This window comes from Synechococcus lacustris str. Tous (assembly GCF_003011125.1).
Classification (GTDB): Bacteria; Cyanobacteriota; Cyanobacteriia; order PCC-6307; family Cyanobiaceae; genus Synechococcus_D; species Synechococcus_D lacustris.
Map to the genome: position 1 here is coordinate 1 of NZ_PXVC01000002.1, position 57,671 is coordinate 57,671.

At 51.4% G+C, this 57,671-nt stretch carries 62 protein-coding genes, 2 tRNA genes, 3 rRNA genes and 2 pseudogenes (1 of these 69 running past the window's edge); 37 read left to right on the forward strand and 32 right to left on the reverse strand.

The features are described from left to right. From C7K08_RS00760 to C7K08_RS00800, 9 genes and pseudogenes are all read right to left on the reverse strand, one after another. A pseudogene (locus C7K08_RS00760) lies at positions 1-285 on the reverse strand (photosystem II q(b) protein); the annotation flags it as partial. A gap of 81 nt (positions 286-366) precedes the next feature. After that, the gene (locus C7K08_RS00765; RefSeq protein ID WP_106498751.1) at positions 367-1,038 is read right to left on the reverse strand and encodes a class II aldolase/adducin family protein; all 672 of its coding nucleotides are present in this window, start codon (positions 1,036-1,038) and stop codon (positions 367-369) included. 26 nt (positions 1,039-1,064) lie between these two features. Further along, the gene (gene mtnA, locus C7K08_RS00770; protein ID WP_106498752.1) at positions 1,065-2,156 is read right to left on the reverse strand and encodes an S-methyl-5-thioribose-1-phosphate isomerase; all 1,092 of its coding nucleotides are present in this window, start codon (positions 2,154-2,156) and stop codon (positions 1,065-1,067) included. A gap of 52 nt (positions 2,157-2,208) precedes the next feature. Beyond that, positions 2,209-2,733, reverse strand: a complete 525-nt coding sequence (locus C7K08_RS00775; RefSeq protein WP_106498753.1) for a DUF1543 domain-containing protein — start codon at positions 2,731-2,733, stop codon at positions 2,209-2,211. 4 nt (positions 2,734-2,737) lie between these two features. Next, positions 2,738-4,000, reverse strand: a complete 1,263-nt coding sequence (locus C7K08_RS00780) for a SufS family cysteine desulfurase (protein WP_106498754.1) — start codon at positions 3,998-4,000, stop codon at positions 2,738-2,740. Positions 4,001-4,002: 2 nt separating this feature from the next. After that, positions 4,003-5,181: a SufD family Fe-S cluster assembly protein gene (locus C7K08_RS00785; protein ID WP_161955789.1), complete on the reverse strand. Its 1,179-nt coding sequence runs from the start codon at positions 5,179-5,181 to the stop codon at positions 4,003-4,005. Beyond that, positions 5,168-6,010 (reverse strand): Fe-S cluster assembly ATPase SufC, encoded by an 843-nt coding sequence (gene sufC / locus C7K08_RS00790; protein ID WP_241536941.1) that lies wholly within the window; start codon positions 6,008-6,010, stop codon positions 5,168-5,170. The genes C7K08_RS00785 and sufC overlap by 14 nt, the downstream gene beginning before the upstream one ends. 48 nt (positions 6,011-6,058) lie before the next feature. Continuing rightward, a complete protein-coding gene (sufB, locus tag C7K08_RS00795) occupies positions 6,059-7,534 on the reverse strand; it encodes a Fe-S cluster assembly protein SufB (protein ID WP_106498756.1) in 1,476 nt (491 codons plus the stop codon). Beyond that, positions 7,534-7,890, reverse strand: a complete 357-nt coding sequence (locus C7K08_RS00800) for a ferredoxin-thioredoxin reductase catalytic domain-containing protein (protein WP_106498813.1) — start codon at positions 7,888-7,890, stop codon at positions 7,534-7,536. The genes sufB and C7K08_RS00800 overlap by 1 nt, the downstream gene beginning before the upstream one ends. Positions 7,891-8,032: 142 nt before the next feature. On the opposite strand from C7K08_RS00800, the gene C7K08_RS00805 reads away from it, so the two are divergent. From C7K08_RS00805 to C7K08_RS00840, 8 genes are all read left to right on the forward strand, one after another. Then, positions 8,033-9,121: a class I fructose-bisphosphate aldolase gene (locus C7K08_RS00805; protein WP_106498757.1), complete on the forward strand. Its 1,089-nt coding sequence runs from the start codon at positions 8,033-8,035 to the stop codon at positions 9,119-9,121. Between the two features lie 15 nt (positions 9,122-9,136). Then, positions 9,137-9,775, forward strand: coding sequence for an iron-sulfur cluster biosynthesis transcriptional regulator SufR (gene sufR / locus C7K08_RS00810; RefSeq protein ID WP_106498758.1), 639 nt, complete (start codon positions 9,137-9,139; stop codon positions 9,773-9,775). A gap of 10 nt (positions 9,776-9,785) precedes the next feature. Next, positions 9,786-10,376, forward strand: a complete 591-nt coding sequence (locus C7K08_RS00815) for a phycobiliprotein lyase (RefSeq protein WP_106498759.1) — start codon at positions 9,786-9,788, stop codon at positions 10,374-10,376. A gap of 110 nt (positions 10,377-10,486) precedes the next feature. Further along, complete coding sequence (locus C7K08_RS00820) at positions 10,487-11,245, forward strand: phycobilisome rod-core linker polypeptide (RefSeq protein WP_106498760.1); 759 nt, start codon at positions 10,487-10,489, stop codon at positions 11,243-11,245. A 126-nt stretch (positions 11,246-11,371) separates the two neighbouring features. After that, positions 11,372-12,460: a DUF4912 domain-containing protein gene (locus C7K08_RS00825; protein ID WP_106498761.1), complete on the forward strand. Its 1,089-nt coding sequence runs from the start codon at positions 11,372-11,374 to the stop codon at positions 12,458-12,460. Positions 12,461-12,464: 4 nt separating this feature from the next. Then, positions 12,465-12,647, forward strand: a complete 183-nt coding sequence (locus C7K08_RS00830) for a hypothetical protein (protein ID WP_106498762.1) — start codon at positions 12,465-12,467, stop codon at positions 12,645-12,647. A 50-nt stretch (positions 12,648-12,697) separates the two neighbouring features. Continuing rightward, positions 12,698-14,110: a phospholipase D-like domain-containing protein gene (locus tag C7K08_RS00835; protein WP_241536942.1), complete on the forward strand. Its 1,413-nt coding sequence runs from the start codon at positions 12,698-12,700 to the stop codon at positions 14,108-14,110. A 2-nt stretch (positions 14,111-14,112) separates the two neighbouring features. Then, a complete protein-coding gene (locus C7K08_RS00840) occupies positions 14,113-14,529 on the forward strand; it encodes a hypothetical protein (RefSeq protein WP_106498763.1) in 417 nt (138 codons plus the stop codon). Here C7K08_RS00840 and C7K08_RS00845 read toward each other — a convergent pair. Continuing rightward, positions 14,526-14,870, reverse strand: coding sequence for a hypothetical protein (locus tag C7K08_RS00845; protein WP_133165131.1), 345 nt, complete (start codon positions 14,868-14,870; stop codon positions 14,526-14,528). The two genes, C7K08_RS00840 and C7K08_RS00845, sit on opposite strands and share 4 nt — an antisense overlap. A gap of 56 nt (positions 14,871-14,926) precedes the next feature. On the opposite strand from C7K08_RS00845, the gene C7K08_RS00850 reads away from it, so the two are divergent. Beyond that, positions 14,927-16,579 (forward strand): alpha-D-glucose phosphate-specific phosphoglucomutase, encoded by a 1,653-nt coding sequence (locus tag C7K08_RS00850; protein ID WP_106498765.1) that lies wholly within the window; start codon positions 14,927-14,929, stop codon positions 16,577-16,579. A 289-nt stretch (positions 16,580-16,868) separates the two neighbouring features. Here the strand turns inward: C7K08_RS00850 and C7K08_RS00860 are convergent, their stop codons facing one another. The 3 genes from C7K08_RS00860 to C7K08_RS00870 all read right to left on the reverse strand — a co-directional run bounded on the left by C7K08_RS00860 (position 16,869) and on the right by C7K08_RS00870 (position 22,509). After that, on the reverse strand, positions 16,869-20,147 hold the full coding sequence (locus tag C7K08_RS00860) for an efflux RND transporter permease subunit (RefSeq protein WP_106498767.1): 3,279 nt from the start codon (positions 20,145-20,147) through the stop codon (positions 16,869-16,871). Further along, on the reverse strand, positions 20,144-21,157 hold the full coding sequence (locus C7K08_RS00865) for an efflux RND transporter periplasmic adaptor subunit (protein ID WP_161955790.1): 1,014 nt from the start codon (positions 21,155-21,157) through the stop codon (positions 20,144-20,146). Before C7K08_RS00865 ends, C7K08_RS00860 begins: the two co-directional genes overlap by 4 nt. Before the next feature lie 197 nt (positions 21,158-21,354). Further along, on the reverse strand, positions 21,355-22,509 hold the full coding sequence (locus C7K08_RS00870; protein WP_206603808.1) for an efflux RND transporter periplasmic adaptor subunit: 1,155 nt from the start codon (positions 22,507-22,509) through the stop codon (positions 21,355-21,357). A gap of 90 nt (positions 22,510-22,599) precedes the next feature. On the opposite strand from C7K08_RS00870, the pseudogene C7K08_RS00875 reads away from it, so the two are divergent. Further along, a pseudogene (locus tag C7K08_RS00875) lies at positions 22,600-24,120 on the forward strand (AAA family ATPase); the annotation flags it as partial. A 1,329-nt stretch (positions 24,121-25,449) separates the two neighbouring features. Here the strand turns inward: C7K08_RS00875 and C7K08_RS00885 are convergent. Beyond that, entirely contained in the window at positions 25,450-25,950 is a 501-nt protein-coding gene (locus C7K08_RS00885) for a hypothetical protein (protein WP_106498770.1), read from the reverse strand. 24 nt (positions 25,951-25,974) lie between these two features. Then, complete coding sequence (locus tag C7K08_RS00890; protein WP_106498771.1) at positions 25,975-26,655, reverse strand: 4'-phosphopantetheinyl transferase family protein; 681 nt, start codon at positions 26,653-26,655, stop codon at positions 25,975-25,977. On the opposite strand from C7K08_RS00890, the gene bcp reads away from it, so the two are divergent. Beyond that, positions 26,654-27,124, forward strand: coding sequence for a thioredoxin-dependent thiol peroxidase (bcp, locus tag C7K08_RS00895; RefSeq protein ID WP_106498772.1), 471 nt, complete (start codon positions 26,654-26,656; stop codon positions 27,122-27,124). The two genes, C7K08_RS00890 and bcp, sit on opposite strands and share 2 nt — an antisense overlap. Here the strand turns inward: bcp and C7K08_RS00900 are convergent. Both C7K08_RS00900 and C7K08_RS00905 read right to left on the reverse strand, forming a co-directional pair. Beyond that, positions 27,099-27,773 carry a type III pantothenate kinase gene (locus C7K08_RS00900; protein ID WP_106498773.1) on the reverse strand — a complete coding sequence of 225 codons (675 nt, stop codon included), beginning with the start codon at positions 27,771-27,773 and terminating at the stop codon, positions 27,099-27,101. The genes bcp and C7K08_RS00900 overlap by 26 nt on opposite strands. Before the next feature lie 5 nt (positions 27,774-27,778). Then, the gene (locus C7K08_RS00905; protein WP_106498774.1) at positions 27,779-28,510 is read right to left on the reverse strand and encodes a phosphoadenylyl-sulfate reductase; all 732 of its coding nucleotides are present in this window, start codon (positions 28,508-28,510) and stop codon (positions 27,779-27,781) included. A 65-nt stretch (positions 28,511-28,575) separates the two neighbouring features. Here C7K08_RS00905 and C7K08_RS00910 point away from each other — a divergent pair, with 65 nt between their 5' ends. Continuing rightward, positions 28,576-29,736 carry an NAD(P)/FAD-dependent oxidoreductase gene (locus C7K08_RS00910; protein ID WP_241536943.1) on the forward strand — a complete coding sequence of 387 codons (1,161 nt, stop codon included), beginning with the start codon at positions 28,576-28,578 and terminating at the stop codon, positions 29,734-29,736. Here the strand turns inward: C7K08_RS00910 and C7K08_RS00915 are convergent. Beyond that, entirely contained in the window at positions 29,729-30,766 is a 1,038-nt protein-coding gene (locus C7K08_RS00915) for a glycosyltransferase family 4 protein (protein ID WP_106498775.1), read from the reverse strand. The two genes, C7K08_RS00910 and C7K08_RS00915, sit on opposite strands and share 8 nt — an antisense overlap. 75 nt (positions 30,767-30,841) lie before the next feature. Between C7K08_RS00915 and C7K08_RS00920 the strand changes: the two genes are divergently transcribed. After that, on the forward strand, positions 30,842-31,477 hold the full coding sequence (locus C7K08_RS00920; protein ID WP_106498776.1) for a peroxiredoxin: 636 nt from the start codon (positions 30,842-30,844) through the stop codon (positions 31,475-31,477). 1 nt (position 31,478) lies between these two features. Then, positions 31,479-32,615 carry an anhydro-N-acetylmuramic acid kinase gene (locus C7K08_RS00925; protein ID WP_106498777.1) on the forward strand — a complete coding sequence of 379 codons (1,137 nt, stop codon included), beginning with the start codon at positions 31,479-31,481 and terminating at the stop codon, positions 32,613-32,615. On the opposite strand, the gene C7K08_RS00930 is transcribed toward C7K08_RS00925, so the two are convergent. Then, positions 32,575-32,880 (reverse strand): ribbon-helix-helix domain-containing protein, encoded by a 306-nt coding sequence (locus tag C7K08_RS00930; protein WP_106498778.1) that lies wholly within the window; start codon positions 32,878-32,880, stop codon positions 32,575-32,577. The two genes, C7K08_RS00925 and C7K08_RS00930, sit on opposite strands and share 41 nt — an antisense overlap. 107 nt (positions 32,881-32,987) lie before the next feature. On the opposite strand from C7K08_RS00930, the gene C7K08_RS00935 reads away from it, so the two are divergent. Next, on the forward strand, positions 32,988-33,215 hold the full coding sequence (locus C7K08_RS00935; RefSeq protein WP_106498779.1) for a hypothetical protein: 228 nt from the start codon (positions 32,988-32,990) through the stop codon (positions 33,213-33,215). Positions 33,216-33,554: 339 nt separating this feature from the next. Further along, positions 33,555-33,806 carry a DUF2811 domain-containing protein gene (locus C7K08_RS00940; protein ID WP_241536944.1) on the forward strand — a complete coding sequence of 84 codons (252 nt, stop codon included), beginning with the start codon at positions 33,555-33,557 and terminating at the stop codon, positions 33,804-33,806. On the opposite strand, the gene C7K08_RS00945 is transcribed toward C7K08_RS00940, so the two are convergent. After that, positions 33,803-33,982 (reverse strand): hypothetical protein, encoded by a 180-nt coding sequence (locus C7K08_RS00945; protein WP_106498819.1) that lies wholly within the window; start codon positions 33,980-33,982, stop codon positions 33,803-33,805. The genes C7K08_RS00940 and C7K08_RS00945 overlap by 4 nt on opposite strands. Positions 33,983-34,070: 88 nt before the next feature. Between C7K08_RS00945 and C7K08_RS00950 the strand changes: the two genes are divergently transcribed. The 4 genes from C7K08_RS00950 (at position 34,071) to C7K08_RS00960 (ending at position 36,728) form a co-directional block, all read left to right on the forward strand. Beyond that, positions 34,071-35,798, forward strand: coding sequence for an ABC transporter ATP-binding protein (locus C7K08_RS00950; RefSeq protein WP_106498780.1), 1,728 nt, complete (start codon positions 34,071-34,073; stop codon positions 35,796-35,798). Between the two features lie 191 nt (positions 35,799-35,989). Then, positions 35,990-36,232, forward strand: a complete 243-nt coding sequence (locus tag C7K08_RS00955) for a hypothetical protein (RefSeq protein WP_106498781.1) — start codon at positions 35,990-35,992, stop codon at positions 36,230-36,232. Between the two features lie 75 nt (positions 36,233-36,307). Next, positions 36,308-36,475 carry a hypothetical protein gene (locus tag C7K08_RS15835; protein ID WP_162532469.1) on the forward strand — a complete coding sequence of 56 codons (168 nt, stop codon included), beginning with the start codon at positions 36,308-36,310 and terminating at the stop codon, positions 36,473-36,475. A 61-nt stretch (positions 36,476-36,536) separates the two neighbouring features. Then, entirely contained in the window at positions 36,537-36,728 is a 192-nt protein-coding gene (locus C7K08_RS00960; RefSeq protein ID WP_106498782.1) for a hypothetical protein, read from the forward strand. 37 nt (positions 36,729-36,765) lie between these two features. Here C7K08_RS00960 and C7K08_RS00965 read toward each other — a convergent pair whose 3' ends face one another. Together C7K08_RS00965 and C7K08_RS00970 are read right to left on the reverse strand one after the other, a co-directional pair. After that, positions 36,766-36,948, reverse strand: a complete 183-nt coding sequence (locus tag C7K08_RS00965) for a hypothetical protein (protein ID WP_106498783.1) — start codon at positions 36,946-36,948, stop codon at positions 36,766-36,768. A 44-nt stretch (positions 36,949-36,992) separates the two neighbouring features. Then, a complete protein-coding gene (locus C7K08_RS00970) occupies positions 36,993-38,051 on the reverse strand; it encodes a trypsin-like peptidase domain-containing protein (protein WP_106498784.1) in 1,059 nt (352 codons plus the stop codon). Here C7K08_RS00970 and C7K08_RS00975 point away from each other — a divergent pair. Then, a complete protein-coding gene (locus C7K08_RS00975) occupies positions 38,050-38,328 on the forward strand; it encodes a DUF2973 domain-containing protein (protein ID WP_106498785.1) in 279 nt (92 codons plus the stop codon). The genes C7K08_RS00970 and C7K08_RS00975 overlap by 2 nt on opposite strands. Before the next feature lie 44 nt (positions 38,329-38,372). After that, a complete protein-coding gene (locus C7K08_RS00980; RefSeq protein WP_106498820.1) occupies positions 38,373-38,756 on the forward strand; it encodes a hypothetical protein in 384 nt (127 codons plus the stop codon). 166 nt (positions 38,757-38,922) lie between these two features. On the opposite strand, the gene C7K08_RS00985 is transcribed toward C7K08_RS00980, so the two are convergent. Beyond that, positions 38,923-39,219, reverse strand: a complete 297-nt coding sequence (locus C7K08_RS00985) for a SemiSWEET transporter (protein ID WP_106498786.1) — start codon at positions 39,217-39,219, stop codon at positions 38,923-38,925. A gap of 144 nt (positions 39,220-39,363) precedes the next feature. Between C7K08_RS00985 and C7K08_RS00990 the strand changes: the two genes are divergently transcribed. The 5 genes from C7K08_RS00990 (at position 39,364) to C7K08_RS01010 (ending at position 41,629) form a co-directional block, all read left to right on the forward strand. Then, the gene (locus C7K08_RS00990) at positions 39,364-39,507 is read left to right on the forward strand and encodes a chlorophyll a/b-binding protein (protein ID WP_106498787.1); all 144 of its coding nucleotides are present in this window, start codon (positions 39,364-39,366) and stop codon (positions 39,505-39,507) included. A 113-nt stretch (positions 39,508-39,620) separates the two neighbouring features. Beyond that, positions 39,621-39,794 carry a hypothetical protein gene (locus C7K08_RS15935; RefSeq protein WP_162842878.1) on the forward strand — a complete coding sequence of 58 codons (174 nt, stop codon included), beginning with the start codon at positions 39,621-39,623 and terminating at the stop codon, positions 39,792-39,794. Further along, entirely contained in the window at positions 39,794-40,936 is a 1,143-nt protein-coding gene (xseA, locus tag C7K08_RS01000) for an exodeoxyribonuclease VII large subunit (RefSeq protein ID WP_106498789.1), read from the forward strand. Before C7K08_RS15935 ends, xseA begins: the two co-directional genes overlap by 1 nt. Further along, complete coding sequence (xseB, locus tag C7K08_RS01005) at positions 40,933-41,178, forward strand: exodeoxyribonuclease VII small subunit (protein WP_106498790.1); 246 nt, start codon at positions 40,933-40,935, stop codon at positions 41,176-41,178. The genes xseA and xseB overlap by 4 nt, the downstream gene beginning before the upstream one ends. Continuing rightward, positions 41,171-41,629, forward strand: coding sequence for a DUF2834 domain-containing protein (locus C7K08_RS01010; protein WP_106498791.1), 459 nt, complete (start codon positions 41,171-41,173; stop codon positions 41,627-41,629). The genes xseB and C7K08_RS01010 overlap by 8 nt, the downstream gene beginning before the upstream one ends. A 632-nt stretch (positions 41,630-42,261) precedes the next feature. On the opposite strand, the gene C7K08_RS01020 is transcribed toward C7K08_RS01010, so the two are convergent. From C7K08_RS01020 to C7K08_RS01045, 6 genes are all read right to left on the reverse strand, one after another. Continuing rightward, positions 42,262-43,191, reverse strand: coding sequence for a YihY/virulence factor BrkB family protein (locus C7K08_RS01020; RefSeq protein WP_106498793.1), 930 nt, complete (start codon positions 43,189-43,191; stop codon positions 42,262-42,264). A gap of 72 nt (positions 43,192-43,263) precedes the next feature. Continuing rightward, positions 43,264-43,380, reverse strand: a 5S ribosomal RNA gene (gene rrf, locus C7K08_RS01025). A gap of 157 nt (positions 43,381-43,537) precedes the next feature. Further along, positions 43,538-46,403, reverse strand: a 23S ribosomal RNA gene (locus tag C7K08_RS01030). A 319-nt stretch (positions 46,404-46,722) separates the two neighbouring features. Next, a tRNA-Ala gene (locus C7K08_RS01035) sits at positions 46,723-46,795 on the reverse strand. 22 nt (positions 46,796-46,817) lie between these two features. Continuing rightward, a tRNA-Ile gene (locus tag C7K08_RS01040) sits at positions 46,818-46,891 on the reverse strand. A gap of 214 nt (positions 46,892-47,105) precedes the next feature. Continuing rightward, positions 47,106-48,591 (reverse strand): 16S ribosomal RNA (locus tag C7K08_RS01045). The 16S, 23S and 5S rRNA genes sit together here with 2 tRNA genes alongside, the layout of an rRNA operon. A gap of 700 nt (positions 48,592-49,291) precedes the next feature. Here C7K08_RS01045 and C7K08_RS01050 point away from each other — a divergent pair. Then, entirely contained in the window at positions 49,292-49,474 is a 183-nt protein-coding gene (locus C7K08_RS01050) for a hypothetical protein (RefSeq protein WP_106498794.1), read from the forward strand. A 13-nt stretch (positions 49,475-49,487) separates the two neighbouring features. Here C7K08_RS01050 and C7K08_RS01055 read toward each other — a convergent pair whose 3' ends face one another. After that, entirely contained in the window at positions 49,488-49,706 is a 219-nt protein-coding gene (locus tag C7K08_RS01055; protein WP_106498821.1) for a CP12 domain-containing protein, read from the reverse strand. 168 nt (positions 49,707-49,874) lie between these two features. Between C7K08_RS01055 and C7K08_RS01060 the strand changes: the two genes are divergently transcribed. Genes C7K08_RS01060 through C7K08_RS01075 form a run of 4 tightly spaced genes read left to right on the forward strand, consistent with a single transcriptional unit; the run spans position 49,875 to position 53,714 of the window. Next, positions 49,875-51,026 carry an NAD(P) transhydrogenase subunit alpha gene (locus tag C7K08_RS01060; RefSeq protein WP_193464798.1) on the forward strand — a complete coding sequence of 384 codons (1,152 nt, stop codon included), beginning with the start codon at positions 49,875-49,877 and terminating at the stop codon, positions 51,024-51,026. Next, positions 51,023-51,319 carry an NAD(P) transhydrogenase subunit alpha part 2 gene (locus tag C7K08_RS01065; protein WP_106498795.1) on the forward strand — a complete coding sequence of 99 codons (297 nt, stop codon included), beginning with the start codon at positions 51,023-51,025 and terminating at the stop codon, positions 51,317-51,319. The genes C7K08_RS01060 and C7K08_RS01065 overlap by 4 nt, the downstream gene beginning before the upstream one ends. Further along, positions 51,316-52,761, forward strand: a complete 1,446-nt coding sequence (locus C7K08_RS01070) for an NAD(P)(+) transhydrogenase (Re/Si-specific) subunit beta (RefSeq protein ID WP_106498796.1) — start codon at positions 51,316-51,318, stop codon at positions 52,759-52,761. The genes C7K08_RS01065 and C7K08_RS01070 overlap by 4 nt, the downstream gene beginning before the upstream one ends. A gap of 20 nt (positions 52,762-52,781) precedes the next feature. Beyond that, positions 52,782-53,714, forward strand: a complete 933-nt coding sequence (locus C7K08_RS01075) for an aspartoacylase (RefSeq protein WP_241536946.1) — start codon at positions 52,782-52,784, stop codon at positions 53,712-53,714. Here C7K08_RS01075 and C7K08_RS01080 read toward each other — a convergent pair. Continuing rightward, complete coding sequence (locus C7K08_RS01080) at positions 53,692-54,063, reverse strand: hypothetical protein (protein WP_241536947.1); 372 nt, start codon at positions 54,061-54,063, stop codon at positions 53,692-53,694. The genes C7K08_RS01075 and C7K08_RS01080 overlap by 23 nt on opposite strands. A gap of 54 nt (positions 54,064-54,117) precedes the next feature. Further along, positions 54,118-55,944, reverse strand: coding sequence for an alpha/beta hydrolase family protein (locus C7K08_RS01085; RefSeq protein ID WP_106498823.1), 1,827 nt, complete (start codon positions 55,942-55,944; stop codon positions 54,118-54,120). Between the two features lie 52 nt (positions 55,945-55,996). Here C7K08_RS01085 and def point away from each other — a divergent pair, with 52 nt between their 5' ends. From def to C7K08_RS01110, 5 genes are all read left to right on the forward strand, one after another. Continuing rightward, entirely contained in the window at positions 55,997-56,602 is a 606-nt protein-coding gene (def, locus tag C7K08_RS01090) for a peptide deformylase (RefSeq protein ID WP_106498824.1), read from the forward strand. Positions 56,603-56,605: 3 nt separating this feature from the next. Continuing rightward, positions 56,606-56,803, forward strand: a complete 198-nt coding sequence (locus C7K08_RS01095; RefSeq protein ID WP_106498799.1) for a hypothetical protein — start codon at positions 56,606-56,608, stop codon at positions 56,801-56,803. A gap of 86 nt (positions 56,804-56,889) precedes the next feature. Further along, positions 56,890-57,423, forward strand: a complete 534-nt coding sequence (locus C7K08_RS01100; RefSeq protein WP_241536948.1) for a DUF3747 domain-containing protein — start codon at positions 56,890-56,892, stop codon at positions 57,421-57,423. A 39-nt stretch (positions 57,424-57,462) separates the two neighbouring features. After that, entirely contained in the window at positions 57,463-57,633 is a 171-nt protein-coding gene (gene rpsU, locus C7K08_RS01105) for a 30S ribosomal protein S21 (RefSeq protein WP_010304532.1), read from the forward strand. A 4-nt stretch (positions 57,634-57,637) separates the two neighbouring features. After that, positions 57,638-57,671 carry the 5' portion of a hypothetical protein gene (locus tag C7K08_RS01110; protein WP_106498800.1) on the forward strand. 200 nt of this gene lie beyond the right edge of the window, so the window shows 34 of its 234 coding nt (coding positions 1-34); the start codon lies at positions 57,638-57,640; its stop codon lies beyond the right edge, outside the window.

Here is a 57,671-nt window from a genome sequence, read left to right on the forward strand (position 1 = left end):
TGGGTAGAAGTGAAGGCCGATGGCGTTGCTGGAAGGCACAACAGCGCCGGAAATGATGTTGTTGCCGTAGATCAAAGAACCAGCAACGGGCTCGCGGATGCCGTCGATGTCAACGGGGGGAGCTGCGATGAAGGCAACGATGAAACAGGTGGTAGCAGCAAGCAGGGTGGGGATCATCAGAACGCCGAACCAACCCACATAGAGGCGGTTGTCGGTGCTGGTAACCCACTCACAGAACTGCTGCCACGCAGAAGCGCTGGAGCGCTGCTGAATTGTGGTTTGCATGAGTTCGGGGAGAAACTAGGGAAGATGAACGGTTATCCGCCCACTGAATCGTAACGGAAGATTGCGCAATGTGTGGATTCTCTAAGTATTGRCTGCTTGCCAGTTGAGTCCGCCGTAGTTCAGCCCTGCCATCTGCTGGCGCACCCGCTCCATTTCCCGCTCCTCWAGCAATGCTGGTTCACCGAGCTGCAAAGCCTGCAAATACATATGGGCAAGGGTTTCCACCTCAACCGCCAGGCTTAGGGCCTGATCAAGGGTTGCGCCCAAGCTCACCTGGCCGTGGTGGGCCAGCAGGCAGGCCTTACGTTCCCGCAACGCTTCAAATACTGATTCACTCAATTCCTCCGTGCCAAAAGTGGCGTATGGGGCACAGCGAATCGAATTACCACCAGCCATTACAACCATGTAGTGAAAACTGGGTATGCCTCTGCAATGGCAAGAAAGGGCAGTGGCATGGATTGAATGGCAATGCAGCACAGCTTGCTGCTCAGGCCTGTTAGCCAAGATATGGGCATGGAGCCGCCATTCAGAAGATGGTCGCCGTTCGGTTTGAGCTTCAACTAACGGCTTGCCACTGAAATCAATTGCCACMAGATCAGCTGGCAACATSTGCTCGTAGGGCAGGGAGCTGGGGGTGATCAACAACCCGCCCGGGATGCGAGCTGAAAGGTTGCCAGAAGTGCCCTGGTTAAGCCCCGTGCCATTAAGTCGCCTTGCTACTTCTACCAGCTCCTGGCGCAAGTCACTAAACAAGGAGGTAAAAGCAGATTTATAAAACGTTAATTGGCAACTGCATACAACCCCCTCAACCCAGCCTCAGTGGCAGCTGCCACGCCTCGCTCCGTGATCAATGCWGTAACCAAACGCGCTGGTGTTACGTCGAAGGCAGGATTGAAAGCTTTGCTGCCGGTGGGCGTTAACTGAACAGTGCAGATTTCAGCGTTWCCAGCAACCCCTTGAATATGGGTTACCTCCAACTCAGACCTGGCCTCGATTGGGATCTCGGCTACGCCATCGCCAATACTCCAATCAATTGTGGAAGCTGGTAAAGCCACATAAAAAGGCACACCGTTGTCGTTTGCAGCCAGAGCTTTCAAATAGGTGCCGATCTTGTTGCAAACATCACCATTGCGGGTGGTGCGGTCGGTGCCAACGATCACAGCATCCACCTGGCCGTGCTGCATCAAATGGCCGCCGGCATTGTCAACGATCACCGTATGGGGCACACCCTCCTTTGCCAATTCGTAGGCGGTGAGGGATGCCCCCTGGTTGCGGGGGCGGGTTTCATCCACCCAAACATGGATATTCAAGCCGGCGCGGTGGGCCTTATAAATCGGTGCTAACGCCGTACCCCAATCAACAGTGGCAAGCCAACCGGCATTGCAATGGGTGAGCACGTTGAGCTGTTGGCCTGGGCGRGCTGCTGCCAGCWGCCTAAAAAGCTCAAGGCCGTGCTCGCCGATGGCTTCGCACATGGCCACATCCTCTTCAGCAATTGCCGCCGCTTCKGCCTTGGCYGCCGCAGCTCGCTGATCGAGGGGSAAKGGCTGCACCTTGGCTCGCACCCGCTCAAGGGCCCAACGCAAATTGATGGCGGTGGGGCGAGTGGCATTGAGCTGCTCAAATGCAGCTTCTAAGGCTGCATCACTGGAATCAACCTGCAGGGCGAGCATCAACCCGTAGGCACCAGTAAYGCCAATCAAAGGGGCRCCCCTAACMACCATGGTGCTGATGGCAGCCGCTGCTTCGGCGCAACATCCAAGTGATTTTGTTTTGAACTGATGGGGCAGCTGGGTTTGATCGATCACACCAACCGACCTGCCGCCCTCCTCTAGCCAAATTGTGCGCCAGGGTGAACCATCGATATTCATAGAAACAGAACTATTTGCTATGGATTAATCCTAACTGCCAATTAAATTCAGCTCATATCAAGCGGTAGCCAAACCAATCGGGCACCTGGGCCTGATTGCGGCCCTGGGGATCGAGATTTAGCTGCACATGCMAAGGGCCATCTGATCCAATTTCAAGCTGCTGGATGGCTAAGCAGTTATCAATGGAGCAGAGATCATCTTTRTGTTGCAGGTGTGCTCCAGGCAACCAATGGCGCTTAGCTGAAGCCTTAGCMGCCTGGGCTGAGGGAGCCRCAAGYACTCCAAAATGGTGGAGCTCAGCTAACGATTCARAGTTGTATGCACCCATATTAACAAACCARAGTTGCTGATCAAGATTTTTTGGCGCTTCACTGCTAAGGCTTACCGCATAACCATCAACAAATTCCACAGCCATGTAGGCATCGATATGTAAACCAGAGCGAGCACCAAACCACTGGCGTTTTAATTCTGGATAAGTAGCTTCAATCGTATCGCCAGCAACAAAGCGRACGTCGTGGAGTTCAATGTTACTTTTTRCAGTTCGCCCCCCTAGTACAACTAAAAAGAGACGTGCCATATTTTCAACTGTGCTCTTTTAAAAAAGCAATACTGCTTGTTAATTCTGCCAAAAACTGATCAATTTCAGCGCTGGTGGTGGTGAAGGCAAGGCTGGCCCTAGCAGAAGCGTTTATACCCAAAAGTCGATGCAGTGGTTGGGTGCAATGGTGACCACTGCGAATGCAAATACCACTGGCATCGAGCAAAGCACAAAGGTCGTGGGGGTGAGCACCCGTTACCACAAAACTGGCAAGGGCCCCACGATTTGGTTGTTGTTCAGGGGTGGGGCCAAGCAACTGCAAATCCTCAATGCGTGCTARGCCATCCCATAGCTGAGCAGTTAATTGCTGCTCCCAAGCRTGRATTTGAACTAAACCAATATCCGCTAAATAATCAAGGGCGGCACCCATGCCAATTGCTTCGCCAATGGCGGGCGTTCCCGCCTCAAACTTATGGGGCAGCCCTGCCCAAGTGCTRTGGCTAAGGAAAACCTCATCAATCATTTCGCCACCACCCAAGAACGGTGGCGCTTCTTCAAGTAATTCACGCCGCCCCCAAAGAAATCCCATGCCGGTGGGGCCGCATAATTTGTGGCTAGAAGCCACCAACCAATCACACGCTAAAGCTTGCACATCGACAGGTATATGGGCAACACTCTGGCAAGCATCAACCARCACCTTGGCACCAACAGCATGGGCYAACTCAACCAAGTTGGCAATTGGATTTAAGCAACCCAGGCTATTACTTAGCTGAACAAGCGGTACAATTCGAGTGCGCTGATTAAGCTGGGCGCGAAAATCATCAATATCCAATTCTCCATTTGCAGTAATGCCAACATGGCGCAAAACMGCTCCAGTGCGGTTGGCCACCAGTTGCCACGGCACTAAATTACTGTGATGCTCCATCACTGATGTGAGAATTTCATCACCGGGTTGCAAATTTGCATTAGCCCAAGTGCAGGCAACTAAATTGATCGCCTCAGTAGCATTGCGAGTAAAAACAATCTCAGCGGAATCGTTAGCGCCAATAAAKTTAGCCACTTTAGTTCGCGCCGCTTCAAATGCATCGGTAGCCCTTGCACTGAGGCTATGGGCACCGCGGTGAACATTAGCATTRTCATGGCTGTAATAATTATTTAAAGCATCTAATACACGCTTGGGCTTTTGACTGGTTGCCGCATGGTCGAGATAAATAAGYGGTTTACCATTTATGGTTTGATTCAATACAGGAAAATCGCCTCTACAGCGCTGGGCCAAATCATTAACAATGGCAGATTGTGTGTTCATGGCTATAAAGATTGTTTTAGCAGATCCCAGCTGCGGGCAAGGGCAGGCATGGAATTAATAATCTGCATGCAAAAACCTTTTTTCAATAGGGCAACCGCCTGTTCACGTTTAATCCCACGGCTTTGCATATAAAACAATTCTTCGTCTGCCAAACTACTAATTGTTGCGCCATGGCTGCAACGAACATCATCTGCAATGATTGCTAGCTCTGGCTTTGCGTCTACTCGGGCGCGATTACTAAGTAACATATGACGACTTAATTGAGAAGCATCAGTGCCCTGTGCCAACCTTGGCACCTGCACCGAGCCATTAAAAATACTGTGGGCAGAATCATCAACCAAGGCTTTTTGCAGCTGCTCAAGGCAACCGTTTGGGCCATCAAAACGCACAGAGCTATGTAGATCAATGATTTGATCTAGATCCGCAATCGCCAAATCTTTTAAACAGGTGTGGGCAGCACCATCGGTTTGCTGAACCCGTGGCTCCTGACGGGCCAAGGCCCAGCCATGCACAAAGGCGCTGCGTTCATAGCGGCTAGAGGGAGCTTGCTTAACTTCGGCTCCACTTAATAAAACTGCCCCCTCAGCTCCGCTGAGGCTKTGGGCTTCAAGCAATTGAGCAGCATTRCCTAGATCAATAATAGAAGTAAAAAGAATTAAACTATTTTCACTGCTTTGTAGCTGCACAAATAACTCTAAAGAAGCACCATCAGCCAASTGAATTTGAAGATGTGGTGTTAATAATGCGTTGGCCTCTCCGGGATTTAGCAGCAATTCAAGCCGTAGGGATTCACCAGGCTCCAATTGCAAATTCAAGGCTGGACCAGCCAACACATCCCGCAACTGAAACACCCAAGCACTATCGGCGCAGGCCCCTCCCCTGGGTGCGCTTTCAATCTCTAATCCGGTGGGGGGCTGAGCGGAGCCGGGCGCAAGCACAAAGTTGCAACCATTTTGAGCAAGCATTAAACGCACCACCCCTGRCTCMACAGCTGGATKGGCAACAGCTTGGGCSGCTCCCCTCGGCTTGAGCAGAGCAGGAGTGAGGCCGGTGAGGGGAGCAATATCTGTAAATCTCCAGGGCTCTAGGCGCCGATGGGGCAAGCCCTGCTGCTGCARTTGATCAATTGCTTGCTCTGATCCACTGCCATGGGCYTGGAGGAAGTGGTTAAGCCAGCTCATGCTCCGCCTCCCCAATCGCATCAGCCCTAGAACTGATGCCAGCTTCAACATCAATCCAGTCGTACCCTTTGCTTTCCAGTTCAAAGGCAAGTTCAGGGCCGGCGGTGCGCAAGATTCGACCATGGGCCATCACATGCACRAAGTGAGGCGTTACTGCTTCGAGCAACCTTTGATAGTGGGTAATCAACAGAGTTGCATTATTGGGACCAGCTAAATGATTCACTCCCTCTGCAACAATGCGCAGTGCATCTATATCTAAGCCAGAGTCAGTTTCATCAAGAATTGCAAGGGATGGCTCGAGCAAAGCCATTTGCAGWATTTCGTTGCGCTTTTTTTCTCCACCGGAAAAGCCTTCATTCAAGCTTCGATCCAAAAAGGATGGATCCATCTGCACTAATTGCAAACGTTGCTGCAAATGATCTTCGAAACTAAATGTATCCAACTCCTCCAGGCCAAGGGCAATGCGCCTGGCRTTAGTGGAAACCCGCAGGAACTCCAAATTGCTAACTCCWGGTATCTCAACCGGATATTGGAAACCTAAAAATATGCCTGCCCGTGAACGCTCCTCTGGGGCCAATTCTGCCAGATCCCTACCCTGGAAACGAATAGAACCAGCTGTAATTACATAGGAAGGATGGCCAGCAATCACCTTAGAAAGAGTACTTTTTCCACTGCCATTACGACCCATCAATGCATGAATTTCACCARCCCTCACCGTTAGATTAACGCCGCAGAGAATTTCCTGATCAAGTTCATGATCAACAACKCTTGCCCTGAGGTTGCTAACTTCCAGCAGGGGGGGATTTGGGGTGGTGGTGGTAGCCGTCACAGGTTAAATATCAAAATGAATGGGRAAATYAGAGTTGCGTTAGGTCCGYTAACCAACGGAMCCCTCCAATTTGAGGGCAAGCAATTTATCTGCCTCRGCYGCAAACTCCAAGGGGAGCTGATTAAAAACATCACGACAAAAGCCGCTAACCATCATTGAAACCGCCTCTTCAAAGGAAATCCCCCTGCTTTGCAGATAAAAAAGCTGATCSGCTGAAATTCGGCAGGTGCTTGCCTCATGTTCAATTGTGGAATCAGGTTGCTGGGAGCGTATGTAAGGGAAAGTATTTGCTGCAGCCTTGTCACCAATGAGCATTGAATCGCACTGGCTGTAATTACGGGCTCCGCAGGCCTTGGGGCCAATTTGCACCAAACCCCTATAGCTATTRGAAGACTTGCCGGCACTTATTCCCTTGCTAACAATKGTGGAGCGAGTGCGGGCACCCACGTGCAACATTTTTGTGCCCGTATCAGCTTGTTGATGGTTGTTGGTGAGGGCAACAGAATAAAATTCACCAACTGAATCATCACCTACAAGCAGGCAACTGGGATATTTCCAGGTAATTGCAGAACCTGTTTCCACTTGGGTCCAACTGATGTGGCTACGGGGTCCCTCACAAATCCCACGTTTGGTAACAAAATTGTAAATACCACCCTTACCTGATTCATCACCAGCATACCAATTTTGAACGGTTGAATACTTTATTGAAGCATCGGYATGGGCAACTAGTTCAACTACGGCTGCATGTAATTGATTGGTATCAAACATCGGTGCAGTACAACCTTCCAGATAGCTCACCGAAGCCCCCTCTTCCGCCACTATCAAAGTGCGTTCAAATTGACCTGTATCACCACTATTGATGCGAAAATAGGTGGAAAGATCCATGGGGCAGGCAACCCCTTTGGGAATAAAAACAAAGGAYCCATCACTAAATACAGCTGAATTTAATGCAGCGAAATAGTTGTCTCCAATGGGAACAACCGAACCCAAATAGCGTTCGATTAAATCCCTATGCTCATCAACAGCTTCTGTGAATGAACAAAAAATTACCCCATCTTCGGCGAGTTTTTCCTTATAGGTAGTGGCAATKGAAACGCTGTCAAACACCGCATCAACAGCTACGTTTGAAAGACGTTTTTGCTCACTTAGGGGTATTCCTAATTTCTCGAAGGTTTCCAATAGCTTTGGATCAACTTCATCGAGGCTTGACTTTTTTTGCTGCTGTTTGGGAGCAGCGTAATAAATTATATTTTGGTAGTCAATCTTGGGATAACCCAAAGCGGCCCAATCCGGCTCCTCCATGCGCTGCCAAACGCGAAAAGCCTTSAGCCGAAAATTCAATAGGAACTCTGGCTCATGCTTTTTTGCTGATATTAGTCGCACCACATCTTCATCTAAACCCTTGGCGATTTTATCGGTTTCAATATCAGTTACAAAGCCGTAGCGATAGGGCTGTTGAACCAGATCGCTGAGCTCTGAGCCAAGGCTAGAAGGCGGCGTAATTGGGGAGGAGGTTGCGGTCATTAGCCGGTGGTGTGGGCTTGGATTTCTTCAATAGAGATTGTTTGCTGTTCACCCCTAAATGGATTGTCTTCAGTGAGAAAAAGCATGCAGTGACATTCCTTGCGCTCGCGCATTGGCACACAGGGGCAATTCCARAAGGCCTGCTCTACTTCCGCCTGCTTGTCTTCATAGTGACGGCAGGGGCARAGGGCACCACCCAGGTCGTCTTTATGGCGAGCCAATCCCTCAAGCACAACGGCCGTAACGCCAGGATCGCTGCARAAATAGGTGCCGGTGCGTTGGGCATAGGTTTCGGCAAAACGCCGAATCACCTCAAGACTCTCTGAAACGGCTGGAGTGTTTGTGTCGTGAGCCATGGGGCTATGGGCGAGGGAATTTACGAAACACCCTGGTTTCCTATACCAAGGGTAAAGCAAGGGTATGACCCGCCGCGACCTTTCCCTTAACTGAAAGCTGCTTTTGGCGCCATAGCTTGCAGTTAAGAGCTGATCCAAATCCATGGTTACCCAATCCGGGCTGCCCCAAGTTTCCATYGAAGAGCTGCTGGGTGATGAGGCGGAACTTCTGCTCCATAGCCAAGCCAAGGTGCCTCAAAAGCTTCTGCACCTCCCCAGCGCCGATGGAGTGAGCCGTCTTTTTGCTTGTTCAGATCGCTCCCCCCAGGTTTTGCGCAGCATTCAACAGCTCTATGGCGCTGGCAGGTTGGCCCATACGGGCTATCTATCAATTCTTCCGGTAGACCAAGGAATTGAACATTCTGCAGCCCACTCKTTTAGCCCAAATCCCAGTTACTTCGACAGTGAAGCGATCATTGAACTGGCCGTGGAGGCAGGCTGCAGCGCMGTTGCTTCAACCCTTGGGGTGCTGGGTTCCGTGGCGCGCCGCTGGGCCCATCGCATCCCTTTTTTGGTGAAGCTCAACCACAACCAACTCTTAACAGCGCCCAATAACCACGAGCAAATCCTGTTTGCATCGGTAGATCAAGCATGGAACATGGGGGCCGTTGCCGTGGGAGCCACCATTTATTTCGGCAGCGATGATTGCAACCGCGAACTACAACARGTTTCCGCTTTATTTGAGCAGGCCCACCAGCGGGGCCTGGCAACCGTTCTCTGGTGTTACTTGCGAAATCCCCTTTTCAAGCAAGCCGATGCCGATTACCACCTAGCCGCTGATCTCACAGGGCAAGCTAATCACCTTGGTGTAACCATTGGAGCCGACATAATTAAACAGAAGCTTCCTGAAAACAATGGGGGCTATCGGGCCGTGGAGAAGGCCTTAGGCGAGGCCTATGGCATGACAGATGAACGGGTTTACAGCGAACTAAGCAGCGATAACCCCATAGATTTGTGCAGGTATCAAGTGCTCAATTGTTTTGCAGGGCGGATCGGCCTGATCAACAGCGGCGGGGCGGCGGGGCGCAATGACCTYCATGATGCCCTTCGCACCGCAGTAATTAATAAGCGGGCTGGTGGTTGCGGCTTGATAATGGGCCGCAAAGCTTTCCAACGCCCACTAGCTGAGGGTGTTGATTTGATTCAGAGAGTACAAAACATTTACTTGGATTCCGCAATTGCAGTTGCTTGATGCCAGGCTGGATCCATGACCAGCAGTTCCCCAGCCACCACCCATGAAGCGGCGCTTACTTTGCTTCTGCGTCAAGGCGAAGCAAGCGCTGGGGAATTGGCGGAGCAGCTAGAGCTTTCAGTGCAGGTGATGCGCAGGCATTTGCGCAGTTTGGAGGATAAGGGCCTAGTTGAAGCCAGCCCCCAAGCCATCGGCAGGGGAAGGCCCAGCAACCGCTGGCGACTTACCAGCGCCGGCAGGGGGCACTTTCCAGATGGCAGTGAACACTTTGCCTTGGGTTTATTGCAATCGATGAGTGAAAGCCTCAGCCCAAGCCAGGTTCAAAGTTTGCTTTACAACCAGGCCGAACTGCTGGCCAAGAGCTATCGCAGTCAAATTGGCAATGGTGCCCTTGGCCAAAGGCTGGAAAAATTGGTGGAGCTAAGGCGAAGGGAGGGGTATGTGGCTGATTGTGAGGCAGAACCTGGTGGCCCTAACTGGATGCTGCAGGAATATCACTGCTCGGTATCTAGGGTTGCGGAGGCATTCCCGGTAATTTGTGATCAAGAACTGCAATTAATGCGTAAAACTTTTCCCGATTGCGCCGTTGAGAGGGTGCATTGGAAGCTTGAAGGGGGCCACGCCTGCGGTTTTCGGCTCCAACCTCTCACCTGAAGCAATTTCCATGGATCAAATCGATAACGCCCTCACTTTTTTTCGTTTAAGCGCTGGTAGCTGGCGCTCCCAACGCACCAGCCACCATCTGCTGCATCGAAGGGCTGAAGCAGGGGGCTCCTTAATCGAAGTGGCGATGCTCAGCCCCGATGATCCGCGCCTAGTGGCAATGGCCAATCTGCACAACCAAAACCMCAGCGAGGTGGTTGGCGGCTGCCACGTGCGCTGGGGGGGATCGATGGCATGGGATAAACATGGTGAAGCCCATGAGGGTGAAAGCATGTTTGCCCTGATCCCCACCGACACTGAAGGCAGGCAAGGGCTATTGCTGCGGGATCGGGGCTATGCCGAAACCGCTCCCGTGGCCGGAAATTTTCGCCTCGACCAAGAGGGGAGCCTTTGGCTAACAACCAGCTACGAAACCATGGCAAGCGAAGAACGCTTTTGGTTTGTGAGCCCCAATATCCGCCTGCGCAGCAGCACCGTGGAGGGCYTATCCAACACAGCATCCCTATGTATCGAAACCAGGCTTAACGGCGGTCAGCAAAGCAGCACATCCAGCTCCAGCAATGGCATTGCTGCTTCTTTGCTGGGCTGGTGAAGCAATTGCAATCAGCTCTGGAAGGTTACGGACTGTGAGTGCCGTGAACTACAAAAGCTCCCAGGGACTGCCCTACTTCTACGATCATCAACAACGGATGCTGATCACGCGTGGCCCTGCCCCTTCTCTCATACGCTCCCACCACTAAAAATGCCCGAGTAGAGCCCTTCCGGGTGGGATCGGATGAAGATCCCAAGGCTGTTGCACTTGATAGAACCCTCGGTCGTCAAGAGCTGGGTTTCGTGATTGAAGCCGCCTATCGCCAAATCTTTTTCCATGCATTCAAGGTTGATCGGGATCGCTTCCTAGAAAGCCAGCTGCGCAACGGACAGATCACCGTKCGTGATTTCATCCGCTCCCTTTGCCTTTCAGACACCTTTAACCGCAGTTTTTACAACCTAAACAGCAACTACAAGGTGGTTCGCCACCTGGTGGAAAAACTTTTGGGCCGCACCACCCACGGCAAAAGCGAAGAGATCGCCTGGGCTGCAGTGATCATGACCCGAGGGGTRAAGGGCATGGTGGACGACATCATCAACAGCGATGAATATCTCAACGCCTTTGGCTTTGACACGGTTCCTTTCCAGCGCAACCGCGTGGTGGGTTCCCGCGACCTTGGTGAAACTCCCTTCAACATCACCAGCCCCCGCTACGACGCCTACTACCGAAAAATCCTTGGTTTTCCCCAAGTCGTTTACACCGGTACCCCCCGTGCCCTGCCCCCAAGGGCTCGCCAAAGGCGCGGTGGTTACCCAGAGGACTACATGCCATGGGTACGCTCCCTGCCCGCCATGCGCACCGCTGCGCCCGCCGGTGAAATCGCTGAAAACTTCCTTGCGAAGGTGCCTTACCGAAGCATCGGCCGCTGAAAACAGCCGCTCAAATCAGCGATTTTCGAGGGTTAAGAATCAGCGATTGCTGACCAGGCAGCCCAAGCCGCTTGTGGGATTTGGTTACTAAAGCCAAAGTGATCCCAAACCAATCCTTTAATCGTGGTGAACCAAACGCTTTCGTCACTAGCCCGTCTAACCCTGCGGCAGTTGCGCCGTGTGGCCAGTGACCTAGGTGTTGGGCTCTACAGCCGTAAATCCAAGGAAGAGCTCCTGGATGCCATCAGCAAGCAGCAGGAGTTCAGCACAGGTCGCACACGGCTTGAAACAGCAATCTCCTTGGCTGAGATGGAAACCAGCCTTGGTGATGTTCCCCTTCCATTAGCTGAAACCAGGGTGGTGTTTCTACCCAGGGATCCTCAATGGGCCTATGTGTTTTGGGAGATCTCCAGCGATAGCAGAAATGCAGCAACTTCAGCTGGTGCCCGCCAACTGTGCCTGAGGGTTTCTGATGTAACCGGCCTGCAGAGCGGAGCAAGCCACCCCCACACCCTGCAAGAAGTGGTGGTTGATAGCAATGCAACCGAGTGGTATCTACCTGTACCCCTGAGCGACCGCGATTACCGCGTTGAGCTGGGCTTTCGCAAAACTGATGGCGGTTGGTTCTCCTTAGCCTTCTCAGCTGTTGCAAGGGTTCCAGCCTTGCATCCCAGTGAACAAATTCTTGATCAATTTGTTCCCTTCTCCCTGGATGCAGCTCCCACCACCCTGCCAGCCCCCATGGAATCTGGCGACAGCAGTCTCCATGAGCGCCTCTATCAAACTGCCACTGTTCGTTGGCGCAAGCTGGGCCGCGGTTCAGAGGCATTCCATGAAATGGATGAAAACAATTCCTCCCTGCACGGCTTGAATGATTCAGGGATTGGCCGGTGGGCTAGTGGCCGCAATGAGAGTGGCATTGGTGGTGTAGCCCCTCGCCAACGCTCTTTCTGGCTGGTGGCTGATGCAGAGTTGATTGTTTACGGAGCCACTGAACCATCAGCAACCCTTTCCATTGGAGAAGAGGTTGTACCACTCTCAGCGGATGGCACATTTAGGATTCAAGTTCCCTTCCGTGATGGCAAGCAGCTCTATCCAATCAAGGCCGTTGCCGCTGATGGTGAACAAAGCAGAAACATCACCCTTGAGTTTGAGCGCACCACCCCAGAAGACAACAGCAACACCCCAGGACAAGCAAAAGCAGAGTGGTTCTAACTAGGTGCCCCTAAAAAAACTGCTTGTATTAGGTATACCCCTTGCGGGTTCATTAACGCTGCCTTTGGCAGTGCCCCTACTCATGAAGCAGGCGGGCATAGGAGCTGGAGTGGGCTTGATATTAGTGGTGAGTTGCCTTTGGTTTGCCTTAATGCTTCGTTTTGCAGAAATGCCTGAACACAGCTAGACAATAAAACCCCAATAAGGGGAATACTGTAAGTATTCGCACTCAGGAGATTGCTTGTTAAAAAAATAAACCTCAAGCTTTTAATCTGCGTTACAACTGCGCTAATTGGAGCTCTTAATACAGGCTGCTCGGCCACGGCGAGCTACCTAGCAAACRAGCAACAAAATATAGATCAACCAGAGGGGATAGAGGTTAGGTTTAATCAACTTAGCCAAGCTGAATACMAAAGCCCAATCAACGGGAGGAATCGCCCCGGTGACAACCTTGAACAATTCATTCTAGAAGCTATTAACGGYGCCAAAGGTGAGGTTTTAGTTGCTGTTCAAGAATTATCACTGCCAAGAATTGCAAAGGCATTAGCTGCAAAACATCGAGCCGGCATCAGGGTAAGAGTGGTAGTTGAAAATCAATATCGCAAACCGTGGAGCAAATTGCATGCGGCAGGGCTTCCAGCCCATCAGCAACAGCGCTTGGGGCAATTGGCAGCCCTGGCCGATGCAAACAATGATGGCAGGCTAAATGCAGAAGAAACCCTCAATGGAGATGCAATGGCCCTGCTTGAAACAGCTGGCGTGCCATTGAAAGACGACACAGCAGACAACAGTAAAGGCAGTGGCCTAATGCACCACAAATTTATGGTAATAGATCAAAAGCATGTAATCTTTGGATCAGCCAATTTTAGCAATTCAGACATCCATGGAGATGCAGGGGCTGGGCACACAAAAGGGAACACAAATCACTTAATCAAAGTAAATGATCAGGCCCTAGCTCAAATATTTAGGGGGGAGTTTGAAAAACTCTGGAATAATCAATTTGGCATCAACAAGGAATCAGGTTCCACTCAAGAAGCGATGGTGGGAACGGCTAAATTACAAGTTCTATTTGCACCCCACAAGCGAAGCAACCCAAGCAATGGATTAGCAATAATTGCAAATACTTTAAAACAAGCAAAAGAAAAAATTGATTTRGCACTATTCGTATTTTCAGCCCAAGAGCTAACAGGGGTTTTAGAAGAAAGGGTAAGGGCTGGTATAAAATTAAGAGTATTGGTTGATCCTGGWTTTGCCAGTCGKAGCTATTCGGAACTTCTTGATATCATGGGAGTGAGCCTTCCTGATAAACGCTGCAAATTAGAAGCAAAAAATAAGCCTTGGCAAAAACCATTAATGGCAGTTGGCATACCCAAATTAGCTAACGGAGATAAATTACATCATAAATTAGCKGTAATTGATGGCAAAACTGTTATCAGTGGTTCATTTAATTGGAGCCCCAGCGCCGCCCATGGCAATGATGAAACCCTAGTAATTATCCATTCGGCTCAACTAGCTAGGCATTTCACAAGGGAGATCGATCGTCTTTGGGGAGGGKCAAACCTTGGGATATCACCTGGATTGGAAAAGAAATTGCATAAAGCTGAGCGATTCTGTGGCAAAGTTATGGCCAATAGGGAAGTTTCTCCGTAGCCATGGCAAGATTTTTTTTGGTTTGCCTCAGCTTATTCGCCYTTCAAKTGGCCCCTGCCTCCGCCCAACAKGCCAAGAGCGCAAAACAGCTTGAGGCGGAGCTGGAACCTYTAACCAAAACAGACCTCAAACCAACCTTTGATGCCGTGGTGGAATGCGCCCAAAGGAACCAAGATGCCGGCTGCCAAGCTGCAAGAATTTTGGCCGATAAATTACTAGACAAACCTTTCCTAACAGCCTTATGCAAAGACACTGCATTTACTATCACCATAAAGGCAAAAGTAGCCGCAATCAACAACTTTGATCGCAAGGAACTATTGYTGAACAAGGCAACAGATTTACTACAACTCTGCGTTAAAAAAGAACAGGAAAAACCAGCTRCCCCAGCTGAAACAGGGCCCGGCATCAAAAAGCGCTAGGGACTTGATGTGAGTTTTAAGAACTGCTGGGCTGCATCATCCAATCCCGCCAAGGGAGGCACCGAAGACATCACAAATTTGTCTGCAAAATTACAAACTGGATCCTTGCGACCGGAGGCATCACAACTGTTGGATAGCTCCACCATTGCATTCATTAATTTTCCTTGTAGGCACCCCTCAGTGCCAGTGCGGCCAAGCACCGCCTCGGTTGCTTCCTTAACTTTTAAAAGCGCTTGAGGGTATGCCGGTTCAACAGCGGCATGGGCTGGCGCAAACAGCAAACTGAAWATAAGTGCCAGTGGAAATAAGCAGGCTGGCTTTAACCAAAAAGGATTCCGCATATCCACTTGCCCTGTTTGAACAAACTTTAGGATAACCAAGCGAGCTAGAGAATCCATTGACAGCACCCCAAAGCCCTGCAATCGAAAGAATCCAGCTCAGCCAAGCTTTTCAAGACCAAAAACCGGGTACTTCGGGCCTACGCAAAAGCGTTAAGCAWTTTAGCCAGSCCCACTACCTAGAAAGCTTTATTGAATCAATCCTGCGGGTGCTGCCAGGGGTGCAAGGGGGAACCCTTGTGGTGGGTGGCGACGGACGCTTTGGGAATAACAAGGCAATTCAAGTGATCGCCCGCATGGCAGCTGCCCATGGCATTGCTGAGTTGATACTCACCACCGATGGAATCCTCAGCACTCCAGCTGCTTCCCATYTAATTAGAAGTAGAAATGCAATTGGCGGAATCATTCTGAGCGCAAGCCACAACCCAGGCGGCCCCGATGGTGATTTCGGAGTAAAGCTCAATGGCGCAAACGGCGGTCCAGCCCCTGAATCCCTAACAAACGAAATATATGAATGCAGCAAATCCTTGGAAAATTATAGCATCTCTGATCTTCCCAATCTATCATTAAATCAAGCCCAAAAATATACATATCCAGGCTTTGAGGTGGAGGTAATAGATGGAATAAACGATTACTTAAAACTKATGGARAATTTATTCGACTTTGATCTTCTCAGCGGTTTACTTCRGTCGAATTGGCCGCTGGCATTCGACGCAATGCATGCGGTAACCGGCCCCTATGCAACTCAACTGTTTGAACAGCGCCTTGGTGCCCCCAGTGGCACAGTGCGAAACGGAAAGCCCCTTGAAGATTTTGGAGGTGGTCATCCAGATCCAAATCTCACCTATGCCCATGAGCTTGCAAACCTRCTATTAAATAGCGATCAATACCGATTTGGAGCCGCCTGCGACGGCGATGGCGATCGCAATATGGTTCTAGGGCAACGTTGTTTTGTAAACCCTAGCGACAGCCTTGCAGTTATTACAGCAAATTCGTCTCTGGCGAAAGGTTATGCGGAAGGCCTTGCAGGTGTAGCCCGCTCGATGCCAACCAGTGCCGCTGTAGACCTAGTGGCMAAACAACTTGGTATCCAATGCTATGAAACGCCAACGGGCTGGAAATTTTTTGGKAATTTACTAGATGCCGGAAAAATAACTATTTGCGGGGAGGAGAGTTTTGGTACGGGGAGCAACCATATCAGGGAAAAAGATGGCCTCTGGGCTGTGTTGTTTTGGTTATCCATACTTGCAAAACGCCAATGCAGTGTTGCWGATGTTATGAGCGACCATTGGAATCAATATGGCCGCCATTATTATTCTCGCCATGATTATGAAGGCGTTGATAGYAATCRMGCTCACAGCATCTACCAGGGCCTACACGATCGCCTTGGCAGCCTAAAAGGTGAAAAGTTTGCTGATAACACCATAGCCCTGGCAGATGACTTCTCCTATGCTGATCCAGTGGATGGGTCAATAACTWCTGGGCAGGGATTAAGAATATTGCTTGAAGATGGAAGCAGRATAATATTACGTCTTTCTGGCACTGGCACCCAAGGCGCCACATTAAGGCTATATCTTGARCGTTATGTATCAACGAAAGGGAATTTACATCAAGATCCCCAAATGGCCCTTGGGGAAATGATYAAAGCAGCAGATAATCTTGCTGGCATAAGCAAAGGYACGGGAATGAATAAACCAACTGTTATMACCTAAATCCCAYACAAATGAACCTAGTTAGAAGCATCACGGGATCKGGCCATTAAAGCAAGCTGGCGAATTATTTCAGCCCATAATCCACAAATAGCCGCACCAACTACCACTAAAATAAAATTATTTATTGGAATAGGTTGCAAAAGAGTGCCAGGCACTCTTGCAGCCCTGTGSCCAAAACCCAACAGCAAAGCAGCCATCATTGAGAATAAAACAACAGACAACAAAAGCCTGCGCTTATCCAGTTTAGTTTGATATGGAGGTTTATATCCAGGGGGATGGGGAAGGGGCATTAGTTATTTGCAGAAACACTGGCTGGGAACCAATTAGCCTCAAGTTTTTTTATAAAAACATAAAAAGCAGGCACCACAAATAAACTCATAACAGTGGCAACCAGCAAGCCACCAAAGATTACGGAACCCACCGACCGCTGGCTCAGCGCCCCTGCGCCACTGGCAATAACCAAAGGGAAGAAACCCGAGAGGGCAGCCGAAGCCGTCATGAGGATMGGCCTRAATCTTGATTCAGCTGCACCCTGAACCGCTTCGGCAGCCGTTAAGCCCGTWTCCATACGTTGATTGGCAAGATCTACAATCAAAATTCCATTTTTRGCCGCTAGGCCAATCAGCGTAACCAAGCCAACTTGGGCATAAACATTATTTACCTGCCCCATCAATACAAGGAAAATCAAGGCGCCAAGCATGGCCAGGGGAACGGTCATTAAGATAACCAGAGGATCAAAGTAACTGCCATACTGGGCAGAAAGTACAAGAAAAACAACGATGATGCCCAAGGCAAAAACAAACGCTGCAAGGGATCCAGCCGCAACCTCAGATCTACTTAAAGAAGACCAAGCTGATCCRATATTACTAAAATTCAGCTGACGGAAGTTATCAGCAAGGCTATCTATTGCCTSACCRCTGCTCTTACCGATAGMTTCAACACCCTGGATTAACACAGATCGATATAAATTATAATGGCTTACAATTGGTGGTGAGCTATCAAGTTTTACTTTGATAAAATTACTCAGGGGGATTTGCTGACCCGAAGCATTTGGAACATACAAATTATCAAGATCTTGAACAACCGATCGCTTACTGCCCTCCGCCTGCACATARACYTGCCTATATTGACCATCTTCATAGGTTTGATTAACAAAYACACCCCCATTAAGCGCCCCCAATACCTGCATAGCAGTGCCGAAATCTACATTCATAGATGCCATTCGATCCCGATCTGGCTCCAGGCGCCAGGCGGGGGCRTCACTAACAAATTGCGTATAGAGGTTAAAGAAATTACCTGTTGCAAGGGATCGCCTAATTAATTGACTGGCKAGTTTACTCAGATCAGTGAAAGAATATCCACCATTACTTAAATCATTAAACTGGAAGGAAACACCCCCCTGGGCACTAAAACCTGGCACGGCAGCTGGCKGTTGCGCCAAAACCAAGGCTCCAGGAATCTTTCGAAACTCCAAGTTCATTCTCCTTATGATTGCGYKCGCAGATTGAYTTGGATTGGTACGCTCCTCAATTGGTTTTAAGCCGAAGAAGAAAAGACCCTGRTTTAAAGATCCACCATTAAAYCCAGCGCCGCCAACAACTTCACCACTAACAACATCAGGTTCTTTAGAAACAACCGCGCGCACCTTTGAGGCCACTTCCATCGTGGCTTCGATAGAAGCCTGTGGTGGCAATTGAATGATGCCTAGGCCATAGCCTTGATCTTCGGTGGGAACAAAACCGGTGGGAATAGCMACAAAGGCAAWGCCTGTTAAAACAACACCACCAAGTAGTGCAGCAATAATTAGCCTGCGCAGACGAATTGCATTGGCAAGCAAGGCGCTATAGGCCCGCTGCAGACCTGCAAAGAAGTGATTGAATCCACGGAAGATTGGCTGCAGGAAGGCGCCAACTAATGCACCCAATAGGCCAAAGCCAATGCTCCATGGCCAACCCCCAAATAGATATCCATATCCGGTGCCAAACAAACCCGCTATTACAACCCATTGCCAACCGCTGGGATTGGTTTTTCCACCGCCCAGGAGSAGGGCAGACTGCAAGGGCTTACCAGTTATGGCATTAAATGTACTAACTAATATCGCAAAAACTATAGTTAGGGCAAATTGTCTATAGATAACACCGGTTGCRCCCGGGAAAAAAGTAACGGGGATAAAAACAGCCAACAGCACAAGTGCGGTTGCCATTATCGCCCCAGTTAACTCTTTCATTGCATTGGATGCTGCCGCAAAGGGCTTATCCCCAGCTTCGATTTTCGCAGAAACAGCTTCAACTACAACTATGGCATCATCAACAACYAATCCTGTAGCCAAAATAATTCCTAGAAGTGTTAATTCATTAATTGAAAATCCAAATGCCTTCACAAAAACCAATGCTCCYAAGAGRGCGATTGGCAATGCCAAAGCAGGGACCATCGTTGCTTTCCAATCCTGCAAGAATAAAAATATTATCAATAGAACTAACACCACCGCATCCCTAAGGGCATCGAGAGCTCCATAGATGGAAGCATTGATGAAATCCGTTTGATCAAAAACCTTCTCAAGTACTACKCCCGGAGGCAAAGTAGCTCTGAAGTCTGAAAGTACTTGATCAACAGCTTTCGCAGTTTTAATAGCATTTGTACCCGGCAACTGRATAACCCCAAAGCCGATGCAAGGATTTCCTGTTAATACATTCTCAGCAGACTGATAAAAGTTTTGAAATGCATATTCCGCCCTACCCACATCCCTCAACCTAATCAAGCTGCCATCTGGGCCCTTAGCGGTATCGGAACCACCAGGCCCAGTGCTGAGGATGAGATTTTCAAAAGCTTCAACTGTTTTAAGGTTTCCTTCCACCAATATCGGGAATGTGGATCGATTGCTGGMAACTGAAGGTGGGCCACCAATGAAACCACCAATAACTATTTGGTTTTGGGATTTAAGGGCATTAGTAACATCTAATACGGTTARATTGAAGCGGGCTAATTTGAGCGGATCAACCCATAGGCGGTAGGCAGGATTACTGCTACCAAAAACATTCACCTGCCCAACACCCTGGGCCCTACCAAGGGGGTATGCCAAATTCAATTGATATAGTCCGTTCAAATAATTTCGATCAAATTGCCCCTCGCTAGARGTGAGGTTATAAACCAAAAGATAGCTACTAGCCGTTTGCTGAACAGTTATACCTTGGGCATTAACTTGATCGGGTAGCTGAGCACTTGCAGTTTGAACACGATTCAATACATTAACTTGATCAATATCTGAATTTGTATCAGGGGTAAAATATACGTTTATCTGACTTGTTCCCTCACTGGTACTGTTGGATGTTATGTAATCCATTCCCGGGGCGCCATTTATCTGTTCCTCCAATGGTCCTGTAACAGCACTTTCAACCGTAAGCGCRTCAGCTCCAGGTAAATTCGCTGTTACTTGAATTGTGGGGGGTGCAATATTAGGTAGATTTTCAATTGGCAACAGGGGTAAACATATCAAACCTGCCATTAAAATTAAAATACTGCAAACAGTGCTTAGCACCGGCCTGCGAATAAAAGTGTCGGATAAACTCATTTYGATGCCACCACTGCGCCGCTAGTAATTTGGGCAAGATTACCCAAAACCAATCGATCAGAAGCGCCTAAACCATTTCGCACCGGATAAAAGCCATTCTCCAAAGTACCCAACTCAACTGGCATCTGAAGCGCCACRAGGGAACCAGGTAGGGCCTGCTTATCAATGGGCCTACCAAGCATTCTTCTAGCCTCWGCTGGGGATACCGCCGTAAATACAAAGGTTTTTCCCGCTTGCAAAAATACAGCTGCCTCCGGTATTGCCAGAYTAGTGGAAGCAGCGAATAACAATCTSGCACTAACCCTTTGGTTGTTGCGCAAAACACCACTTGGGTTATCAAATGTAGCCTTAATTAGCAGCGTTTGGGTTTGCTTATCTAARGCTGGAGCGATAAAGGATACATTCCCATTTACGCGAATTTCTGGCTTATTTGAAACATCTAATTGCACAGGCATTCCTAATTTCAATCGATAGCTGAGCTCACCTGGCACATCCAACCTTAGCCACAAACGGCTATTATCAACAATATTTACTATTGATTCGCCACTTCTTACAACCGATCCCARTTTATGATTTATATTACCTACCGTTCCATTGATCGGAGCAACAACATTCTTATATCCAAGGGTTGCCTTATCCGATCTGGCTTGATCGGCACTTTGAATTGCAGCGGTAACGTAATAATCACGATCTTTAGTGGAAACAGCGCCTTGATTATTTAAAAATATATATCGCTCAGCATTAACCAAATCCTTGCGGGCCTCCGCTGCAGAAGAATCAGCGGTTGCTTTTTGTTGAATCTGATCAAGGGTAAATAAAGGAGCMCCTTTTTTAACTTTTTGACCTTCATACATGGGCATTGCAATTATTCTTCCGTCAATCTCCGCCGCCAGGGGAACATTATTTATGGATTCCAGTGTACTTTGATAGGTTGCTTGATCATCAAAGCGCTTGCTGCTGGGGTAGATCAAATTAAATTTGGGTTTTTGGGGTGGCAGTGGTTTTTGCATGCCACATCCAGTGAAAATAATTAATGGAATAAGGCCCAGGAAGGATAATACTTTATTACAAGACATTTTGTTTGCTAATGCTTTTTTTGTCAATAATTTTGTTGTCAATGGTTTTGTTGTCAATGGTTTGCTGGCAGTATGTATCCCCACGGTTCTTTACGCGTTTAGWYCCAATYTAAGTGAWGWTGCAGCGAAGGTCAACCARTTGGGGTACATAGGGATTTCCGCTCGCGAACAGGTCGTGCTTTAACAGCGCTGCCATTGCGAAGGTTCAATAAATTACTGTTAATTAAYCTGCTACCAGCCCCCAGCCCCCACAACACTGGGTAGCAGTTATTTTGCAAGGCGCCCAAGCGCACCGGCAGCTTAATTGCCACAGCGGCCGAGGGTGAAAGTTCAAGTTTTTGCCTCAATTCAGCTGGCAACTGATTKGCATTACCCAGCACATAAACAAAACTTTGACCAGCGCTTTGCACAACCGCTGAAAAGGGCACAGCCAATTGCTTCTGCCTAGMAAATTCCACCTGGGTACGCACCCGCTCACCAGTGCGCAATTTACCCTCAGGGTTTAGAAATTCAGCCTTTACTAATATACCTTGACTTCCACTATTAACGGAGGGGCTAACAAAGCTAACGATACCTTTTGCTAAAACTTTTGCATCGCTTGTATCCCTTAGCCAAACGGGTAARCCAAGTTTGATCCGCCCGCTTAAATTKGAYGGTATTTCAATGCGAGTTAACAGCAAATCATTTCGTGTAATTGTTGTAAATGGATCACCTTCTTTCACCACATCACCAACTTTTACCAATAGATCACCCACTTGGCCAGCGATGGGCGCTGCCACAACTTTGTCTGATAGGCGCGAACGGGCCGCCTCAAGTTCGGCTTTGGCAGCTGCTACACCATCTAAGGATGCTTTGAAACTTGCCTGCTGRGCTAAAAACTGGGCCCGATAGCCRTCTAATTCCTGGGCACTGCTCGCCCCTTGGCCCTTTAGGTAGTTGTAACGCTGGTAATTTGATTTGTCTTTTTCAAGTTTTGCCCTTACCTCAGCCACCTGGGCATTACTGCGGGCTAAATCGGCTTGGGCTTGCTGCACATCGGCGGTGCGTTCCCTCACYCGCAAACGCAATAATTCTTGCCCCTCCTGCACATTTTGCCCCGGCTGTACAAGCCGGGCCTGCACCCTGCCACTACTAACGGCTGCCATCTTCACTTCAGCAACAGCTTCCAAAGTGCTGGTGTAATCCCCGAGGTCTTGAAAAGTRGCTGGTTTCACCTGCAAGGTTGAAACAGGTAGCGGTTTTTTGCTTGGCTCCTTAGGGCTACATCCTGTAAGGGGGAGCSCCAACAGCATTAGCCCTGCAAGCAGTTGGCGCACAAGAATGATTCGGATGGCCTAAGCCTGCCATCTTTTGATGAAGAACGGCAAAGTATCCCCATGGATTTATTTAGCCACCAACGGGATCAGCAGTTGCAACGGCAAGCGCCCCTGGCGGAACGCCTGCGGCCCCAGTGCCTCAGCGACTTTATTGGACAAGAGGAAATCMTTGGTCCCGGCTGCCTATTGCGACGCGCTATCGAGGCAGATCGATTGGGCAGCATAATTTTGCATGGACCACCAGGCACCGGTAAAACAAGCCTGGCTCGAATTATTGCCAACAGCAGCCGCTGCTATTTCAGCAGCCTAAATGCGGTGTTAGCGGGCGTTCGTGAATTAAGGGAGGCGGTTGAACAGGCCCAGGAGAAACTTGGCCGCCATGGATTACGCACCTTGTTATTTATTGATGAGGTGCACCGATTTAATAAGTCCCAACAGGATGCACTCTTACCCTGGGTTGAGAATGGAACAGTAACTTTAATTGGTGCCACAACGGAAAATCCATTTTTTGAAGTTAAYAAAGCRCTATTAAGTAGATCAAGATTATTTCGGCTAGAACCATTGAGCCGAGTTCACCTAGAGTTGATGCTACAGCGGGCCATCGATGACAAAGAGAATGGATATGGATCTAAAAGTATTCAAATTAGCGCCGATGCTCGCCAGCATTTAGTTGCCGTGGCCGGTGGTGATGCCCGCAGCTTACTTAATGCTTTGGAGTTAGCCGTTGAAAGCAGCCAGGCAAATAATGAAGGCATTATAGAAATTAATTTAAGCGTTGCTGAACAATCAATTCAACAACAAGCGGTTTTATACGACAAACAAGGTGATGCTCATTTTGACACCATTAGCGCATTCATTAAATCAATTCGTGGCAGTGATCCAGATGCAGCTCTATTTTGGTTGGCGCGTATGGTGAAGGCTGGTGAAGATTCTCGATTTATTTTTCGTCGCTTATTAATAGCAGCCGCGGAAGACATTGGCCTTGCAGATCCTCAAGCTATGGTTGTAGTTGAAGCCTGTGCTTCAGCATTTGATCGCATCGGCTTACCTGAGGGTRTCTATCCGTTAGTGCAAGCTACTCTTTACCTTGCMAATACAARCAAAAGCAACAGCRCTAAAGCATATTTTGATGCTTTCAATAGTTTGGTGCAGGAGCGGGCCCAAGAAATACCGGCGCATCTACGGGATCCCAACAGGGATGGAGCAGCCTTTGGTGATGGAGAGAATTATTTATATCCTCATAACTACTCAAATAATTGGGTRGCTCAGCAATATCTTCCAAGCTCCCTACAAGGTGARATGTTTTATARGCCRGGMATYATTGGCTGGGAGGGTGAGCGGCTTAAGCAACAGCAGCAACACCGCTATGCCCAACTRTTACAAMATCGTTTTTGGCAGCGAATTAGCCTGCAGCCCCGGCATAGGGTTTTGATCTGCAATTGCCCMTCRATYMATTGGGCATTGCCTGTAATCATGGCAACAAMTGAAGGCYTGGTTTRTTTACAGGTAGAAGATCAGCTGTTAGCAAAAAGGCTWGAAACACAATTACAGCTATTTGATAATCTRCAAAAACCATCCATCCACCAAGCAAATCCCCTGAAGCTTGCAAAATTACAAATTCAAACAGGTGGGAGGTTTGATCACATCATCACTCATAATCCGCTAAATAACGCAAATCMAAGTGATCGYCACAAATGGCTTAAACAACTTGATTTATTGGTAACYSAAACAGGTCGCATCGATCTACTCTTTAGTTACGGGAAATGYGGTCCSTTTRGTTTATTGCCAGAGGAGGATTTAAAATCAGCRAATAGGGAAGCTAACTRCGCAACCACSAACCYAWCTRAATCAGAAGAAGAGTGGTTATTACTKCAAGATTGGGGRCAAGYYGCTAAAACTGAGCTTGAGAATTCTGCTTGGCATATTTCAGAGGAGTATTGGCAGGAAAMRATTTTARTTTCGATCACATCCAGCTGGCTAGAGCGYTGGTTCAGCAAGAAGAGTAGCTATCGCCAATGGTGGCTTGCAAACTTTTCAATTGATTTRTTTACTGAGCTAGAGAATTACTACCGGCAACGGTTAGGAAACCAGTTTGTGCAACYTTTRCAACATCATCATCTAATTGGCCATAAAAAAACCCCGCYTAATGGCGGGGTTAATTGAGTAAARSTAAYTAAYTGATCACCAGAGGCCGCGAACGGCRCCRGCTGCWGMMGRCCTGCCGGCAGTGGCCTTGTCAAGAATTTGATTAGCCTGAATGCAGGCGGGCAGGAACACATACCAAGAAAGCAGTGAGCTGCACTGAGCTGCACCCTTGCACTTGCCTTTAGCACAGATGTTCTGCTTACCGTCGAAGGTGGTGCAGGTGTCGGCTAAACGGAAGTCAACGGGCAAGTTCTTCATGATCSCAGCGGAAGACAGCTTGCCGTCTACAGAAGCGAGGATGATTGCGGAACGCAGRCCTTGAACTGCAGTTGCYTTCTGGGCCCAGTARGGGAAGTAGCTGCGGGTTTGATCCTGCAGGAACTTAAYGCCGTYTTTGGAGTAGAGGTAGCGGGTAACACCAACTACATCAACGTTGTAGGTTTTGGAAAGACCAGCTTGAACTTCTTTGGCKGTCCAGCCAGAAGCAGCTAAACCWGAAGAGAGRCCGCGCTCRCCGGAGTARGCGTCTTTCGACTTCAGGAAGTYGTTGAAATCAGAGAATTTGGTGGTCCAAACGGCTGCACCTGAGTTCCAACGCACAGGGGAAGGCTGAGCGGAAACAGGCAGAGCGGAGGCGGAGATGGCAGCGCCGGCAAGAAGGCCAGCAGCAATGCGCTTCAGCATGGGGAGCAGAGCGAAACACGTCGTTCTTAATTTAGCTTCAAAAAGAAAATTAGCCAACCCCATCCGTAAACCCCAACAAAGTTATTTGCGATAGCCATCAACGGAGGGATCGATCATTGCTACCCAACCAAGCGGGCAGATCAGCCTTTCCCCCTCAAGCCGAAATGACTTGGGGGCTCCCTCCCCTCGGCAGGCAACACCTCKGGTGCCGTTGCTGGTAATTCGAACCTCAGCCTGATAGTGCTCTCGGGCCCGCCGCGGCCGCAAACTAAAAACGGCATTRTCCGTAGACACTTCTAGCTTTGCCTCAAGCCCCGGCGGAATTTCGATGCCGAGCACATCAAGAAATGGAGTGAACCCACCCCAGTAATGCCTGGTGATCTCACCACCCACAAATCTACTCATTAAGGCCGCAGCCTCTTGACGAACCTCCTGAAGCGATTCTTGGGCCTCTAAACCAGACAACGTGGTGTCTGCGCTGCTGCGGGCCACTGGCGGMGGTAGTAAAGGCAGGCGCAGCAACCCAGCCATTCCCACCAAGCTCAACAACAAAATCAGTACAACCTTGCTGGTGCGTGGCATAGCTGGGGCAGAAGTGCTCTGAAACTAGCTGCAATCCAGATATTCCAGGCTAGGTGAATTATCACCACTCCAGCCAAGAAACCACTGTTCTGCTCCAAAGGAAAGGCAGTGCACCTGCACTGGCCACCACACACCAGTGGGCAAATGCATGGCCCTTGGCTGCTTGCTTTCCATCCACCAATGCCCCAGCTCTAGGGAAATGCTGCTGCGTCTTTGTTTGATCAAAGCCTCCTTAGCCACCCAACTGCGCAACACCGCCCCCTGCAGTTCAGAAGCGCTTAAGCAACTCAACTGTTGCTGCTCTTGCAAGGGGAAAAACCTCTGCAACAAAGCTTGTGCCGCAAGCGGGCGATTGGCTCGCTCCAAATCAACACCCACTGCTTGTGGCGACCAACCAAGCAAAAGCCTTTGTCCGCTATGGCTCCAACTAACCGTGCCCCATTCCTCCCCTAGGTGGGGAGCTTGCCCCGGGGGGGCGGTTAAAGGCACTGCCATTGGTTTGCAACCAAGCCAATGGGCCAGCCATTGGCGCACCAGGAACCTGCTGCGCAAAAAATTCTCTTGCCTTGCTGCAGGGAGGGATCTGGCCCATTCCAACTCTTKGGAAGTGGTGCCATCCATTAGTTCCCYAGGGGCAAGTTTTCCCAGGTCACCCCAGCCCCAGCGCGACTGCCTAAGCTCCCGTGGGACCAAACCTGCAGCCATGGCACTTCAAATAGGCGATCTTGCACCCAGCTTCACCCTTCCAGATGAGAGCGGCCAAATGGTGAGCCTTGAGGCCCAACGCGGCAGCAGGGTTGTTTTGTATTTTTATCCAAAAGACGAYACYCCTGGTTGCACCAAAGAGGCCTGCAATTTCCGCGACCAGTGGAGTGTGTTTRAAAGCAATGGCATCAAAGTATTTGGAATCAGTAARGATGGCGCCAAAAGCCATGGCAAATTTATTGAAAAATACGACTTGCCCTTTACTTTATTRAGYGATGAAGAGCCATGTCCCGTTGCCACTGCCTACGAAAGTTATGGTCTTAAAAAGTTCATGGGTCGTGAATATATGGGCATGATGCGCCACACCTTTGTTATCGATGCTGATGGCAAACTTGAAAAGATTTACACAAAAGTGAAAGCCGAAACAATGGCATCCACAATCCTCAGCGACTTGGAAATTCAGCCTTGATTTCAGCAAGGGCCTCCAGGGCGAGATTTGGCGCCCATTGAGGTTTCAGCCCAGCTGCTGCAAGCAACGGCAGCAGCWGCTCCCCATCTCCACCGGTTAGCCAAATGGCGGCCCCTTCCCAGCCTTTGGGTAGATCCTTAGCGGCAMAAAYAAGCGCAGCTGCCATTCCATTCAGCACCCCTGCTTKCATGGCCTCTTTTGTGGTGTGGGGCCAAGCTTCTGTTATTTCAAGCTTGRTAACGGCTGGCAGGCCAGCAGTGGCCTGGTGGAGGGAGCTCAGTTGCAAAGCAGCACCAGCCATTATTCGCCCACCACAAAAATTGCCGTTGCGATCAACCAACGTGAAACTCACCGCGGTGCCAGCATCAACCACCAACACTGCMGTTGARCTGCGCTGCCAGGCCCCCCAGCCCACCAGGGCTCGATCAACACCCAAMCCAGCTTGCTGCTGCTTGAGGGGCACATCAGCAGCCGAAATTTGGCAGCCGCGCCAAGCTTCAAGCGGCTTCGGCACCAGGCCCACAGCGGCCCAATGCTGAGCTGGTTGCTGCTGAAATTGCCGTAAACCCTCCCCCGGGCTGGTGTGCCAAGAGCTGCCSCCWTGCAACCAATGCCAACGGCTGTTGCCAATCAATAACAACCGCTCCATCGTTTTTAGATGCCAGCACCTTCAAGCATTGATTCCTGTAGGTGAAGCCCACATTCCTGCTGCTTGCCCGCGAATCGACTGCCCCTRCCTTGGCCACCATCTGGCCCACTGGAATGCCAATCGCCAACGCTGCTGTAGCCCTTTTCAAATAGGGGATGGGCAGGTAATGAATGCTGCTGCATGTAGTAGTACACGTCGCGGCTTGTCCATWGCAAWAGGGGGCGCAAACTCCAGCAACCCCGCACCAACTCAAGGGGTGCCATGGTTGCCCTGTGATCCGTTTGGCGCGCCCTAACCCCACTGGCCCAGCAGCTCACTTGCTTAGCCAGCAAAGCTTGGTCWAGGGGCTCCACCTTGCGCAAGCGGTGGTAGGTGGCCAGCGCACCGGGCTCTTCGCTCTCCCATAGTTTGCCCATTAGGGCCTCCATSCGCGCAGCGCTCATGGCAGGTTGCACCACCTCAAGATTCAGCTGCAGTAAATCCTTAAGGGTTTCGGCGTAGTCATAGGTTTCAGGCGGTAGGTAGCCGGTATCCACCCAGAAAACGGGAATATCGGGCTGCAATTGATGGGCRAGATGCAGCAAMACCGCCGATTGAATGCCAAAACTGGTGGTGAGGGCAAACCCAGAGGAAAATTTCTGCAARCCCCATTGCAATTGGGCAGGGGCATCAAGCCCAGCAAGTTGGGCTTGGCAGGCATCCAGCTCAACTTCAATTTCGAGCGTTGAACGCCCCATTCAGCAAATATCAACCAAACGCATCTTCGCGCTTAACCCCGTAGCCTGGCCATAAATCGGAGGTTGTGGTGCTGGCGCCGATTGTGATAGTTGGTGGGGGCTTTGGTGGCCTTTACACCGCTTTGGAATTGGCAAAGCGTCCAAACCATCCGCCACTTCTCTTAATAGAACCCAACGGCCGCTTCATATTTTTGCCGTTTCTCTACGAACTACTGAGTGGCGAACTAGCCCAATGGCAGCTAGCTCCTCGCTACGACAATCTGCTGGCCGGCCATGGCATCGGCTGGTTAAAAGATCGTGTGAGCCAAATAAACCCAGAAACTTCAAAGCTCTACACAGCTGGCGGCAAGGAAATCAGCTACAGCCGTGTGGTGATAGCAACTGGAGCAACCCCTTTCGGATTTGGTGTGCCTGGGGTGCAGGCCCACACCCAGGGTTTTCACAGCCTTAGCGATGTGGAACGCTTGCAGGCGCTAATAAAGCAACTAAAAAATCAACCCCAACCGCTCCAAAAAATAGCTGTGGTGGGGGCTGGCCCCTGTGGGGTGGAATTGGCCTGCAAACTTGCAGACCTATTGCAGGGGGCTGCAGTGGTGGAACTGCTTGAAAAGGGGCCCCAATGCTTGCCCAATGCCAAGGCCTTCAACCGCAACCAGGCGCTACAGGCCCTACAACGCCGCGATGTGCGCCTGCGCTGCCATTGCCAGGTGCTGATGGTGGCTGCCAATGAACTGCAGCTACAGCAAGAGGGGGCAGACCTACCCGAAAAACTCACCACTGCAGCTGTGATTTGGACTGCTGGTCAAATAAGCAAACCWCCTGATGGCGCGTTTGCAAAACAAACCAATGGCAAGCTGATTTGCTTGGCAAACCTGCAGGTGCAGGGCCACCCAGAGATTTTCAGCCTTGGGGACGGTGCCTCTGTGCCCCACGATCCCCCCTTGCCGGCCACGGCCCAGGTGGCCTTTCAGCAGGCGCCAGTTGTTGCCCGCAATGTGATGCATTCCCTCGCTGCTGAACCCCTGGAGGATTTTGCTTGGAGCGACCTAGGTGAAATGCTCAGCCTTGGGGTGGGGGAAGCAAGCATCACTGGAATGGGCATAACCCTTGCGGGTCCATTAGCCCAGCAGATGCGCCGATGGGCTTATCTCACCCGCCTTCCCGGTGAACAACTTCCCCTAAAAGTKGCCGCTGGCTGGCTAGGTGAATTAGCCGGATTTAGCTAGCCAAATTTTCCAGGCGTTCCTGCAGGGCAGCTGCYGTATCAGCCCAGTTAAATWGGGYCGCTCGCTCCAGGCCAGCCCTAGCCAATTGGCGAAATAGTTCAGCGTCGCTGAAAATTTGAGCCATGGCAGCTGCCATTTCAGCTAGATCGATCGGATTAAAAGGCAAGGCGGCTGGTCCCACCACCTCAGGAAGAGCCCCTGCCGTTGAAGCCAAAACGGGGGTACCGCAGGCCATGGCTTCTAGGGCTGGCAAACCAAAACCCTCCCACAARCTTGGAATAACCAATGCAGTGGCCCGATTGAGCAACTCAAGCCGTTCTGTGTCACTTACCCATGGGGTCCAACGGCAACGCTGGCTGATGTTCAAGTCAAGGGCCAGCTGTTGCAGCTTGGGGGTGTAGCGRCGATCGTGGGGACCCACAAAGTGAAGCAACTGCTCGGGGTTAGTGAGGCGSGCAAAAGCGCGTAACAAACGGGCCAAATTTTTATGGGGATCATGGCGGCCAAGCACTAGTAGGAATGGTTGGCGTTGCAATGCCATCGGCCTCAGTAGGCCTTGAGAAAAGCCCAAGCGCAGCACTGATAACTGCCGCAGGGGAACTCTCAAGCGGCCGTGCACCTCCCTTGCTGTTGCCTCTGAATTGCACAACACATGGCGGGCCCGGTGCAACACCAAAGGCACGTATGCCARGTGATAAGCCAAAAGTGGCGAGGGCTGGGGGTAGCGCAGGGGCAATAAATCATGGGCTAGAACCACCGTTGGCACCCCAACTGCCAACGGTGCCTCAGGCAAAGGGGATAGCAGTAGGGGTGCGCCACTAGCTCTCCAGAGCTGRGGCAATTGCAATTGGGTCCAGAGCAGTCGCCGCAGATGGCCCCWCGAGCCATGGCTGGGGGAAAGCCCTTTAGGCCAAACGGCTGGAAACTTTCCCGGCTCGAGGGCAGCGGCCAGATCCCTTGCCACAACTCCAATTCCCGTGGGCTTTTCACCCAAATAACTGCCGTTGAACAGCGCTAGGGGAGTGCTCATCGTTGCCAGCCTGTCATAGGTATGGTGCGAGGTGGGGGGCTTGTGCCAGCATCAAAGCGCGTACTTCCTATGCATATGGCGCTTCAACTCGGCGACACCGTTCCCAATTTCACCCAAGATTCCCAGCTGGGATCCATCAATCTCTACGACTTTGCAGAGGGCAGCTGGGTGGTGCTGTTTTCGCACCCTGCCGACTACACCCCTGTTTGCACCACCGAATTGGGTGAGGTGGCAAAACTGAGGCCTGAGTGGGAGAAGCGCAATGTAAAAACGATCGCCCTAAGTGTTGATTCCGCCGAAAGCCATAAGGGCTGGATTGGTGATATCAACGAAACCCAATGCACCTTGGTGGATTACCCCATCCTTGCCGACGCCGATAAAAGCGTTAGCGATCTATATGGAATGATCCATCCAAATGCGCTCAACAACCTCACAGTTAGGTCGGTTTTTATYATCGACCCAAACAAAAAACTACGTTTRCAAATCACCTATCCCGCCAGTACTGGCCGCAATTTCCAAGAGATCCTGMGGGTGATTGATTCGCTCCAACTCACCGACAATCATCAGGTGGCCACACCTGTTAATTGGTGCGATGGCGACGACTGCGTAGTGGTRCCTTCAATCCCWACTGAGGAAGCAAGGGCCAAATTCCCTAAGGGCGTAACMGAGATCAAGCCCTACCTGCGCACTACCCCYCAACCCAAYCGCTGAGATGGGCCTAACGGTGCTGGGCCTAATGAGTGGCACCAGCGCCGATGGGGTTGATGGTGTGCTGGTGCGCTTCTGGGGCCGCGTCAACAAACCGCAATGGCAGCTGCTAAGCAGTGGCCATCACCCCTACCCAATAGAGCTACAAGAGCAAATAATCGCTGCTGGGCAGGGGCAACCCCTCTCAGCAGCTTCTTTTTTGCAACTTGAACAGGAAATTACAAACGCCCAGGCGATTTGCGCCCGCTTAACCGACCCTTCAAGCCGGGCTCAACTGCTGGGCTGCCATGGGCAAACCCTTTGGCATCAACCTCCCCAGGGGGAATGCCTGGGGGCCAGCTGGCAATGCCTTAATGCACCGAGGTTGGCGGAAATCCTTCAACGGCCGGTGGTGAGCAATTTCCGTGCTGCCGATTTAGCCCGTGGAGGCCATGGCGCCCCATTGGTGCCAACTACAGACAGGGCATTAATTCCAAGCATTGGCGGTTGGCGCGGCGTATTRAATCTTGGCGGGATTGCAAATATCACCCTGCTGCCGCCGGCCCAGGGGCCCGATCAAGCCATGGCGCTGCAGGGTTGGGATTGCGGCCCGGCAAACAGCCTGATCGACCTGGCTGTTCAATTTTTTAGCTGCGGYGCCAAAAACTACGACAGCGATGGCAGTTGGGCCCTAGCAGGTGAAGTGTGTGAACCCCTAGTGCAGGAATGGYTAACGGAGCCCTACTTCAMACAGCCWCCACCAAAGTCCACAGGCAGAGAACTTTTTGGCCGCCAAAATTTRGAGCAACGGCTTAAACAACTTGAACAAGTGGGGGTGAGCGCCGCTGAAGACGTAATCGCCACCCTCACAGCCTTCAGCGCTGCAGCTGTGGCCGCTGATCTGGGAAGGGGGGTSAAGCCATTGGAGCTGYTGGTTTCCGGTGGAGGTTGCCGCAATCAAGCCTTGATGTTGCAACTGCAAAAGCGCTGCCCTGGAGTGTGGGTAAGACCGCTAGCAGAGCTGGGCATCCCCCATCARCAGAGGGAGGCGCTTGCCTTTGCTCTATTGGCTTGGTGGCAGCAGCGGGGTGTAGCAGCGGGCTTGCCATCGGTTACGGGTGCTAGCCGCCAGGGGCCATTGGGGGTACTTGTGCACCCCTAAGGCGAATTCGCCTGGGTCTTCCCCGCAGCCGTGGTGCTGGTGCCTGCTGCTGGCGTTCCAGCTGGCTGCGCAGAAGCTCACTGTTGCTTTGGCGGGGTTGGCGCCGCTCTAACCCCTGCTGGATCAAAACCTTGGCCATGTTGCTAACCGTGCGGCTATCGGCCTCCGCCGCGGCAGCAAGGCTCTCCCATAGGCCCTCAGGCAAAACCACCTGAATGCGGGGGGACTTGGATTTTCCACTRCTGGAGGCTTGGCGGGTGGCCACAGGAAGGAACCCAATGTCTGCGACACTCACCAGTGTAGTAAGAGTGTCATGGGTAGTATCCCACACTATAGTTGGGTTTCGCTTTTCATCCAGAGGCATGTCCGCCCATGGCCCCATCCCCCCAAAAGAGCGATGTGCTGGTATCTGCCGTAATCAGCACCTACCTGCTCACCCACCTGCACCACGTGCTGCAAAAGGCCGAATACGGCGCCAACCAAGAGGGACGCAGCGCCATGGCCTGCAATTACGCCCAGCTGCGCAAAGTGCTTTGCCTTGATGCCCGCACCATGGAAGATGCCTCAGCGGTGGAAAGCCCCGAGGAAATGGCCGCATGAGATTSGYTCAAAAATGYCCCATTGATAAGCCCTACTAATCAACAATCGTTTTCCCCAGTTCCGATTGCTTTTCCCAAGGGCGCCATGGGCTTTTCCCCAGGGCAAAGGCAAAATGGCCTGTTCCTGGCAGTTAGCTGGGGAAATAACTGCCTCAAGCAGCTTTGCCCTTGACGGGGRGAGCCTGGGCGAGGCCGGCCCATAGCCCCCGAAGCAATCCCTAAAACAACTCARCCATGGCAATCGATCTCAGCCCTTAGATCGGGTAGACAGCATGGCGACCCCCAACTTTGACGAATCGCTTTTCCCGTGGCGTACTGGTGCACCTCTTGAGCCCAACCGTTGGTCCAGCGTTCCGCCACAACCTTGAAAGCAGAGGAATATCAGGTGAGTTTTCAAACGCCTCTYCCAGGTCCTCTTTTTGAGGCCATGGGCAAATTCATTGATCTACATCCCCAATGGGATCAGTACCGCCTGTTGCAAGCTGCCCTGGCTGGTTTTCTGTTGCAACAGGGWRAACACAAGAGCGAACAGCAAAGGGAACTCACACGCCGCTATGTGGGCTGCATGTTTGGCAGCCTCAACCAGCTTTAGTTTGCCCTTGGCAAGGGTTTTGGATTTTCTTTTTGATTTGGTTTTGCTATCGGTTCTGAAATGCGCATTGGTTTTTGGCTATCCCCTTGGGCCCAACTAAAGAAAAGCCAATAGCTCACTATGGCTAAACCAGCTGCTACCACAAGGGCAGTTACCTGTTCCAAGCGCTTGAGCATCGATGCCACTGCTTTCAGCAGCCAAAGGAAGTTAAGGGAGTCTGCCTTGCCCCGCGCTTGGTAAGGTCTGCCCATTGGTGAACAGGCAATGCTGAGGCTGGAGAGGGTCTGCAAGATCTATCCCACCGGCGAGGTGCTGCGGGATGTGACCTGGGAGGTAAAAGCCGGCGACAGGATCGGCCTAGTTGGTGTGAATGGAGCTGGCAAATCAACCCAGCTGCGCATCATTGCCGGTTTAGAAGAACCAACCAGCGGCTCAGTTATCAAACAGGGTGATCCCCGTATCGTTTATTTACAGCAGGAATTTGATGTAAATCTGCACCGCACCGTGAGGCAAGAGCTTTTTCAAGCCTTTGGCGAGGCCGCAGAAGTACTGAACGAACAAAGTGCCGTGGAGCAGGCTATGGCCTCCGAGGCGGCGGCCGAATGCCCCGTGCATTTGGATGAGTTRATCGAAAAGTTGGGCGCTTTGCAAAACCGTTTTGAGGCCCTCCACGGCTATGAACTSGRTGCGCGCATAGATAAGTTGTTACCTACGATTGGGTTTAGCGCCGCTGGAGCAGAAGCGCTTGTGGGCGACTACTCGGGCGGCTGGCAGATGCGTATTGCCCTTGGCAAAATCCTATTACAAGAGCCCGATCTGCTGCTGCTTGATGAACCCACAAACCACCTTGATGTTGAAACGATTCAATGGCTTGAAAACTATTTACGCGAGCAAACTGTTCCCCAGGTAGTTATTAGCCACGACCGTGCTTTTCTYGACCGTGTATGCAATCAAATTGTTGAAACAGAGCGGGGGGTTTCCCGCTGTTATTTGGGTAATTACAGCGAGCACCTAGAGCAAAAACGCCTAGGGCTAGAGGCAAGCCAATCCGCCTTTGAACGCCAACAAAAAGAACTGGCGAGTCAACAGGCATACATCGATCGATTTAGGGCCAGCGCCACCAGATCAACCCAGGCAAAAAGCCGCGAAAAGTTACTTGAAAAGGTAGATCGACTTGATGCACCAATTGAGGGCGTTAGTGGCCCMCGCTTCCAATTTCCCCCCGCYCCCCGCAGCGGCCGTCAAATTGCCGTTATCGAGGATCTCAGCCACAGCTATGGSAACAATATTTTGTTTCTTGGCGCAAACCTTGAGGTGGAGCGGGGGGATCGCATCGCCTTTGTGGGCCCCAATGGCGCAGGCAAGTCCACCCTGCTGCGCTTGGTTATGGGCAGCGAGAAACCGGATGAGGGTTCAGCTCGTTTAGGTGAGCACAAYGTGATTGCCGGCTATTTCGAGCAAAACCAAGCAGAAGCCCTTGATCTCACCAAAACCGTTATCGACACGCTGTTTRAGGCAGTTCCAGATTGGACCCAAACCCAAGTGAGATCCTTGCTTGGAAGCTTTTGCTTTAGCAATGAGGCGGTATTCAAAGAGGTGGGCAAGCTTTCCGGTGGAGAGAAAGCGCGCCTCGCCCTGGCCTTAATGCTGCTGAGTCCCTGCAATCTGCTCGTGCTAGATGAGCCCACCAACCACCTGGATATTCCCGCCAAACAAATGCTGGAATCAGCCTTGCAGGAATACGAAGGCGCAGCTCTGATCGTTAGCCACGACCGCTATTTCCTYGCCCAGGTTGCCAACAAGATTGTTGAGATAAAAGATGGGGARTTACTGCTCTATCGAGGCGACTACGCCTACTACCAACAGAAAAAGCAAGAGGAGCTCGAACTACTGCAAACCAGCGAAGCGGAGGCTGAGAAAGAAGCCAAAAGAGCCGCAAACCGGCTCAAACAAAAAAGCAAGGCCGAAAGCCGGCGCAAAAGACCAGGTTGAAAAGCAGTCAATTCCAAGTGGGGAAATGCCCACAGCAATAGGCGCCAAGGCGCCACACCTGGGGTGAGCAGTTGTGGTTTCACCAGCTGTGGAGGCTGCACTCAACAGGTATGGGGAAGAGTAAAAAATATGTGTTGCCCATGGGCTCTAGAGGTGCTCAATTGCAGTTGAAACAAAGTCTTTTTGGGACCATGGCCTCCCCTTTCGCCAGGACTCAACAGAAGCTGCGCAAGCAATGGGCTAGCGATGCCCAAATAGTTGAATGCCGCCTGATCCAAAACCTGGGGGAGATCCRCGGTTTAGCTGTGAAGCGAGGGGCCCTMAGCCGCTACAAATTCAACCTCGCCAGCGACACCCTCACCCTCACCCCAGTTTTAAAGGCTTTTTCCTGGGAGCGAGGTAGCACTTCAACACGCAACTTCACAGTTGCGTAGGCAACAAAACTCATTTTTGTAGACCAAGCWGATTGGTGTTCATACGCTGACTGAACCACCGCGAAGTACCCCCGCGTGACTCAGTTCAACCAAATCAACGCCAGCAATGGCCAAGCCTGGGATGCAGTGGAGGCTTATTTCCAATGCATCACCGAATGCTCCCTAGAAGATGGYGCCTGCGTTACCCGTTGCGTTGAGGATCTACGCGAAGGCGGAGAAAACTCAGAAACGCAAACCCCCTAGGCAGCCCAGCCGCGCAACCGACTGAAATAGTTCTTAAGATTTCCACAGTTGTGTTGAAACCATGGAGAACACCCTGGGGCTCAGCCTCGGCCAAAAATTCGAAATGGAACGTATCAGCCGTGCCATCGATTCTGAGGCAGATCCCACGGTGCTGCGCGGCATTGCCAAGCAGCTTTTAAACGCTTGGCAAACTCAAAAGGCTGCAACCTCTTGGGTAATAAAACAACAAATTTCCTCGGATTCCAACATCTAAACAAGCTAACAATTTATGGRGAGTAATTTAAARARAWTTATTTGTTCAAAGGYAACCAAATCGTTTTTTGATTTGGTTGATTTACTCCCCGAAACTCTTGCTTAATTGCATTAGCATCTTCATCGCGCCCTGCATATAACAGTTTATTTATTTGCGCCTGATTCCAGGCAATGGTTGCAGCCAGRGTAAGGGATTGAGATAGTTTCAAACGCTTTTCCAAGGCTGCTTTTGAGCTTTRGAAACATTAATCCRRAATTTGTATTTCTAAGGCTTAAGGCTTTGAGCCATTTCAAYTGGCACAAGGGAAAAGGAAATGGTTTTACCATCACGCTGAGCCTGCACCAGAAGYRGTTGCCCCACTCCTGTTGCCTCTACTGCTTTTAGGAATTGGGAAGGGTCTTTAATTACAAGCCCCGCTGCCTTCGTAATCAAATCACCGGTTTGCAAACCCGCTCGAGCCGCTGGCCCACCCGGCAGTAGCGAGGCAACCCTGGCGCCCCGTGGATCRGCTTGAAGCACTAAACCAACCATGGCATGGCTAGCCCTGCCGTTTTTAATGATTTGATCTGCAATATTTCGGGCCCGATTTATCGGTATGGAAAAGCCCAATCCAGCCCCTGGGCCAGAGCGAACCAGTGCATTTATTCCCACCACTTCACCATCGGCGTTCAGCAGCGGCCCCCCTGAATTACCTGGGTTTATTGCTGCGTCAGTTTGAATTAAATCAAGCCTTTTATCTGTAATTCCAAGTTTGCTGGCATTRCGATTTGTGCTGCTAATAATCCCYAACGTAACCGTGTTATCWAGTCCAAACGGATTACCAACGGCGATTGCCCAATCACCCACCTGCACMGCATCGGAATTACCAAGGGGGGCTACGGGCAACCGCGAACCTGAGCTAACCCTCACAACGGCAAGATCGGTGATCGGATCGCTACCAACAACGGCCCCCTCCAAGCTGCGGCCATCAACCAGCACCACCGTTACGCGGCTACTGCCATCAACCACATGGGCGTTGGTGAGGATCAAGCCTTCTGGTTGAAAAATAACCCCTGTCCCTTGGCCCCTTTCGGTGCGCTGGCTTGGCATACCAATGCCTGGCACTCCAAAAAATTGCCGAAACAATGGATCCATCAACAGCATTTGGGGCATTCGCCCTGGGTTGCTAGTTACGGTGCGCTCGGTGTCGATTCGAACCACCGCGGGGCCAGCCCGGCGCACGGCATCAGCCACAAACGAACTGCGRCTTTGGGCAAGGGCAGCGCCGGGGCCGGAAATTAATGCCGATAACGCCAGTATTAATAGGGGCTTAGCCAAGGTCATGCCGCAGTTGCAAACCAACTCCCATAATGGTTGTAATCARATTGGTAGCAAGGTGAATCAGCTTTTCCCATTGCTATACCTCRGCTGCATGGTTGTTCTTCTCTGGCAGGCCTTTCGCGTTATGGGCAAGGGCTTCATCAGCTCCCRGAAACAACCACAAATAACTATTCATCCTGAGATGCTTGATAAAAATGGCAATCTCACCACAGAAGAGCTGCTTACCGTGCGCTTCAGCGGAGATAACGAACCGCTTCGGGCCGACGATCGCGCAAGCTAGTAGAAACAGATAACCAAGAACCGATGCAAGCCGGAGCAACTCAGGTGGATCAGCGCACAAAAGTAGTGGCAGCCGTTCTTAAGGCGATAAAGCTACCGCCCAGATTTCGRCTGCACATGGTGAAAGACGACCCCGTGCGTTTAGAGCTAACCATTACCCCCGCCTACGGCAAAGATCCAATCTTGGTGGGCTTAGTGGAATCCCAAGATCTGGTAGCCAGAAGGGACAGGGAAGGKCGCATCCCCCGCGACCTGCAGGGCACMTGGGATTGGACCGTCCGCCACGGCAAGGTGTCTACGGGTGGCTGGAATCCTTACTTAAAGGAAGCCCTGCAAACAATGTTTGAAACAGGCCTTCCGGCGATTGTGTTTGAAGAAACCACCGGCGAGCCATATCACCCGGTGGATGGCGCCCGTCACGTTCGCTAAGCATTACGAGCAATTGAAACAGCCTGCAACGAACTAGGGACGCCGCAGCAAATTGGGGCTAAAACGGAATGACCATGAACTTCGGTTTTTCTTYATGTTYYCCTCCATGTCCCTKGCGGGGCCATTTATTCGCTTACTTGCGGCCATGGGTTTTATCAGTTCAGCCCTACTGGCCCTGCTCATAACCCTTTCGGCTTAGGAGCAGCTGGGCCCTGATCTTGCGATCAAGGATTGCCGCCGTTGCAGGAAAGGTAATCAAATTGGCCACAAAAACAGGCCAATCGCGGTTCAGCCAGCCATAAATGCCCCAGCCCAGCACACCAAGRCTGAAAAGCAAATACATGCGCAGGGAAATCCCCCTGGTTTCATTGGTGCGCAACACCTTTAKTGCTTGGGGGAAGAAGCTGGCTGTGGTTAGGAGCGCGGAGCCATAACCCAAAAACTGCACGGCTCGATCTGTCATTTCGGGAACCGCAAGCAATTGTTAAGCGATAGTTCAGAACGGCGCCAATGTCAATTCCTGATATGCGCAAAAAGTGTTTCCGTGGATACTGTCAACTTTGCGCCAAGAAACGTTACAATTCACGCAGTTCACCCCTTYGCACCAATGTCCGACTCCCAGTCACGCTTCGGTTTTGTGAGCTTCGCTGAAACCTGGAATGGCCGTCTTGCCATGATGGGCTTCGTTATTGGCCTTGCTACAGAACTTCTAACCGGCCAAGGCATCCTGGCCCAAATCGGTTTAGGTTGATTCCCCGTAATCCAATTACGAATCAACATTTAAAAAGCWATTCCCCTAAGGGCCGCAAGGCCCTTTTTTAATGCGGGCAGCTAGATATGGTGATTGGGTTAATACAAGGTGCCATGGGGCTGTTCGTTCAAAACCGCCGTGATGGCTCAAGGATTCTCAGCAGTGCCATTGCAATTACCTTTGTGGGTCTTGTGCGCTGCAACACCACCTGGGGKCAGGTGGTGTTGGTATTAGGCAGCGCCGCCAGTGTTTGGTGTTGGCATTGTTACAAGCAACTGAAGCATTAATGGATCTACCCAGMTACTCCGTTCGTGAACTCAATGAAGCAATTGGGGTRCTGCTCGAACGTGCTTTTGCCCCCCGCTTTTTAATCGAAGCTGCAGTGCTGAAGCCTGTGCTCAAAAAGGGGCATCTTTGGTTCAGCCTTACGGATGGAGATGCCACGATCCAAGCGGTGGCATGGGCTTCCACTCTGCAACGCCTTAACTATTGCCCTGAAGATGGCGATGGGGTARTAGTTGTTGGCAAGTTGAATTTTTGGGTAGCAAGGGCCAACCTGAGTGTGCAGGTGCTCGATATCAGGCCCAGCCTCACTACGGTGCTGCGTCGATTTGAGGCTGTGAAAACGAAATTAACTGAGGAGGGCTTGCTTGCWCCCGAGCGCAAACGGGCGCTACCAGAATTTCCTAGTTGCATTGCCCTGCTCACGGCTGTGCCAAGTTCAGCCCTTGCCGATCTGCTGCGCACCGCCCAACAACGCTGGCCTGCGTGTGCCATCAGGGTAGTTGCCATACCTGTGCAAGGGGATCGGGAAGATGCAATCTGCGCTGTGTTTGAAAAACTTGAACAGCACTGGCAGCGGCTCGGAATTGAGGCATTGGTTTTGGCAAGGGGTGGCGGCAGCAGGGAGGATCTTGCCCTTTTTGACAGCGAAGCGTTAGCTCGCTGCCTAAGCCGGTGTCCGATTCCAACCATCACTGGAATCGGCCATGAAGAYGACATCACAGTTGCTGATTTAGTTGYTGATCAGCGGGCTGCAACACCCACTGCCGCCATCGTTGCCCTTTTGCCYGATCGAACCCATAAAGCCCAGCAGCTCCAACAGATGGGAATGCAATGGCGTTTGTATCCACAAAACCGCATGCTGAGATTATGGGAGGTACACCAGCAAAAAAAGCTAACCAAGCAATGCCAAAGCTTGATTGAGAGGCGTTTGGAGAAAAACCACTGGCAACTAAACAACCTGATCAACCTGCGGCAGGCGGTTTCCCCCCAGAGGCTTTTAAGCAGGGGCTATGCAATTCTCAAGGGAACAGATGGCAAGGTKATCCGCAGTGGAGAGGGGCTTAAAAGCGGCGACGCCTTAACAGCCCAATTAAGCGGTGGACAACTTGGGCTCACGGTAAAAAACTGGCTCAAACAACCATGAAAAAATCAAACCAGAAGCAACTCAGCTATGCCGAAGCGCAGGCTGCTTTAAATAAACTGATCGAAGCTTTGCAGAGCGAGCAAATCCCCCTGGAGGAGCTGCCGCAGCTCTATGCAGAGGCCCTGGAGCTAGAGAAGCACTGCCGGGGTGTGCTGGAGMAAGTTGTCCAAGACATCAAACAACTCGATCCCGATGGCTTTACAATCAGCGAGCTAACAAATCAGAATTACACCGATGGATAACAAATTAGCTCAAGATATAGATGTAAAAATAGATCTGGATACCGATGTAGTTATAAATACAACAAGTTCAARAACCAGCCCCCTAATTAATGGATCAAACCTAAGGCAAGTAATTTATTTTAGCCTCGCCTTAGCCGGGCTAGTGCTAACTCAGCAAGCGAATTGGCAATTCATCCAAACCTATGGAGGCTTTAAACTGGCTCAATTCGTAACGGATGCCGCGAGCAATGCGGCCGGCCAATCACTCAGCTGGGACCTAGCAATTGGTGCTACTGCAATTTTGATTTGGATGATTACAGAAAGCAAACGCATTGGGATGAAACACAGCCAATGGCCAATATTAATAAGTATTAGTGTTGCCTTTGCAGCTGGGGCACCCCTATTTCTTGCCCTGCGAGAAAGACACCTAAACAGAATAAAACAAGAAGAATCACTMGAAATCAATAGCTRAAAATCAATGAATAAATCAAAYAATATTCTTGATTTTCCAATAATTTCAGCAGCGCTGAAACGCGCCCAAAACCAAGGAGTGGCATGGGCAAAACAACTAAAACAAAAATACCCAAATAAATCACAGGATGAATTGAGCGAAACAGTAATCCAATCTGCGATGTGGCGAACAGCTGGCAGTGGAGCTGCATCAAGTATSGGCGGTGTAATTAGCCTTGCGGCGGGAGGGGGAGACCTCCTATATTTTTTATATGCTGAARTTGAATTAGCAGCAGCAATTTTATCAATTTTCGAATTCAATATTAGTGAAGAAAGYGAACAACCATTATTGCTTGCTGCTGTGTTGGGTTTAAGCGTTAATGAACTGCTGAGGCTTGTTGGTGGCAAGCTTGGTGAAAGAGCAATCAGCAGAGTATTAAGGCAAAAGGCACTAACAACTATCCTTAATAGAGGCGTGTGGAATATGGGCAGATTAATTCCACTCGGGGGGGCAATTTTAAGCGGGGGATTAAACGCCTTAATGATGCGCACAGCAGGTGTWGCACTAATTAAATTTGCGAAACGCCATCAACAACAACGGGGAAATTTTGAAACAATAGAAATCGCCGAAGTTATAGTATTGGACTAAGGAAGTTATGCTGTTGGATWKAAAGGCACATTTTTTGTAGACCTRGCCAGTGCAACGGTCCAGGCCATAGCAAAATAAAGAATCAAACCAAGTAACCACACCCAAAGGGTTAGCACAATTACCCCTCCCACCAAACCATAGGCAAAAAATCTGGAAGATAGCCAGATCAACAATCTCCCTAATAATGGGTTCAATAGGGTAAGTGGAGTTGCCACTAACACAGCACCAGACCAAAGCACCGCAAGGGGTGGTCGCCTGCGGGGCAAAAAACTAAGTAATACAATTATTCCCAAACATAAACCTAGCCAACTAAAAAATATTGAGGTGGCTGACCGTGCTGGAATTTGCCAAAATTCAGGCAACACTAAAGACCAACTGGCCAATGAAGACCAGATACTATGCCAAATCAACTTAAATGGTGTGGTGAGTTGATTRATTAATAACAAAAAAGAAAGCAATAATGCGCCAAATATTGCCTTTGACCGTTGCAGCAACAAATCMCTAAGGTGCCATTGCCAAGAATTACTAACTTGCGGCGAATCATGTAATCCCATCCAAAGGCGGTCATAACCACGCTGCAAAGAWAGGGTGGCATTACTAGCTGTTATCAATAGAGCYACTGCACCAACAACTCCAGCGGCCCTACCTTGCCGAATTAAGGTTTCTAAAATATCAGCAATTAATGCACTACTACCATCAGGTAAAACTTGTTCTGTAAAATCTATAATTTGCTTTAAGGCACCATCAGCCTGGCCAAATAACCTAGCTGCAATACCTAAACAAAGCAATAAAAATGGAAATATAGATTGAAGACTATGGAAAGCAAAGGCGGCACTTAGATCAACACAACCATGGCGATTCCACAAACGAATAACCAGTTTGGATTGCCTAATGRCAAGGCGTGAAAACTGCTTAAACATAGGAARCAAACCCATAAAAAAAGCCACCCGCTGTGGGGTGGCTAAGGAACAGATCTAAAKAGACCYATCTGATTTAAGGAAATTTTTACCTGGCATTGAGCTATTTTCGCGGGGGGCCACCCCCCAACTATCGTCGCCGCAGCAGCGTTTCACCTCCGAGTTCGAGATGGATCGGTGTGGTTCCACTGCGCCATGAACACCAGGATAGCTATTAGCTATTTCTAACTAATAACTTTCCCTCAAGGCTGAGCCCTGAGAACTGCATAGGTTAACAAAATCTAGTTTAACTAAAAACTAGAGRTAGCTCTGGAAACTTACATCTCAACCGAATTCAAACAATTCAGTATCTGCTGAGATTTTTATGGTCAAGCCCTCGGTCTATTAGTACTCCTCCGCTTCACGCATTACTGCGCTTCCACGTAGAGCCTATCAACGGGTGTTCTTCCCGTGACCTTACTGGCTTATGCCATGAGAACACTCATCTTGAGGTGGGCTTCCCACTTAGATGCTTTCAGCGGTTATCCACTCCGCACATGGCTACCCAGCGTTTACCGTTGGCACGATAACTGGTACACCAGAGGTGCGTTCCTCCCGGTCCTCTCGTACTAGGGAGAACTCCTCTCAATGTTCTTGCGCGTGCACCGGATATGGACCGAACTGTCTCACGACGTTCTGAACCCAGCTCGCGTACCGCTTTAATGGGCGAACAGCCCAACCCTTGGGACCKACTTCAGCCCCAGGTTGCGATGAGCCGACATCGAGGTGCCAAACCTCCCCGTCGATGTGRACTCTTGGGGGAGATMAGCCTGTTATCCCYAGRGTARCTTTTATCCGTTGAGCGAYGGCCCTTCCAYKCRGWACCRYCGGATCACTAARSCCGACTTTCGTCCCTGTTCGACTTGTTGGTCTCACAGTCAAGCTTGCTTCTGCTTTTGCACTCGTCGRMTGATTTCCAACCAGCCTGAGCAAACCTTTGCGCGCCTCCGTTACCTTTTAGGAGGCGACCGCCCCAGTCAAACTGCCCACCAGATAATGTCCTCTCCCCGGATAACGGGTGAAAGTTAGAATTCTAGCTCTGAAAGAGTGGTATCTCACCAGTGGCTCACATTAACCCGCAAGCTAATGATCAAAGCCTCCCACCTATCCTGCGCATTCAGAGCCCGAACACAATATCAAGCTACAGTAAAGCTTCATAGGGTCTTTCTGTCCAGGTGCACGTAGTCCGCATCTTCACAGACAATTCTATTTCGCCGAGCCTCTCTCCGAGACAGCGCCCAGATCGTTACGCCTTTCGTGCGGGTCGGAACTTACCCGACAAGGAATTTCGCTACCTTAGGACCGTTATAGTTACGGCCGCCGTTCACCGGGGCTTCAGTCGCTAGCTTCACTTACGTTGACCAGCTTCCTTAACCTTCCGGCACTGGGCAGGCGTCAGCCCCCATACATCGTCTTACGACTTAGCGGAGACCTGTGTTTTTGGTAAACAGTCGCCTGGGCCTCTTCACTGCGACCACCTTGCGGTGGCACCCCTTATCCCGAAGTTACGGGGCCATTTTGCCGAGTTCCTTAGAGAGAGTTACCTCGCGCCCCTCGGTATTCTCTACCACCCTACCTGTGTCGGTTTCGGGTACAGGCAAYCATGCCTTAACGGGTATAGGGCTTTTCTTGGAAGCATGACGTCATTCACTTCGCTCCCGTGGGAGCTCGTACTCACGCCTTAGCTCAGAGTGTTTTCACCACTCCTCAACGCCTCGAACGCTTGAACCGGTAACCAACATCCGGCTGAACTAGCCTTCTCCGTCCCCCTTCCCAAAACATGATCGGTACAGGAATGTTGACCTGTTGTCCATCGACTACGCCTTTCGGCCTCGCCTTAGGTCCYGACTWACCCTCCGAGGACGAGCCTACCGGAGGAACCCTTAGGGTTTCGGGGCATGGGATTCTCACCCATGTTTTCGCTACTCAAGCCGACATTCTCACTTCTATGCAGTCCACGCCCGCTCACGCTAACGCTTCGCCCCACATAGAACGCTCCCCTACCATAAATCCACAGCTTCGGTATACCGCTTAGCCCCGTTCATTTTCGGCGCAGGATCGCTCGACCAGTGAGCTATTACGCACTCCTTTGAGGATGGCTGCTTCTAGGCAAACCTCCTGGTTGTCTGGGCAACCCCACCTCCTTTATCACTCAGCGGTAATTTTGGGACCTTAGCTGGTGGTCTGGGCTGTTTCCCTCTCGACCATGGAGCTTATCCCCCACAGTCTGACTGCCTGGCTACACACAGGGTATTCAGAGTTCGTATCGATTTGGTACCGCTCTCGCAGCCCGCACCGAAACGGTGGCTTTACCCCCCTGCTGGAGCACCAGACGCTACGCCTCAACGTATTTCGGGGAGAACCAGCTAGCTCCGGGTTCGATTGGCATTTCACCCCTAACCACAGCTCATCCGCTGACTTTTCAACGTCAGTCGGTTCGGACCTCCACTTGGTATCACCCAAGCTTCATCCTGGCCATGGTTAGATCACCCGGGTTCGGGTCTATAAACACTGACTATCGCCCTATTCAGACTCGCTTTCGCTATGGCTCCACCATTCCCGGTTTAACCTGCCAGTGCCTATAAGTCGCCGGCTCATTCTTCAACAGGCACACGGTCATCCGATTAGTCGGACTCCCATTGCTTGTAAGCTCACGGTTTCATGTTCTATTTCACTCCCCTCCCGGGGTTCTTTTCACCTTTCCCTCGCGGTACTGTTGCGCTATCGGTCACACAGTAGTACTTAGCCTTACGAGGTGGTCCTCGCGGATTCACACGGAATTTCACGTGCTCCGTGCTACTCGGGATACAGCTAGGCCTAATCCATTTTCGGATACGGGGCTTTCACCCTCTATGGCGCGCCATTCAAGCGCTTCTCCTAACTTCATAGGTCCACGTTGCTGTCCCACAACCCCGATGTTCGAGAACATCGGTTTAGGCTTATCCCCGTTCGCTCGCCGCTACTTAGGGAGTCGTTTTTACTTTCCTTTCCTCCAGCTACTAAGATGTTTCAGTTCGCTGGGTTGGCTCGAGCTACCCTATGTATTCAGATAGCCGTTCTAGGGGTTGCCCCATTCGGAAATTCCCGGATCAAAGCGTGTTTCCAGCTCCCCGAGACTTATCGCAGGTAACCACGTCCTTCATCGCCTCTGTGTGCCAAGGTATCCACCGTGAGCCCTTTGTAACTTGACCATTTTATTATCTAACTAAATTAGTTTCACTCYCCTCGTGAAAGAAGAGTTTCCCCAATAAAGCTAGATCTCGGCTTTCTACAGAATTGKTTGATCCATTAGAAAATAAAGYAAACTTTCGTTTACAAWACSTTCTTCTGGRTCATCTGTTAGATGCTTATTTCCAGATTCACCTATGCAGTTGTCAAGGTTCTTTGCTGAACCCATTGCTGAGCCCAGCATCGTTTGAACTTCTCAAATAAGGCCAAAAYATGGACTTAATGATTGAAGAATCAAACGAGGCTGGTTTCACCATTACCTTCTAGATCACAAATGTTCGATGGAGGTTAGCGGACTCGAACCGCTGACATCCTGCTTGCAAAGCAGGCGCTCTACCAACTGAGCTAAACCCCCAATCATCCCTGGGGATGTTGAATGGGCCATCCTGGACTTGAACCAGGGACCTCACCCTTATCAGGGGTGCGCTCTAACCACCTGAGCTAATGGCCCAGGAACCCTTTCGGGCCCATCTCCATAGCTTAGCAGCTATGGGGTGTGACCTAGACAAGCTTAAGGACCGAGATAACCACATTAATAATTAAGTRAACTAAATAAWTAGATTACTTAAAATTAAAGGGTYATTGAGGTACCGATCGACCTAGAGATGAACAGTTAAATGGACCATACAAAATTGATGATCATCATTCAATGTTTAATATCCCTGTTAGGAGGTGATCCAGCCGCACCTTCCGGTACGGCTACCTTGTTACGACTTCACCCCAGTCATCAGCCCCACCTTCGGCATCCTCCTCCCTTGCGGGTTGAAGTAACGACTTCGGGCATGGCCAACTTCCATGGTGTGACGGGCGGTGTGTACAAGGCCCGGGAACGTATTCACCGCAGTATGCTGACCTGCGATTACTAGCGATTCCTCCTTCACGTAGGCGAGTTGCAGCCTACGATCTGAACTGAGCCACGGTTTATGGGATTTGCTAGCTCTCGCGAGTTTGCTGCCCTTTGTCCGTAGCATTGTAGTACGTGTGTAGCCCAGGACGTAAGGGGCATGATGACTTGACGTCATCCACACCTTCCTCCGGTTTGTCACCGGCGGTCTCTCTAGAGTGCCCAACTAAATGCTGGCAACTAAAGACGTGGGTTGCGCTCGTTGCGGGACTTAACCCAACATCTCACGACACGAGCTGACGACAGCCATGCACCACCTGTCTCTGCGCTCCCGAAGGCACCCTCCGGTTTCCCAGAGGTTCGCAGGATGTCAAGCCCTGGTAAGGTTCTTCGCGTTGCATCGAATTAAACCACATACTCCACCGCTTGTGCGGGCCCCCGTCAATTCCTTTGAGTTTCACACTTGCGTGCGTACTCCCCAGGCGGAACACTTAACGCGTTGGCTACGACACCGAGGGGGTCGATTCCCCCGACACCTAGTGTTCATCGTTTACGGCCAGGACTACAGGGGTATCTAATCCCTTTCGCTCCCCTGGCTTTCGTCCATGAGCGTCAGTTATGGCCCAGCAGAGCGCTTTCGCCACTGGTGTTCTTCCCGATATCTACGCATTTCACCGCTACACCGGGAATTCCCTCTGCCCCTACCACACTCGAGTCTTACAGTTTCCATCGCTGAAATGGAGTTGAGCTCCACGCTTTAACGACAGACTTGTAAAACCGCCTGCGGACGCTTTACGCCCAATAATTCCGGATAACGCTTGCCACTCCCGTATTACCGCGGCTGCTGGCACGGAATTAGCCGTGGCTTATTCATCAAGTACCGTCAGATCTTCTTCCTTGATAAAAGAGGTTTACAGCCCAGAGGCCTTCATCCCTCACGCGGCGTTGCTCCGTCAGGCTTGCGCCCATTGCGGAARATTCCCCACTGCTGCCTCCCGTAGGAGTCTGGGCCGTGTCTCAGTCCCAGTGTGGCTGATCATCCTCTCAGACCAGCTACTGATCAATGCCTTGGTAGGCCTTTACCCTACCAACTAGCTAATCAGACGCGAGCTCATCCTCAGGCGAAATTCATTTCACCTCTCGGCATATGGGGTATTAGCGGCCGTTTCCAGCCGTTATCCCCCTCCTGAGGGCAGATTCTCACGCGTTACTCACCCGTCCGCCACTAACCCGAAGGTTCGTTCGACTTGCATGTGTTAAGCACGCCGCCAGCGTTCATCCTGAGCCAGGATCAAACTCTCCGTTGTAAACACCCCCTATTGAATGGATCAGAACAAAAAGAACAATAAATACTTARTAGCTACAATARATCATAACTACTAAACAATATTGAACTTATTRGCTTTGATTTTTTCTCAAAGTGCTTAGCTCGACCCGCAACACTGTTTCAGTTGCAGTTCATAAGCTCTCTTCCTCTCGGAAGGTTCAGAAAAGTGCTATGYGTCGATTACACTCCTCAGTGCAATCCACAGCTCTCCGTGGAACTCAGTTCCGGTGCGTCCACTACCCAGCTTTACCTCAACTCGCAGTCGTGAGAACCGCAAATTGATCCTTAGATAGCTTTCGCTTGTTTCTTTTTGACGGGACCTCACACCTTTGTCGCATATCCGTTTCAATCACACGCCAGTTTTTGCTCTATTTCAAGTAGCAAAAATCAGCTTGCGATAAAAACGCGACAAAAGCGTCGGTTCCTTAAGCTTTTCGGTTGTCCAGGTGCGTCGCCCTTCGGCGACTTGTGAACAGTAACACGGGGCCGGGCGAACCGAGCTCCGAGAACTGCGCACCAATGAATCATATCCCACAGGAAGGCACTGTCAACAGGAAAGTGGCACATGCCACTTGAGAAAGGGCCATCGGTGGTTCGGGGAACCAGATTTAACAAGTGGCCGCGTTGCCCAGAATCGATCTGCTCGCCATAAATGGTGGGAGCTCTCTTGATTTGCTTTCGTGAAATTCTTCTGTTGCTTCGACCAAGAGGGCACCCTCATCGCCCGTTGCCAAACCATGGCAGACGTGGAGGTTTTGAAGAGCCTGGGCCGCCCCGTGGCAAAAGTTGTGGAAATGGAACCCGGAGAGGCCGTGGTTTGCCGTGTAACCGACACCCCGGCCTCCTACAACGAGGATGTTTGAAGCAGAAACCGCTTCAGTCGTCGTAGATGCGGCACTCAGCGGCTTCGGGATTGTTCTCGCAATACATCTCTAAGGATGTGGGGTCGTGGTCGTCTTCTGGGTGGTGATCTTTGAATTCCTTTAGGGATTCCAGCTCTTCCTCCAAGTGACGCACCATTGCTTCGTCTCCCTTGGCGCGAGCTTCAGCAATTTTGTCTTGGTCCTTGGCGATGTGCTCGTCGATGGACTTCATGATTTGGTTGGTCCTCAGCAAAGCCAAGGTTATCCACTGATTCCCTTCCTGGCGCATTAAAAGGGGGCAACGAAGCATTCCGCTGTGCGCAAGCCCACACATGACCTGCCCCGGGGTGGCCGAATCCCATAGCAGTTGTTGTGAATAGTGAAACCGTTGCTGTTGCCAATGCTCAAGGTGTTAATTCCCAAGGAAATGGGAGCTGAAACAAGGGTGGCTGGAAGCCCAGACACAGTTAGGGCCCTGGCCAAACGCCAACTGCTGTGCGTTGTGGAAAAAGGTGCTGGCACTGCCTCAGGTTTTTCTGATGAGCAATACAGCGCCGCGGGGGCCGAATTGGCTTCCCCCCAAGACAGCGCTGTTTGGGCAGAAGCAAACCTGCTACTAACCGTTGGGCCCCTGCAATTGGAGCAACCCAAGCTTTCAGCTGGAGCYTTRGTGGTGGGTCAGTTAGCTCCCCACGGCAATGAAAATCTGCTGCAGCTCCTGCAAGGCCAAAAGCTGTCTGCCATCTCCCTAGAACTGCTGCCCCGCATTAGCAGGGCCCAAAGCATGGATGTGCTTTCATCCCAAGCCAATATCGCCGGCTACAAGGCGGTGTTGCTGGCGGCCGCGGCCTTGGATCGATATATGCCGATGCTGATGACAGCAGCCGGCACCGTGCAACCTGCCAAGGTTTTGGTAATCGGTGCCGGTGTTGCCGGTTTGCAGGCGGTAGCTACGGCCAGGCGGCTTGGCGCAGTGGTGAAGGTGAGTGATGTGCGCCCCGCGGCTAGGGAGCAGGTGGAATCCCTAGGTGCTCGTTTCATTGAACCGCCAGTGCAAGGGGTGCCTGGTGAGCAGGGCGGATATGCAAAAGAGGCAACGGCAGCTTTTCTTGAAGCTCAACGCCAGGGTTTAGCCGAACAACTTACAGATATAGACATGGTTATTTGCACGGCCCAGGTGCCTGGCAGGCCAGCACCTCTTCTCCTAACCAAGGAGATCACCGAACTACTGCGCCCTGGCGCAGTAGTGGTGGACCTTGCCGTGGCCCAAGGTGGAAATTGTGAATTGAGCCAAGTGGGAGAAAACATCAACCACAAAGGAGTTTTAGTAATAGGTGCTGATCGCTTACCGGCCACGGTTCCCCACCACGCCAGCAGCCTCTATGCCCGCAATGTGGCAGCGCTTTTAGAAGTGGTTATCTCAAAAACAGGGGAGCTAAACCTCGATCCCGAGGATCCTCTGCTCGATCCATGCCTAGTGAGCCTTGCGGGGGCGCTGCGWCGCACCGATTTAGTACCCAACTGGAAACAAGAAGAAGGAGTAAAACCATGAACAACGCCCTTTCATTGAATGAAGCCCTCTGGGTGCTGCTGCTGGGCAGCCTTTTGGGGCTTGAACTGATCGGCAAGGTGCCCCCCACCCTGCATACCCCCTTGATGAGCGGCGCAAATGCCATTAGCGGCATCACCCTGCTGGCCTCAATAGTTCTGATCGCAGAGGCGCCAACCCCCTTGCTGCAAGCAATGGGTGCCGTGAGCCTCGCCTTTGCCTTGTTCAACGTGGTTGGTGGATTTTTAGTAACCGACCGAATGCTTGCCATGTTCCGCCGTCGCAACGACCAATGATCAACATCAACTCCTTCAACGATCTGAGCTGGTTGCCCCTAACCCATGCTCCCCTTGATCTGGCGGCGGTTTTGCTGCTAGCCCTTGGCATTAAGGGGCTGGGCAAGGTGCGTTCCGCCCGCGCTGCCAATCGCTTAGCGGCCCTAGCCCTTGCCATTGCCGTGCTGGGATTATTACTCCAGCAGGGCCTACAGGGTTGGCCCTGGCTTTTGGCCGGTGCTGTTGCCGGCAGCCTGCTTGGGGTTTTGGTTGCCCAAAAAGCTGCCATGACAGCCATGCCGCAACTGGTGGCACTTTTCAATGGCTGCGGTGGTATGGCCTCATTGCTGGTGGCTTTAGCCGCTGCTGCCTTACCAACTCAAACCGGGTTGTTAGCCCTGGTTTCGATCGTTGTTTCCGTGCTGGTGGGGGGAATCACGTTTAGTGGCTCCCTGGTGGCAATGGCAAAGCTGCAGGAATGGCTGCAAACCCCCGCATGGATGTTGCAACCAGCAAGGCACTGGGTTAATGGCCTAACTGCTGCCAGCGCCCTCGCTTTGGGTTGGTGGGTTTGCAGCGGCCACTCAATTGCCCTGCTTCCGCTTGCCCTGCTCTCCCTACTGCTGGGGGTGGGCCTCACCCTGCCGATCGGTGGTGCTGATATGCCCGTGGTTATTTCCCTTTTGAACTCCTACTCAGGGGTGGCTGCAGCAGCAGCCGGTTTTGTTGTGGGCAGTGAGCTTTTGATCGTGGCGGGAGCCATGGTGGGYACCGCTGGSTTGATCCTCACCCAAGTGATGTGCAATGCCATGAATCGCTCGCTTACAAGTGTTTTATTTGGCGGTGCCCTTGGTGGTGCRAGCGCCACCAGTGCCGACCAAGGCGAATACAGCGGCGTTACCTCCTGCAGCCCTGAGGAATGTGCCATGACCCTTGAGCAAGCTCAAAGGGTTGTTTTTGTGCCTGGTTATGGCCTTGCCGTAGCTCAAGCTCAGCACAGCCTCAAAGAAGTGGCCCAACTGCTGGAGCGCCATGGCGTTGAGGTGAGTTATGCAATCCATCCAGTGGCGGGAAGAATGCCTGGCCACATGAATGTGCTGCTCGCTGAAGCCGATGTGCCCTACGACCAGCTAATTGAAATGGAGGCCATCAACCCTGATTTCCCCCGCACCGATGTGGTGATCGTGCTTGGGGCCAACGATGTRGTGAATCCGCAAGCACGCACTGATGCTTCAAGCCCCCTATTYGGCATGCCGGTGCTGCATGTGGAGGAGGCTGCCACGGTGTTTGTTGTTAAACGCAGCCTTGGCGCTGGCTATGCCGGCATTCGCAACAGTTTGTTTGAGTGCCCCAACACCTCAATGATTTTTGGGGATGCGAAACAGGTGCTCAATGGCTTGGCCCAAGAACTGCGCGAATTGGGAGTGGGCAAAACAACTAAAGACCTGGCCAAAGTGGCTTAATTCCTCTGATTTTGATGCCCGTGGCTCCGATCCCTTCAGCTGCACGGGTTTTGCTCGTGGCTGGCACCCATGGCAATGAACCMAATGCCCCCTGGTTGCATCACCACTGGCAGCAATATCCAGAGGAACTGCAAAAACAAGGCCTTGAGGTGATCACCTTGGTGGGCAATCCCACGGCCTTGGCACAAAACCGCAGATATATCGATCGCGATTTAAACCGTAGTTTCCGCAGCGACCTACTCCAAAACGCAACAAACCAGGAATGGGAATTGCAAAGAGCTAGGCAGATCCTCTCTTTATATGGGCCAGAAGGAAACACACCCACGCCAGTGCTGATCGATCTGCACAGCACCACGGCAGCCATGGGTGCCTGCCTGGTTATCTATGGGGAGAGGCCTGCGGATTTAGCCCTAGCGGCAGCCTGCCAAAGCGCTTTGGGCCTACCTATTTACCTGCATGGCTCCGATGCAAAACAAGACGGTTTTATGGTTAAAGCTTGGCCTTGCGGCTTGGTTTTAGAGGTGGGGCCGGTAGCCCAAGGGGTGTTGTGCCCAAAGATCTGCGCCCAAACCCGCCTTGGTGTTAACAGCCTGCTGGAGGTGCTTGCCAAAGCCAAGCTTGGCAACTTGAAATTACCCAAATTCCTTTGGGTGCACCGYCATCTGGGCAGTGTTGATCTACCAAGGGATGGGGCGGGGGTTCCAACGGCTTGCCTCCATCCCAAACGTTTAGAGGGCGATTGGCGCCCAATTAAAAAAGGAGATCCGCTTTTCCTTAAACCAAACGGAACTGTGGATTTATTTGAAACGGATCAAACCGCACCACTGTTTACTGTTTTTAGCAACGAAGCGGCTTACCAGGAGAAGCACATCGCCCTAAGCCTCACCCGCCGAGAAAGGCTTWAYTGCGATCAAAACTGGGCTRAGGCTCTTATGGCTTTGCTGCAGGGGTAAGAATTTTGTTAACTGGGGTGCCAATAACCTCCCTGCCRCTGGGATCWACCAACACCTCAGTGAGGGTGGTGGGGGGTTGATTTAGTTGCTGCCAGGCGGGGCCACCACCTTCGAAACGAAAAAGGAAACCCTTGCCATCGCTTTTAACTAAGCAAGGGGTGCCGCCAATAACAAACATGCAGGCCGCAGGCCTGTATTTCACAAGGCCACCATTTAGCTTCACCGCCGTATTACGAGCCAAATTTGCAGCCCTTTGCTGGGCATTATCAATACCGGCTTGGCTGAAAGCTGGCCCCGCAGCCAGCATTGCTAGGGAGCCAAGCAGAAAAGCCGCGGAGGTGCGAAGCAACACAGTTTAAAAAATTTCTGAGTTAAATCTAAGCKCTTCCTGGCCATTAAATCCTTAAGAAGCTGGCAACATCCGCTCGAAAAACCGTTCTGTGTGCTCGAGGATCTGCCCCTTAATCAGCTCACTRCGAAAACCATGGCCCTCAGCCTCCAAGAAAACCACCTCAACGGTTTGTCCTTGCTGACGTAAGGCATTCACCATTGCCTCYGTTTGCTGGGGTGGAACAACACGATCCTGCAAACCTTGAAAAAAGAGCACCGGTTTGGTTAGTRCCGCCGCTCCAGGCCAGCGCCAGGGACCAATCAGCCGCTCGATATAACCCGATTCAAAACGATGGGTTTGATTTTGTAATGCCTCCACATCGGCCACGGCATACCTGCAAACGCCGGCCTTAAAAACCGGCTCCCTTACCAGGGCCGCCAGGGTGGTGAAACCGCCCGCACTGCCGCCTTCAATGGCAATGCGGGCAGGATCAGCAGCACCGCTGGYAATTAAAGCTTTTGCGGCTGCCGCGCAATCGGCAGAATCAAGAACACCCCAGTTGCCATCCAGCCTTTGGCGATATTGGCGGCCAAAACCGGTGGAACCRCCGTAGTTAACGTCTACAACCCCCCAGCCGCGGCTATTCCAGAAGGCGTTAGCCAAACTAAAACCAGGCCTGGCCATGGCGGTGGGACCACTGTGACTGCGCACAAGAAGTGGAGCTGGCCCCCCATCGCTAGCCATCGCTGGGTAAAACCAAGCCTGGCTCTGCTCACCATCACCGCCTTCAAACCAAATTGATTGCGGCGCAATTGCCTGCTCAGTTGCTGGCCCTGCGGAATGGCTCCATTTGCCACTCGCAATTTGGAGTTGCAGTAACCCCTCCTTTTGCTGCGCGCTGCTGGCGAGGCAAGCAAGCCGATCTCCGGAAGCCGATAGCACTGCCAAATCGTTAAAGGGCAAAGGAATGGTTTGCCAACCAAACCCCTGGCTCCCATCCAGCGGGCGGCGGCAGAGCTGCCATTGGCCCTGATCACAAAACAAAGCCAGCAGATTTTCAGCKCCCACGGCAAGCGTGCGCATGCCGTAAACCCATTGGGGCATKCCACATTCCGCCTGCCTTGGTCCTAAACAAATCGGGGCTTTGGTTTTGCCAGTTTTGGCATCAACAGAAAAGCTCTGCACATTCCAATAGCCATTTAGGTCGGAGGCCACCAGCAATTCAGTGTTAGATGCCCAAAGGGGCTGAAATAACGATTGCGGTTCCCGATCTCCCCCCGCAAGGCATYTGGGCTCCAGCAATTCGCCTGCTTCACCAAGGGCAGACCACCAAAGCTCAGTGCGCTCCCATGGCATCCAGGGCAAATTCCACTCGAGCCAAGCCAATTGCTGGCCGCTAGGGGAAAGAACCGCATAACCACAGAAATCGGCRGCCGCCCGYAAYRGCTGTGCAGGTCCGCCAGCCAATGGCACAGCCACCAAATGGTCCTGCTCCGCCTCYTCCAGTAMCCCAATCCAGCGTTGGCGTTTGGCATCGATTAGGCCACCAGCAAAGCCACCGCTGGGCTCTGTTCTTGCCGGCGTGAGTTGCTTCGGGGGCGAATTAGCTGCCAATTCAATTAGCCAAATGGCACCGTCGCCGCCATTGATAAAGGCCACCTGATCAGCAGCAACAGCAAAACAACCGCCGCCAAATTCGTGGATGCGGGTACGCAGATTGAAAGGCGCTGGGGTGAGCTCTTGGGGGGCTWGGCCATTGCACTGCAGCATCAAGGTGGTGCGTCCCCTCTCTGCTGGCCTTTGCTCTAACCAGAACAAGCGGTTACCACTGAGCAAGGGTTCCTTAAGGGCAAGGCTTGCTGCCACAACCTCTGCTGCTTGAAGCTTGATATTCGCCATCATTTGCACCTGCCACTGCTGCCTAGGATGCTGTTAAGAGCAACAGATGGCATTGGCCCTTGATTTCGCTTCACTAGCGCGTTTATCRGAACGCCAAAACTCCACCGTGATGGTGCCAAAGGGTGATGAGCAGCCAGCTTCGCCACGGATCCACACCTTGGGTGCCACGGAACTGAGGCAATCGGCCAAACGCATCAGCCGCGTGGATGAAAGCATCCGCGATCTTGCCCGCAACATGTTGCGCAGCATGTATGCAGCAAAAGGCATTGGCCTTGCAGCCCCGCAGGTGGGRGTGCAGCAACAGTTGTTGGTGATCGATCTGGAGCCGGAGGAAGCCGCCAACCCGCCATTGGTGCTGATCAATCCAGAAATATCAAATACCAGCGAGGAACTAGACACCTACGAAGAAGGTTGCCTAAGTATTCCAGGCGTGTATTTGCAGGTGGTGCGCCCCAGCCGAGTGGAAATCAGCTATCGAGATGAACTYGGCAGGCCCCAAAGACGCAAGGCCGATGGTTTGTTAGCCCGSTGCATCCTGCATGAGCTAGACCATCTCAAAGGTGTGCTGTTTGTGGATCGGGTAACCGATGAGATTTCACTAAATAGTGAACTGCAGCGRTTGGGCTTGAACAGTGCCCACGTACAACCGCTTGCTTGAACCATGCCAATGAAACCCCTTGCTGGATTGTTCTTGGCCTTGGCCTGCCTCAGCGGCATTGCAGCAACAGGCTGTGTTTTTGAACTCGCCTATGGAGAGCCCGACCTGGGGGTGGGCCTTACCAGCGCCATCCTTGCTGCCTGCTTGCCGGGCAGTGCTRTYGCGCTGTTGGTAGCTATTCGTATTAACTCTCCGGCCTAACCCACCTTTCGCCAACCCCTAACCACTTATACGATCAGCCCCTCTGCCAATTGTTTGTGTTTAGCCAAAGCCGCAGTGCAAAATTTTTGGCCGCAKTGGTTGCCGGCCTCAGCAGCTTCTACTGCACACCAGCCTTTGCAAGCCTTTTCCAGGCGCAAGAGGTGAAAAGTGAACGCTTCATTCTTGTGGCGGCACCCATCGGCGACGGCAGCAACTCGCAATTAAACATCTATGAGCAGGTGAGCGATCGCCGCCCTTGCTTTGCCCGTTCAGGCAACAAGCCCACAGTGGTAAACCCACTTTTGGGCACATTCGATTTCACCGGGATCTGCAATCGCTACATAGACAGCAATGGCTATTCCGTGCGGGTGGGCAAGCGCGACTTTGGCTCCGATATGCGCCTAACCGTTAGCCATCAGGCGGGTGAAGCCCTGCTCATGGGCCACAGCCCCGATGGGCTAGCTCTGCTACTGGCCCGGGCAGGGGGCAGCGGCAGTGGCTTTATGGAACTCAAGTTTGAACCGGGCTGGAAGCTGATGCGGCGCCACTTCGGCAGGCGCCCCCTGGGCCATGTGTATGTTTACCGTGAAACCATGCCTGAACAAAAACAGGCTTTTTGATAGGGTTATGGGCTGGTTTATGGGCACCCCAATCCATTCATGACGCAGGTTACCGTTGGCGAAAACGAAGGAATTGAATCGGCCCTGCGGCGCTTTAAGCGCCAGGTGTCTAAGGCGGGCATTTTTGCCGACCTAAAACGCTTGCGCCACCATGAAACACCGGTGGAAAAATACAAACGCAAAGCTCAACAACGGCGCAGGCGTCGTTGAGCCAATGGCCTTAAAACTCTGCCTGGCCATTGCCCTTA

Bases quoted from the DNA above. Each gene is read 5' to 3' on its own strand.
- sufR (WP_106498758.1), top strand. From the start codon at position 9,137: ATGACCAGCAGTTCCCCAGCCACCACCCATGAAGCGGCGCTTACTTTG.
- C7K08_RS00935 (WP_106498779.1), top strand. From the start codon at position 32,988: ATGGCCCCATCCCCCCAAAAGAGCGATGTGCTGGTATCTGCCGTAATC.
- C7K08_RS00945 (WP_106498819.1), bottom strand. From the start codon at position 33,982: ATGCTCAAGCGCTTGGAACAGGTAACTGCCCTTGTGGTAGCAGCTGGT.
- C7K08_RS00960 (WP_106498782.1), top strand. From the start codon at position 36,537: ATGGAGAACACCCTGGGGCTCAGCCTCGGCCAAAAATTCGAAATGGAA.
- C7K08_RS00990 (WP_106498787.1), top strand. From the start codon at position 39,364: ATGTCCGACTCCCAGTCACGCTTCGGTTTTGTGAGCTTCGCTGAAACC.
- C7K08_RS01055 (WP_106498821.1), bottom strand. From the start codon at position 49,706: ATGAAGTCCATCGACGAGCACATCGCCAAGGACCAAGACAAAATTGCT.
- C7K08_RS01065 (WP_106498795.1), top strand. From the start codon at position 51,023: ATGAACAACGCCCTTTCATTGAATGAAGCCCTCTGGGTGCTGCTGCTG.
- rpsU (WP_010304532.1), top strand. From the start codon at position 57,463: ATGACGCAGGTTACCGTTGGCGAAAACGAAGGAATTGAATCGGCCCTG.